Genomic DNA, 57,303 nt, shown 5'->3' with positions numbered 1-57,303 from the left:
CCAAGTTGATATCACCGGAGCGCGCGAAAACCTGAAACTATGGGACAGCAGTACGCGTCATGGGCGGATCATCAGCCGTTCACCCCGATTTGCACATATTATCGTGGCGAGCAGCAGCGGTCAGGGTCCGATCGTGATCGACCAGTTGGAATGCCACGGCGATCCTAAGCGGCCCGTCATCGCCTTTGAAGGTTCATCGCGGGAAGTAGTGGTTCGTACACTTGTCGCTCCTGAGGGGCAGGTACTCTATACTGCTGACGATAGATCAAAGGCGGCGAGCCTGCGGGTAAATGGCACAAAAGTGTTCTGACGCACAGTTTTGATGCTCAACATAGGCTGAAAAATAGCCGTTCCCTCGTCAGTTTGATGCCCATTCACCCATGATTGCCAAATCAAACCGGAAAATACGTGCTATGTGCTGCACAAATAGCTTCGTTGCCGGTCTTGGAGGGGGCAAACTGATGGATTTCGTTATTCGTCAACTTGTACAGTTCGCTGTCGCCATCGTGATGTTGCTTGGACTACTGGTCGCAGCTACCAATCTTCCCGTATTCACCCATTGCGCCTATTACAGCCAATGCAGTTCACAGCTTGACCAGAAGCCACTGAACACTTCGGTGAGTTCATACACATTGGAAGACTGATTGTGGCAAGCCGGGCTGCTGATCCCGCCTTGCGCGGCCGGAAGACGCGCGTCGCTTCCGCCAATAATGACGCGATGGTCGCATTCTGCGTCATGTGGGCGCTGGCAACCGTGCTCAGTGTCGTTTCGCATTATGACAACATGATGTTGCGCACCGGCCTGAAATATGCGCTGCTTAACTACGCGACGCTGGGTTTATGCATCGCGCTCTTTGTGCGCCACCGCAATTTGTTTCTGCTCTTCGCCCTCTCGGCAATGATGGCGCTGCAATATATCATGCGATTGCCCGTCGCATCGAACAATCAAACGATCGCGTTTTTCATGAACACGGCAATCGTTCTGGTGATCGGTACGACATGGCTGCGCGGTCGCACCCTTCAGGGCAAGACAGTCGAGATTTACGAGAGCCTCAGGATTGTGGCCCGCCTGTTGCTCGCCACAATGTATTTCTACGGGATATTCCATAAGATCAACACGGGCTTCCTCGACCCCGGAGCAAGTTGCGCGACCGCACTTTACCGCCCTCTGGTCCATGTCTTCGGGCTGCAGGATAATCTGCTGGGTCAATATGGTGCGATCGCTGCCACCTTTGTCGTCGAAACAATCACTCTAGTCTGCCTTTTCTGGCGCCGTTTCTTTGCCTTCGGGCTGATCATTGGACTGGTTTTTCACTACATCATTCCGATCTCAGCCTACTCTTGGTATATGGATTTCTCTTGCTTGGTCTTCGCACTCTATACACTGTCTATTCCGGTGGAGGCGAGCCTCGCCTATTACACTCGGGTACAGCAGGTGCTGTCGCGGATTCCGCTCCTCCCGGCCAGCAGCGTGGCAATGGCGGCAATTCTGTTCCTGTTGGGACTCGGCATATTCGTCGCGTCCTATGTCCAGTCGCTCGATCCCGCCGGTTTCGTAACCACGGGCAAGATGATGTGGCATTCGGCATGGATCATCGTCTGGTCAGTTCTAGGCGGGCTTGCGATGGTCTGGCTCACAGGGGCGACACTCTCTATTCTGCCATATCACGTCACACCGATCCCGAAGCACCCGAAGTGGATCTATGCCATTCCACTGGTGCTTTTCGTATCATGCCTTTCACCCTATATCGGGCTAAAGACCGAAAGTTCGATCGCGATGTTCAGCAACCTTCATACCGAAGGGGGTGAGACGAACCATCTGCTGTTCCTAAAGCCACCCTATATCGCCCCCTACCAGGCTGATGTGCTGATGATCACTGCATCCTCGATCCCCAAGATCCAAGCGCTGGCGGATCAAGGCAAGGGCATGGTGCCGTTGGAACTCGAGCGTGCCTTGCTAAGCAAGAAGAACGACTGGATCAGCTACACCGCAGACGGCCAGCAGTACGAGCATGTGACGGCGGCCAACTGGGGGGAGCCCCGCTACAGCAAGCTTGAAAAGCAACTTCTGCTCTTCAAGCCGGTCGAATTCTCCGACCCGCAGATCTGCACGCACTAGGGCCTTGGCGGGAATAGGGCAGTGAGGGGCGGCAATGCATCCGCACTGCCGTTACCCCCGCTTGTTGAGAAGAGAGCGCCCCCGCGCCATCAGCGTGATCCTGCGCCCCAGCTTCATCGCAGGATAAAGCGCCCGTGTTAGTGCGGGTGAGGCAAAGATCCTGCCATTCAGCCGGTTGAGCATCCCGACCGGGCTGGTAAGCTGAGACAGAACGTGGACGGCGTCAGCGCCGTGGTGGACCTGTCCGCGATTGACGAAGACCATGCCTTCATCAAGGTTGAAACCTTTGGCCACCAGATCCGCCACGCGCGGATCGTCGGAGCGCGCATCAATCAGTTCGACCGGGCCGACCGCATCCTTCAAGCGAATGAATGATACGTAGTTCTGGCAGAAAATACATTCGCGATCATAAACGATATAGGCCGGATCCGACATGACGCCTCCTGTCTTGGCGCTATTCTAATCGCCGAAGCAGCGAATGGCGAGGCTCACTTGCGAATGTATCTCAATTGGTCGCTATGTGTCCTGGCCCTTCTTGCGCAGGCGTCGATTGGCTTGCCCCTGCATCGTCTCGCCAAATCACAGATGCGAAGCGTTTTGCAAGGAAGTCTGCCGCATACTGGCTAGTGTGATGAGAATCAAACAGGACGGGCCGCCCTTCAATAGTCGCTGGGCATTGGCCCCGCGCGCAAAGATAGTCGGCTGGCCAAAGGATCGTTGCGCCTTCCTTCTTCAATTGGTCAAGAAAAGCGATGATCTCGCTGTTGCGAGTTTCATATTGCCATTTCGGGATCGAAAAATCTCCGTTACGGACCAGCCGCCTCGGCAAATCGCCAAACCTCTCATGCGGGGTTGGCGCAACAATGAATACGTGACGCTTAGCTGCAAGCAGCCGACGGACAGATGTCCGCATGCCCGCAGCAACGTCAGGCCTATTCAATACGCTGGGAAAATAAGCAGCTATCACGATGTTTTTTATGTCGGGTCGATTGAGCAGATAATTGAGCACGAGTCTGTTGTGTGCGGCGCAGTCCGGTACGTCCTCGACTTCCGCATCGATCATGGGCGGACACGAAGAATAGGTCATCGACCGGATCGCGTGACCCTGTCGGTATAACGCATAGGCCAGTTCTACACCATGGCTGTCCCCCCAGACCGCCGTAGTGGCGGTCGCATCGCCAAGCACGCAAGCGTCTTCAGGCGCTGCCAGCCCGCTTGACGGATGGCAACGGACGCGGTGCGGGCTCACATCCTCGCGCGCGCGGTCGAACATGATCATCTGGCGCGAAAACTGCCTCTGGCCAAGGTCAACGGACAGCCCTGCGCCCGTCAACGCCAGCAACGTCCCTGCGCTGGCCAGCGAGCCGGCAAAGATCCACGGCCGGGTAAACCGGCTCCGATTGCGGAACGGCGTCTCGACAAAACGATAGGACAGATAACCCGCGATTAGAGACACCGCGACATAGACGATGGCGATCCCGATGCCCGCTTCGCCCGTACTGGCCTTGTTGCCGAACACAATGATCGGCCAGTGCCACAGATACAGCGAATAGGAGATGAGGCCGACGAAAACGAAGGGCTTTATAGACAGAACGCGCTCTACCAGCGTGCCCTGCGCATAGCCGATGACCAGCGCCGAGCCCAGAACCGGCGCGATGGCGACATAGCCGGGAAACGCCATGTCGCTGCCGAACAGGAATATCGATGCGAGGATCAGTGCAAGCCCGCCCAGTGCCACGCCCTCTCGCACAGGACCTTGCGCAATCCGCGGGCCATAGCCCAGCGCCAGCAGCGAACCTGCCAGCAATTCCCACGCACGGGTGGGGATCAGGTAGAACGCCGCATCGGGATTGCGCGGCGTAAGCGCGACGCACAGCCCCAGCGAGACGGCAGCCAGCCCCATCATCGCGGCACCGCGATAGCGGGGCAGATATTTCATTAACACGAACAGGATGATCGGAAAGACGATGTAAAACTGTTCCTCGACACCCAGCGACCAGGTGTGCAGCAGCGGCTTTTCCTCCGCGCTGTCGTCGAAATAGCCAGCCTCGCGGTAGAAGACGATATTGGCGATGAAGACGATGGCGCCGATCACGCTTTTCCCGAAGCTTCGCGCTTCGCTGGGCAAAATCAGGAAGTAGGCCGCCACCAGCGATGCCGCGAGCATCACGATCAACGCGGGGAAAATGCGGCGTAGGCGGCGTTCGTAAAAATCGGAATAGCTGAAGCGCCCGGCTTCAAGGTCGCGGACCAGGATGCCGGTGATTAGGAAGCCTGAAATAACGAAGAAGATATCAACGCCGACAAAGCCGCCGGCAAAGCCGGGGATGCCAGCATGGAAAAAGGTAATGGGCAAAACGGCAATCGCGCGCAGCCCATCGATGTCGGCCCTATGCTTCATACCGCTCACAGACCATGCCTCCCGACGATCGTGCAAGGCCTGTGTGCAATCGAATCAAGGATAATCGTACCCCGTAGCACTGGAAAGCGCATCCGCGCCCGCCGCATTAATCAATACGCGCGCGAATGCACCATGACCTGAAGGGTCTGGAATAAGATCGACACGTCGCGCCACGGAGACCAGTTCGCGATATATTCAAGATCGCTGCGCAAGCGGTTCGACAGGTCCCGCTCGTTATCGGTTGCGCCGCGATAGCCGCGGATCTGGGCAAGACCTGTCAGGCCTGGACGCAGCGAATGGCGGTGCCAGTATGACACATCGACTTCCCAAAACAGCTTTTCACCGGCCAACGACCCCAGCGCATGCGGGCGCGGGCCGACTAGCGACATGTTGCCGCGCAGGATATTCAGAAGCTGGGGAAGTTCGTCTATGCTGGTGCGGCGGATCAACCGGCCGACACGGGTCACACGGTGGTCGTTCCGACTGGCGGACTTCACCCCATGATGGTCGCAATTGTCCACCTTCATCGACCGGAATTTCAGAATATAGAAGAACCGGTTGCCACGGCCCATCCGGCGCTGGCGGAAGAACACGGGCCCGCCATCCTCCATCCTGATGGCAAGGGCCACCAGCAGCAGCAGTGGACCCAGGACCAGCAGCGCGGCTCCGGCGATGCTGACGTCCATTAGGCGCTTCATCGCCTTGTCCCCCAGCCCCAGCGGCCGGGCCGACACGGTCATCGAGGTAAACCCAGGATATTTACGAAGGCCGATCGCCCCAAGGCGCTGGCCGACTTCGGTCACCACCTCTCCATCGACGCCCGCGGCGCGAAGGAAGAAAGCCCAGTGCGGGCGCTTTTCCTTGGGGCAGCTAACGATGACGCGGTCCATGTTTTCTATACAGCGGCCGAACCGGTCGAGCGCGCCCGGATCGGTCGCGTCCAGTTGCAGAAACCCGCTGCGCGCGTTGACCCGATAGGCATGCGCGATATCCACGGCCGGCCCGTCATCCTCGATCACCAGTATGTTCTGCGAAGCCGGACCCCAGCGACGGCCGATGTATTGGAAGATCCACAAACGAAACCCGGTCATCAGCACGAAAGACATCAATGTGCCCGACGTGAAGATGAACCGCGAAAACTGGTCCGAGGCCTTGGCGTAGAAGGTAAGGAACAGCAGAAATGCCGCCGAGATCAGCAGCGAATAAAAAACCCGTGAAACCGCATAACCCCGATCGGTCAGCGTGCGGACCGAATAGCTGCGATTGTAGAGCGCCAAAACCGCGAACAGCGGAATGAACAGCATGGCCTGTCGAAGTGCGTTCGTGGCCAGGGGCGTGCCAAACCGCCACGATCCGGCAAGCAGGAACGAGCCGAGCAAGATCGACAGATCGGCAAGGAAAATGGCCAGGTAGAGTTGCAACCGCTTGCGTTCGAGCGAAGGCGCAAAAGGACGATGCGCCGACCCTGCCCACGGCAGTATATCAACGCGAGCGCGCGAACCGCTCCATCCTTGTGACCCGACAAACAAAATCTATATATCCACTCTCCGCGCCGCGCCGCAGCATTAGCTGCATCGCACCTGCAGTTGTTCTGCCGAACCTGATGCAAAGCGCAAACGAATCCAACTACTCAAACAGCTTGTGCGCTGACTTTTCGGTGGAATGGTTCGTTGAACCGACGATCTGAGAGCGAGACAGCATTCTCGCCGTTTTTAATGCAGAATCAACGCATTACAGGTTTGGCGGCATCTTTTGTACCGCCATACCCATTTGGGGCAGCGTCGTCGTGCGGCGGATGGTCGAGCGCGGCAACGACGCCTGCGACGATATCGTCGATATAGGTGAAGTCGCGCATCATCTGCCCGTTGTTAAACACGGGGATCGGATCGCCGGCTAGGATCTTGCTGGTGAAGATCCACATCATCATGTCGCGGCGCCCCCACGGGCCATAGACCGTGAAGAATCGCCTGCGCGCCAAAATGTATTTGGCGTCGACATCCCTGCCGTCGAGCGTTTGCGTCGGGGCCGCATTGTCTGGAAAGTCCAACTCCAGCATCTGGGCTCGGCCGCCGCCTGCAGCGAGCCATTCCGTGGTTCAGTCGTGCTTGGGCGAAAGCGCATAGCAATCGTTGAAATTGTCGGTGCCGATCATGCTATCGCCACGTGCAAGCAAAGCCTTTGCCAGCGCCGCTCCTATGAAGCCGGACGAGCGGATAATCCAAACCTGCATGAATTCTTCCTGCAGACAGTCATCGATACCCTACCCTGTTTGAAGCTCAGCCGGCCTTTTTCGCAATGATTGCAAAGATCTTGTCCCACATCGCTTCAGCCTTGGCCTTTTCCGCCTTGGCATGGGGCGCGATCCGGCGCGACAATTCGCCCGAACGCACCTGCGCGATGAAATCCATGACCAGCGCAGTCCAATCCTGATCGTTCGACAGATCAAGGTTCCAGCGCTCCATGCCGTAATCCCGCAGTAACTCCTCATATTTGTGCGACCAGCCGCATGCGATGACCGGCACTTCGTTAGACAGCGCGCTGACCAGCGAATGGAAGCGGGAGGAGATTATGAAGGCAGACTCGGCAATGACGGCCTTGGTTTGTAGCGTGGAATCGATTTCTACAATGGGAACCGGGTTCACAAGCCTAGCATTGATCCGGTCAGCAATGCCGCGGTCGCTCCGCCCTTCGTGGAGAAGGATGCGCAGGTCAATACCCGCGGCGATCGCGGTTTTGGCCGCCTCGCTCATAAAATGCAGATAAGCTTCGGTCCGGCCTTTGTCTCCCGACGCGAGCACCTTCTCATTCGGGATCAGCCAGGCCACGCCGCTCAACGACGCATGCTCAGGATCGAGAGCAGGTAAAAGCAAATTCGTGAAGTCGGGCGACTGGGTGACCCTGTTCATATCCACCCCGGCCTTGCCCGCAAGCCGCATCGATTGTTCGTCGCGCAGGAAGACAACATCGAAATTGTTCACGGCCTCCGCAAAACCCTTGGTAAATTCCACATCCTCGAACGGTCCGACCGCTTGGGGCAGCATTATGGTGATGTGACCGTACTCCCGCGACTCGCGTGATCGGCGGCTGAGGTTGCGGATGTTCCGCGCCCCCCAGAAGTCACCATAGGCAAATCCCGAGGCGTCAAGCGAGACCGTTACCTCGCGCCGCTTGATCAGGTTGTTCATGCGCAGGACCCAGCTCGGCAACATTAGCTGCAGCCGTTGCAGCTTGCGCATCGGTTCCAGCGTACCGACGACGTCGAGACCGTAACGGCCCTCGGGCTTCATTTCGGTTACTGCGAAACGGGCATCGGGAAAGCGGGCACGAACCTGCTCGCGGATCGCCTCGAGCATGAGGACCGCACCCTTGTTCTTGTACCAGATGCCAACAACTTCAAATATCAAGTTTGTGCCTCCACTTCGTCAGCCCCCGGTTACCGGGCCGCGTTCGGCCAGACCAACGCCCCGCTCTGCGTCCTGTGCCGGGACGCCAACGTGATAGCGGCCGCGACCGACATCGATGAGGTTCACCGCCACCCGCCGCGCATCGCGGCTGAGCCCGAGCGCGACCAGCGTGCCGAGTGCAGATGCGAGGCTGACGCTGATCAACTCGAGGATTGGTACCAATCCGGCATAATCGGCAGCGTATTGTCCGGCGGCGCCCCCGACGAGGGCGCCGATCCCCAGTGGAAGAGACGGAAGAATTGCGCGCAGCTGGTCGCCGGCCGTAATCGTGCCGACCCTTCCGGCAATCAGGAAACGGGCTGGCAACGTCAGCACCGAGCCAATCGAAAAGCCCGCGATCGCAGCAAGAAAGCCGAATTGCGCGCCGATCAACGCCCCCCCTGCCCTGAACACTACGTCGAGCAGGGCGATCAGGCGCAATTCGCCGGCGCGATTTTGAGTGATAAGCAGGTTGCTGATCGGATAGATCCCGCCATAGACCGCGAGCGCGGGTGCCAGATAAGAAAGCGCCTCGCCGCTCTGCTCCCACTGCGGGCCCAGCAGAGTCAGCGCGAGCGACGGCCCGGCAAAAACGATAAACGCCGAGGCCGGGATTAGAAGTACAGAGAGCATTTTGACCAGCGAGAGATATGTGGTGCGGTAATGATCTGGATAGAGCCGAAGCCTTGCGAGAATCGGCATGTTCGCTTGTCCGATCGGCTCAAGTAGATTGCTAAGCGGCAGTTTGAACAAGGCGTATGACCGGTTGAAATAGCCGAGCAGAGCCGAATTGAAGAAGTAGCCGATAATCAATGTAGTCGACTGCCGCGAGGCCTGATTCAGTGTCGCATAGAGCGATGTATTAAAGCCGAAGTACAATAGTTCGCGAATGCCCTCGATGCGCCGTGGCCGACCAGGCATCCAGCGGGTGAGATAGATGTTAATGGCCGCGCGCGCTATCGACTGGGCCACCAGTCCAATGACGATCGCCCAATAGTCGCGGCGAATGATCGCCAGCGCGAGCGTTACGATGAAACCGACCGCGACCGCCGCGGTATCGCAAAAGGCTACCTGCCTGAATTCCAGGTTCCGCTTCATGATCGCATTGTGCTGCATGGCAAAGCCACCGATCGCGAAGCCGATGACCGAACCATACATGATGACGCGAACTTCAGGTTCGTTGAAATAGGCGGCAATCAACGGCGCGCCGGCTACGAAGATCGCCGACATCAACAGCGTCGAGACCACGTTGAACCAGAAACAGAATGTCACCTCGTCCTCGTTGATCTCTCCTTTGCGAAGGATCGCGTTGGTGAGACCGAAATTGCGCAACGCATCGCCGAGCGAAACGACCGCCATCGACATGGCAGCAAGACCGAAATCGCGTGGCGATAGAAAGCGCGCGACCAAGATCGTCGATGCGAGGCCGATCAGAGCCGTCGCGAAACGACGGATCAGAAGCATCATGGGCGCGCTCTTGGCGCGGCTCTGGACCTCTTCGACTGTCATGGATTTCATTATTGAGACCCTAAGGACTGCGGGATTGGGAATGTTCAGACCGACTTAGTGCCCGAAGACTCGAAGCGCGAGCTGCATTGGGCCGATCCATCACGGCAAGTCGCAGCCGCCGCGGTTCGGGACGCCAGAATGAAATCCATGCTTTTCGTGAATTGGAGATTATAAAGCTCGGCAACGAATGGTCGTGATTGTGGCCTATCGCCAATATACTGCATTGCAGCATTCTTAGCTTCAATATCTATGCGGTGGCCTGTTCTCATCATCCTACGAAGTGAATATGGAGCCCCCCCTAGTTTTCCGGGCGCCTTCTATCTTAATCTAGAGGACACGAGGCGACAATACGGAAGCCCAGCATCAGCGATGCCGGCAAGGATGCCTAGATCCGTCAACTGAAGCGTGACCTAGCCCGGGTGACCGAGCATCGCAGCATTCTAAAAGGAGCCACCGCATACTGGACCTGACAACCGACTTCGTCCTTGCCCGAAATACAAAGCGAGATACGTATTTACTGCCCAGCATTGTGTACTGCCCAGCATTGTGATCTTTTGGCGTGCCGGCAATTTGCCAGTGCCTCGCCGCGCAGACGATCAATCCGCCACTCGATCGGCTCGCGGTCAATTTGGGCGGCCGATATGACTGGGCTCGGACAACAGCAGGCCCGGGAGCGGATATCCAGAAGGCAGAGGCATTCACCGGTCGTGCATCATTGGCCAATGAGGTCACCGACATTTTGACGGCCCATGCAATCTATGACGGGTCTTTCATCCCCTCGTCGGGCAGGACAATTGAGGACAATCTCGTCGCCCCCAGAACCGGCTATCAGATTGAAGCCGTCCTCAATATCCTCAGGATTCACCCACTCCCCTGCTGGCTGTACACGGAACCCAGCAGAATCATTGCTCTGCCACCTGAAACTTGGACCATTCGCAGCTAGAGTTTTTGGCCGTAGATTTCCTTGGCTGGGCAAGGAGTCGTGGGATGAAGGCATCGAAGTTTACGGACGCGCAGAAGGCGTTCGTTATCAAGCAAGGTGAGGAAGGAACGCCGGTTGCGGAAATCTGCCGGAAGGCCGGGATCAGCCAGGCAACTTACTTCAACTGGAAGAAGAAGTACGCTGGGCTGATGCCGTCGGAGATGCGCCGGCTACGCGAGCTTGAGGATGAGAACGGACGTCTGAAGAAGATCGTCGCGGACCTGACGCTGGATCGCGAGATGCTGCAGGATGTCATCAAGCGAAAGCTTTAAGGCCGGATCGGAAGCGCGAGCTTATCGACGCTGTTCGGCAGGACTGGCAGGTGACGATCCGCAGGGCATGTTCGGCTTTGCAGTTTGATCGTTCGACCTATCATTACCAGTCCCGTCGTACTGATCCGGCCTTTCTGAAGAAGCGCATCAAGGAAATCTGCGAGACGCATGTCCGCTACGGATACCGGCGGGTATATTACATCCTGCGCCGGGACGGTTGGTGCGTGAACTTGAAGAAGGTCTATCGACTTTACAGGGAGTTGGGCCTGCAGCTCAGGAACAAGACGCCGAAGCGGCGGGTCAAGGCCAAGCTGCGCGAGGATCGCGCACCGGCGGTCCAACCGAACGATGTGTGGGCGATGGACTTTGTTCACGACCAGCTGGCGACTGGGCGCAAGCTTCGTATCCTGACCGTGGTCGATACGTTCTCCCGGCTATCGCCGGTGATCGATCCCCGCTTCAGCTATCGCGGCGAGGACGTGGTTGCCACGCTGGATCGCGCCTGCAGGAAAATCGGCTATCCGAAGACGATCAGGGTCGACAATGGCAGCGAATTTATCTCGCGGGACATGGATCTGTGGGCTTACCAGCGCGGTGTGATCCTGGACTTCTCCCGCCCTGGCAAGCCCACAGACAATGCGTTCATCGAGGCGTTCAACAGCAAGCTGCGCAGCGAATGCCTGAACGCCCACTGGTTCCTGTCGCTGCAAGATGCTTGCGAAAAGCTGGAGGCTTGGCGTAGACACTACAACGAGGATCGACCGCACAGCGCGATCGGGAATATCCCCCCGATCATGCTTGCAAACTCAGCCGGTGAAACCAGCCCACCGAACCTGAGCAAGGCCGAAAACTCCAGACCTGAGCGGTCCAAGGTTGGGTAGCAGAGCAAAGTGGCCCAAGGCTCTACTCGTAACTGGTAGAAACTTCGGGCTCAGACCACTCTGGCAATAGGATCACATTGCCGGGCGAATTGAATACTGATTACCGCTTTTCCAGCCCTAAAATAATCTGCGGCTTCATCATACAGGGCATATTTTGCCGAAGTGCGCTTTGTCATCGAAGGGACCTCAAACCCATTGTCGGGATCGAGAAACACAATTTCACTTTCAGAAAGTGAAGCGACACCGCCTTTATGCCAATCACTGCGCACTGCTGAGCAAATTTCATTGGAGTGATAGAGGGTTCCTGCTGGCAATATGCCCCAGTCAGCGACCCTCCGCAGACGCCGCTCCGATAGGTTTTCAAAGCCCCTGATCTTATCGAATAAATCGGGATCGGCAGCTCGCCATACATTTCCCTTAAGATGGTGCCGCTTCTCACCATCGTTGTTCCCTGGTCGGTCAACATTCTCAGTGCGCGCCAAATACCAACTCACTCCCAAGCGTAGACCTAAGCGGGCATGGATGAATCCTAGGAGCGAATATTTGATGAAATCATGAGAATCTCCGAGGTAACGTTCCTGCACTCAATACTCTCCAGGCGCTGCTATAGTCGAACACCCTGCTTCCATCAGAGTCGTGTAGATTTGGTCAAATTCGGCTGGTCTCAACGTTGGATCGTCGTCGCTTCCATTCGGCACAAAAATGATATTCCCTACCCGCGCTCTGGTTAGCAGCACACGATATGCGTTGATCCGGTATTGGCTCGCTTCGGGTGAATTGAGATTGGTCCACCTTGGCGCCCGCATCTTTCGCGGCTGCCAATCATCACCAGACCAGATAAGATCATTGCCCCAACACAGGCACGCATAGTCGATCTCCAGACCTTGGCTGACGAACTCTGAGAGGGGAACTTCAAGCGCGTTTGAGGATCGAAAATCGTCGCCATCGCGTAAGAACCAGTGAACAACGCGATCCAACTCATTCGACATGGGAGACGGCGGCACGCCTTCTCCAAGCAATCGAACTGCGCCAGAACTCGCCAGGAGGCCAACTCGGTGATGCCCCCTGCTCCGCGCCTTGAGCCACCGCTTAGCCTCGTCAAGATCCCTGGTCACATATGCTGGCGGGCCTTCCAGCTCCTCAGCAATCCCTGCTGCCCCTTTGATGTCGCCGGCGAGCAATGCACCTACCCAGCGACCTTGCTTAGGATTTCTATGGGCACGAAGATTTGCCTGAAGGTGGAGTTCCCTATGAACTGTCGGGCGCAACTCGTCCCCCACGTCACCATCGAGCAAACCGGTGAGACCGCCTTCTCCACGTAACATCGCGTTTGAGACATGAGCATCCCATTCGGGATTGTCGCGCAGCGCTTCACCCCACAGCGCTAGTCCGCCCTCACCGCGGTTGATCTCCTGCCCAGGTCCGACAAGACAGACCAAGCAAGCCCAATCTAACCGACCCATGATTTCCAGGAAAAGTTCAGGCTCAGATTTCCTACGGCCCAAAAGCTTCAGCCCCGTCTCCGCATCCCAAGCACGCTGCGCCTCGTCGAAAACGATCACATGCTCCGGCGGGTCAGCATCTTCTTCTGCATGGTCTTTGAGATACCCTAGGAGGGTTTGCAAAGCTTGCTGAGCTTGTCGCTTCGCTTCCGTGGCGGTGATCCCCAGCCGATCTCTAGCATCCTCAGCGATCGCTGCCTGGAGTACGAAGACCAAAGGTCGGTTGCCGCTTAGGAGTGCGGCTGGTTCATCAGGATCGGCATCGACCTTCTTTGAAAACACCAGGTCAAGACCGAGAAGCGTCTTTCCCGATCCAGGTTCGCCAGTCACAAAGCATACAACCTTCCGGCCGCGCAGCTTGGCGTCTCTAGCTATCTCGCGGAGTTTGGTGGCAGTCCGTTCAATTGCCTCGGAAGACGCATCTGCCCTACCGATTTCCTCGACAGAGTGACCGGCATAAAGCGCCCTGGCCGTTGAGACGATATTGGGCGTCGGATTGTATGGCGCTGCATCGAAGCCCTCCCAGTCCAATGATTGTCCATCGCCTGCAGATATGATCGCTTGAAGCGCTTTTGACAGCCCTTCCCCGTTGACCAGCGTGCATCCGGTCACATCGTCGGTCAGATCCAAATTTATGCGGCAGAGACCGTCAGGCGCGCTGTCAGCACAAAGGACAGGGTAGATGTTGTGATTGTCACTAGCCGAGTGGAAGTCCCTCAAGCAAAGCGCATAATCAACGGTCTGAGCTATTTCTGCCGAACCGAACGATTGAGATCCGATCTTGAACTCAAGGCAAATGATAGCACCATTCGCGATGATGATTGCATCGATCCGGCGCTCTAACCGAAATAGAGGTAGCTCTAGCAAAATCCCATCTGGTGGCGTGTCCAGTTCACTCAGCGCACTTTGAAGCAGCGCTATCTGCCGTTGCCAAGCCTTGATCTGCTGGCTCTCATCACCGGCGTGCTGGAGCCCAACGCGGATCGCAAGTGCGCCCAGGATTGTCTGCGGGTCTTTAGTGATGAAGTCTGCGCCGGAACTGGCAAAGAACGATCGAGTGTTGCTGGTCACATAGGCTCGCTGTTGCATTAGCCCGTAACGTAACGGGCATCGAGCATCAGCGTAGGTCGAATGGACTTAGCAGCCAATAATGCGAGGATATTCATACCCAGACATCGCACACACCAATTAACGCCGAGTGATTGGCCTGATATGGATGTAATGTCTGGAAATTGGTAGCGGAGGAGGGAAATATAGAGAGCATATAACGTGCTGATTTACCTAATAAACTTTTTGAGTCGTCTTGCAAATACCCCCATCAATACCCCCAAAATCGGACAGATGAGATAAAGCGCCTTTGGCAAACGACGACTTGTTATTCGTAGTGACTGGTAAAACGAGCGTCGGCCGTTTTTGGGCCGATCAGAAGGCGAAACGCCAGGTCACGATCCATGCGCCTGATCGGACATCGAGGGCATGTCATGGTCGGGCATGGATGGCATATAGTGGCCCGCATGAGGATCGGGTGTGTTGCTAGGCTGGGCATTCACCGGCGGGGGAGTGGCCGCAGGGGACGACGCTACTACCGGAGTGCTCGCCGGTCGGTCTGGTTGCCTACCGGCAGTCGCAGCTTCACCCGACCGGTTCGTGTTGGCCTCTCCAGCGGGAAAGGCAGCGTTGTCTCTTTCGCCTTCGCCAGCACCTGTGCTCTCGGTCGGCGGGGCCGTATACAGTGGCAAGGCTTCAGCTTCTGATGAAGTGTCCTGCGTCTGATCACAGGCAGCGAGCCCTAGCCCCAATGCCGCCGCAGCAAGGGGGGCAACAAACGCGTTCCGATTTGATCTGCGCATCATTCTATCCTTCAAAGCCAGGAGATACCAAGATGATTGGCACCGTGCGCAAGCTCGCCGCCCAGAAATCCCTGCACCAGCACTAGAGCGGCCATGGCAAAGATTGCGGCGCGAAACGCGGTCCGGCTCGCGGAAGCACGGCTCGCCAGATAGGCCATCGCCAGACCGAGAACCGCGATCAGCATTCCGTTCCAGCGATGAACCTGCATCGCAGTATCTCCGCCGAACCAGAGACCGGTATGGATCCAACCGAATATGGCCGCCACGACCGCCCCGGCGGCACCGCCATAAACAAGTACGCGCACTGCCGACTCTAGGCCTGTGCCCTTCCGTGCGATGACGAATAGCTCGGTGAGAGCGGCCATAAAGAACAAGGCGATCGGAAAGTGTACGGTGGCGGGATGCAGCGACTTGAGCACACCGACCACGCCCTTGTCGCCTTCGTCTGCATCTTGTCCCTTCGCCCCGTCATGATCAGCAGCCGTGTCGCCGTGTCCCTGCGCAGCCTGGATATCTTTTGACGCCGCATCGGAGACGACAGCACTGGCCGCTTCGCCATGTTCCTCGTCGCCATGGGCCTGGGCCGGACTTATCCAGAGCAGACTGGCGGCCACAATAGCCATGAATTGTATTCGTTTCATTCTCTACGGGCTCCGGTCTTGGCGATGGTCGTGCAACCTATTGTGTCTGTAATGCTCTGCGAACCTTCATCTCTTGCGGTGATAGAGCGCGGCGATCGTCGACGCGTGAGGGTTCAAATTTTACTCACGAGATGGTCGGACCTCCTGCCTTGCACCGCGCCCTGGTAAGAGTGTGGCCAGGCTCAGGCACAAAGCGAGAGCCCGGCCACCGCCTCCTAATCGTCTTGCGCCATGTTCTCGTGAGCCGCCATCTGCTCCATCATGTCATGCATCATCATCATGTGCTGGTGACAGGCCGCCATCATATCGGCGTTGTCCCCCTGCATCATGCCCGCCATGTGTTCCTGCATTTTTGCACGATGTTCGGCCATAAGCCTTTGGCGTTCGGCAGGATCGCTCGCCGCGTGGGCCTGCTGCATCAGCGCGCGCATTTCAGCCATCTTCTCGCGGTGGGCCGTCATGGCCGCCGAATCCTGCATCATATGGCCAGCGTGTGACTGCTGCTGCGCCGCCGCTTGATCCCCGTGGTCATGCTGTTGCCGGGCCATTGCCGGGGTGGTTGCCAGGCCGGTGGCGAGCGCGAAAGCTAGAACTGTCCGTTTCATGGTCGATTTCCTTTCGTCGGTCTTGCGGTGGATGCTGTGTGCAGTCATCCTCTTTACGCAGCCGCCATCTCTTCCCCTCAAACAATCCGCAGCAGCGGTGGGGCTGGTGGGCCGAAGCACGGCCGGTTGCAGCGGTGCTGTTTTTCGGCCACCTTTTTGAGAGAAGCCGATAACGACGAATGGGGAGTATCATGGTGCCAGCAGAGCCGTCGGAGAAGCAGTCGTGAGCACGGTCAATGAGAACGGCAGCTGGGATATCCCGGAGCCCGATCATGCCGATCTGGTGCAAATGCGCATTCGCCTCATTACTCTCGAGAACATAGTTCTTGGCCTCTTGTCCGGGGCGAGCGATGAACAGATCGAACAGATCAGGAAACGAGCGGACATGATCGAACCGCGCCCTGAGGCGAGCCGACATCCGCTTACCGAACTGGCAGCAGGTGACATGCGGAAATTTCTCAAACGCGCTGCTCGCATGGCCGAGTCGGAGGGCCGCGAAAATCATGACTGATCCGGGCTTTGGGGCAGCGAAGGCGCTATGCAGGAAGTGGAAATCCGGCCGCTTGCTATTTGCTGGCGCAGATTATTCCGGCGTACCTGCAGCATGACCAGAACCCATTGGCTGATCCTTATTTGCGGGAGCCTGATCGCGTTCGTCTGGGAGATTTTCCAGATGCCATTCTTCGAACCGGGTGATCTCGAACCCTTCGAGCGGACCATTCGCTGCGGCATTGCAAGCCTGGGCGATGGCGTGATCCTGCTCACAGCCTACAGCCTTGCAGCATTGCGCGGCGGGCGCGCGTGGCTCTGGCAAGCCGCAAAAATGCCTTATGCGATCTATTTCGGCTTCGGGCTTGTCGTCGCGATCGCCGTCGAAATGATCGCCACATCGCTTCCGGCAAACAGTTTCCTGAGCTGGCGCTACAGCGAGTTGATGCCGCACGAGCCAGTGACGGGCCTGGCGCTGATACCAATCGCGATGTGGACGATCGTGCCCGCGCTAACCATCCTTCTGGTCCGCTTCGCGCACGTCGAGCCTGATTGACTTAGTAACGCGTTCAGGGTGCATCGGACAGGTGTAGATCGTGCCTTCAGGCACATCCTCGACCGCGTCGAGATGCGCACCCGAAAGATAGAGCTCGGGATCGGCGACGAACTTGTCGTGACAGCGCGGCGAACAGAAATAGTGTGTCGCGCCCTCATGCGTCGCGCTATGCTCGGCCCCGTCGATTGCAACGATCATGCCGCATACCGGGTCGATCGCGGTACCCTCGATCACGCTCTTGTCCTTGCTCATCGCCTGTCCTTCCTAGCTCTTCACGACTACGAACTGCCCCATCATGCCTGCATCCTCGTGTTCGAGAATGTGGCAATGATACATGTAGGGCAGGTCCGGATCGGTGTGTTCTTCAAAACGCAAGAGAAGGCGCACCTGCTCGCGCGGATTGACGATAACGGTATCCTTCAAACCGGTTTCCAGTGGTGGGGGTGCTCGCCCATCGCGGTCGATCACACGAAACTGGGCGTTATGGATATGAAACGGATGGGCCATCATCGAAGCGTTGGCGATCTCCCAGATTTCCCATTGGCCGACCGGCACACGTTCGTTGATCACATTCATGTCCATCGCAGCACCGTTAATGGACATTCCGCCGCCCATCATGCCCATGTCGAGAACGAAACGCCGGGTTCGGACGGCTGACGACGGGTCAGGTGGGGCAAGCGATGCCAGCTGTGTCGGCACCCTGGCTGGCTGAGCCGACCTTGCCGGCCTGATATCGAGGATTTGAAACACGTCTCCGGAAGCATCGCCGCTATTGCCGCGACCCATCATCCCGCCGCCCATCATTCCGCGTCCGCGTCCGCCCATCATGCCCATGGTGCTTTCAGGACTGGTGGCAAGAAGGCGAAGCGGGCGTCCTTCCGAGAGATCGATGATGACCTGCGCGCGCTCCCCCGGGGCGAGCCTCACCGAGCGGACGATGTGCGGACGATCGAGCAAGCCGCCATCACTCGCGATCAGTTGCATCGAACGATCACCTTCGAGCGAAAAATCGTAAAAGCGGGCGTTCGATCCGTTGAGGATGCGCAGACGCAATTGGCCTGTCTGTGCGTCGAACACGGCGTTTTCAGTACCGTTGACGAATATCCGGTTCCCGCGCACGCCCATCATCCGCGTGTGCATGCTCAGCGGGTACACCAACCGGCCAGATCCATCGATGACGCGGTCCTGAACGATCAGCGGAATGTCGTCGACACCATAGTCGCTCGGCAAGTCGAGGCGCTCTTCCTCGTCATCGCGAACATAAATCGGCGCGGCAAGCCCGGCATAGACCTGCGGCCCAGCTTCGCGTTCCAAATGCGAATGACACCAGTAGAGCGAAGCCCGCTGGCGAACTTCGAAAGAGGGGCTCCAGCGTTCGCCGGGACGGATCAACTGATGCGGTCCGCCATCGGCTGCGGCAGGAAGTTCGAAACCATGCCAATGGACCGTAGCGCCTTCGGCCAGCTTGTTGTCGATATGGAACTGCACCCACTCGCCCCGGCGCATTTCCAGCGTCGGTCCCAGATAGGGTGCGTCGATGCCGATGGTGGGCGAAGCAACACCGGGGACGAATTCCTTCTGGCCTGGGGTCAAAGACAAGCGGAAAACCCGCGCGCCCTGCTCCATCTCGCCACTCTGCAAGGGCGGTATGGCGAGCGGATTGGACCCGTCAGTGCTGTCCAGCATCGATGCGTCTTGCGCTTTGCATCCCGCAAGCGGGAACGCGGCAAAGCCTGCAGCAGCAAAACCAGCGCTTTTGATCAGTGTGCGGCGGTCCACGGGGAATGCTTGGGTGATGGGGGGTGTCCGGATCATGCTCCTCCTGTTTCGCGATGGGCGGCACCAGATTTGCCTGGCACCACCCAACCGATTTACTCCTTCGTGATCGACGTGATCACACTGCCTTCAGAACCAGTACGAAATTCAAAGGCAATTCCCTCACCGACGCTTACTTCGCTGCGCAATTGCTCATCGGCTTCGAACGCCATCGTCATCGCCGGCCATTCGATCGCTGGGACCGGGCCGTGGTCGACGGTGATCGTGCCCGCTTCGGCGTCGATGGCGGTGACGGTGCCTTGCGCACTCGCGGTCTGCATTATGCTGCCGGCGTCCATCATCGGCATCTCTTCGCCGTCCATGATCATTTCATTCTCTGCCATCGGCATGTCGTTCATCTCCGCAGTGTCCTGGCCAGAATCGCAGGCCGCCAGCGCCAGCGGGAGGGCCAGTAGGCTCATGAGGGTTGTGGTACGCATTCTTCTTCTCCTTGGGGTTGGGTTGGCCGTTCGGGCCGGGGGCGCCGCATCAACAAATATGCGGCGGGGATAACGAACATCGAAAGCAGCGGCGCGGTGATCATGCCGCCCACCATCGGCGCGGCGATGCGGCTCATGACCTCCGATCCTGCGCCGGTTCCAATGAGGATCGGGAAGAGACCGGCAAGAATGACGGCCACGGTCATTGCCTTGGGACGCACGCGCAGAAGAGCGCCCTCCCTGATGGCTTCGCCCACGCCGTCCGCATCGAGGGCACCGCTGCGCCGGGCCAGCGCAGACTTGAGGTAGATCAGCATGATAACGCCGAACTCCGCCGATACCCCGGCAAGGGCAATGAAACCCACCGATGTCGCAACAGACTGGTTGTAGCCCATCAGATAGAGCAGCCAGAAGCCGCCGGTGAGGGCAAAGGGCAGCGTGCCCATAACAAGTAGCGCTTCGTCGAAGCGGCGGAAGATCAGGTACAGCAAAACGAAAATGATGCCGAGCGTCGCGGGAACGACGACCTGCAACCGCTCATTGGCGCGGGTGAGATATTCAAACTGGCCCGCGTAGGAAATGCTTACACCGGCAGGCAGATCGACGCCCTCTGAAACTGCCGCCTGAAGATCGCTTACGACCGAGGTCAAATCGCGCCCGCGCGTATCGACATAGACCACGCTGATGAGACGGCCTTGCTCATTCTTGAGCATCGGGGGGCCATCGCTGACGCTCACCTGCGCTACGGTGCCGAGCGTAATTTGCTGGCCAGAGGGGGTTAGCAAAGGCAGCGCGTGCAGTTCTGCGAGGCTGTCGCGGATCTCGCGCGGATAGCGCACATTGATGGGATATCGCGCCAATCCTTCGACCGTTCTGCCGATATTCGCGCCGCCGATCGCGCCTGACACAATCTGCTGAACATCGGCGATATTCAGCCCGAAACGCGCCGCAGCGACCCGGTCGATGTCCACATCGACATAGCGGCCTCCCGAAAGACGCTCTGCCAAAGCGGAGCTGACGCCGGGAACCTGTTTTGCGACATTCTCGACCTGCAACGCCACGCGCTCGATCTCGCCAAGGTTCTCGCCAGACACTTTCACGCCTATCGGGCTCTTGATACCGGTCGCGAGCATGTCGATGCGATTGCGGATCGGGGGCACCCAGACATTGGCGAGCCCCGGCACCTGCACCGCACGATCAAGCTCTTCGACGAGCTTCTCCGGCGTCATTCCGGGTCGCCACTCTTCTCGAGGTTTGAACCGGATGGTCGTCTCGAACATCGTGAGCGGCGCCGGGTCTGTTGCGGTATCCGCGCGTCCTGCCTTGCCGAACACGGTGTCGACTTCGGGTACGGATTTGATCAGTCGATCAGTCCGCTGAAGCAATGCCGACGCTTCACCAGGAGACAGACCAGGCAACGCGCTTGGCATATAAAGCAAGTCGCCTTCGTCGAGCGGCGGCAGGAATTCTCCTCCAAGGCGGGTGAACGGGACCAGCGCTGTAAGGAATACGAGGCCTGCCACAACCAAAGTGGTTTTCGGTCGGCGCAGTACCCAATCAAGACCGGGCCGGTAGGCGTTGGTCAGCAAGCGATTGAGGACGTTGGTGTCCTCCTTGGGTATCTTCCCGCGGATCAGCCAGCCCATCAGAACGGGAACCAGCGTCACCGACAGAATGGCGGCCGCCGCCATGGCATAGGTCTTGGTAAAGGCCAGTGGGGAGAAGAGCCGCCCTTCCTGCGCCTGCAGAGTAAACACCGGCAGGAACGATAGGGTTATGATCAGGAGGCTGAAAAACAGCGCTGGCCCCACCTCTTTCGATGCGTCCGCAATCAGTTTCCAGCGCTCATCGTTGGACATCTTCTCGTCGGGATGGTCCTCTTCCCAATGCTCGATATGCTTGTGCGCGTTCTCGATCATGACGATGGCAGCGTCGACCATCGCGCCGATTGCGATGGCGATGCCGCCCAAGGACATGATGTTCGCATCGACCCCCTGGAACCGCATCACGATAAAGGCCGCCAGCACCCCCAATGGAAGCGTGACGATCGCCACCAATGCTGATCGCACATGCCACAGGAACAGTGCGCAAACGATCGCGACGATGATAAATTCGGCGATGAGTTTTCCGGTCAGGTTTTCGATCGAGGCGTCGATCAGCTTCGAACGATCATAGGTCGTGACAATCTCGACCCCTTCAGGAAGACTGGCCTGGAGCACGTCGAGCTTCTCTTCGACAGCCGCGATCGTTGCCCGCGCATCCTCGCCTTGTCTAAGCACAACAATACCGCCTGCGACTTCGCCTTCGCCATTGAGTTCGGCGATTCCTCGCCGCATTTCGGGGCCAAGCTGGATCGTGGCGATATCGGATAGAGTAACCGGTATACCGTTCCCGACTGATTTGAGAGGGATCTGCCGGAAGTCGTCGAGAGACGTGAGATAGCCTGAAGCGCGGACCATAAACTCGGCCTCACCCATTTCAACCACCGATCCGCCAGCCTCCTGATTGGAAGCTTGTATGGCGCGCACGACATCGCTGTAAGTGACGCCAAGCGAAGCCATCCGGTAGGGTTCCAGCACGACCTGGTACTGCTTGACCATGCCGCCCACGCTGGCGACCTCTGCGATGCCCGGAATGGTCTGAAGCTCATAGCGCAGGAACCAGTCCTGAAGGCTTCTGAGCCCAGCAAGGTCGCTGTTCCCAGTTCGGTCAACCAACGCATATTCGTAAATCCAGCCCACGCCCGTCGCGTCCGGCCCGAGCGAGCTGGTCACACCTTCGGGCAATTCGTTTTGCACCTGGTTGAGATATTCGAGCACGCGCGAACGCGCCCAGTAGAGGTCCGTCCCATCCTCGAAGATCACATAGACGAAGCTGTCGCCGAACATCGAATACCCGCGCACTGTTTCCGCGCCCGGCACCGAGAGCATCGTCGTTGCGAGCGGGTATGTGACCTGATCCTCAACGATGCGCGGAGCTTGGCCCGGATAATTAGACCGCACCACGACCTGGACATCAGACAGATCGGGGATCGCATCGACCGGCGTTGCGCGCACCGCCCAGAAGCCGGCGAGCGTGACCGCGAAGGCCGCCAGAACGATGAAAAACCGATTGGCGATCGAGGCATCGATTATGCGCGCGATCATTGGTCGGTCTTCCGAATGGATTCGATGCGCGGACCGGTGTCGTGCTGCGAGAAGGTAAACTCGACCTTGTCGCCCGGTTCAATACCGTCAACTAGAGCGGCGTCGGCGAGGGCGAAGGGCATGACCATGCTTGGCCATTCGAGGGCGGGAACCGGCGCGTGGTTGAGAGTGATCGAAGCACCAGCGATTTTCGTCACTCTTCCCGTAGCGGTGTATGCCCTCATCTTTGGCGAGCCGTCCGACGCCATGCTCATGGTCCCATCGATCGACCTGACGTCGATCCCGCCAAGACTTGCTTCGGAGTCGATCAGGAACTGACCTGAAGTGACGACCTGCTCGCCCTCCGCAACGCCTGCGAGTATCTCTGTCTTGCCATTCGCTTCGCGCCCGATTTCGACCTCGGCAGGCAGGAACGCGCCTTCATCCTGCTTGAGCATCACGAGATTTCGGCGTCCGGTTCGAATGACCGCCTCCGACGGTACCAGCAAGGCTCGCCGTGTGTCGGGTGAAAGCGACACCTGCGCGAACATGCCCGGCTTCAGCCTGCCGCGCGGGTTTGGCAACTCAGCCCGGACGGTGATCGTCCGGCTTGCTGCATCGGCGCTAGGAAGGATGGCAACAATCCGTCCCGCAAATCGCTGATCCGGATACGCTGCCAGGGTCGCACTGATGGGCTGGCCCTGCCGGATATTTGCGGCCTGTGTTTCGGGCACTGAGGCTTCCAGCCATATCGGCGAGAAGCCTGTAATCTCCGCGAGTGTCTGACCTTCCATCACGGTCATGCCTGGACGCACCCCGAGCATTGTTACAGCGCCGCCAACAGGTGCGGTGACTGTAAACGTGTTCTGGACGCGGTGTGTGCGTTCAACGGATGCGATCATCGCGTTTGTCATGCCGAGCAATCGCATTCGCTGCCGCATCGCATCTGCCAGCGCCTTATCGCCAGTATCGAGCACAGCAATGTACTCGCGCTGCGCGCCGCCCCAATCAGGGACGAGAATGTCGACTATCGGAGTGCCTCGACCCACCACATCGTCCTTGGCAAGTCCGTAGGTTCGTTGAACATAACCGCCCGCTCTTGGCTGGACGATGGCAACATCTCGGCTGTTGTAGGCCAGGACGCCCGTTACGGTAATTTCTGGCTCGAGAACTCCGAACTCTGCCGCTGCGGTGCGAATGCCGAAATTCTGGACCAGGCCCGGATCAATCCGGACGCCCGCTTCCGCAGCTTCTCCCGCGCACTTGGGAACCAGCATCATGTCCATGAAGGGCGATTTGCCAGGCTCGTCAAAGCGCTGTCCGGGCACCATCGGATCGTACCAGTAAAGCACCTCTTCGCATTCTGCCGCATCGGAACCGGAGATCCCACCCTCGCTCTCACCGCCTATAAGCGAGAGCGCATATCCCGCGCCGAGGCTGACAAGCGCGACGCCTGCCATGATTGCATAGGTTCGCTTCGTAGGGCCCGAGCTGTCGACTGTATTGCTCATGGCTGCTGCTCCCCGTAAGTCAAGCGAAGCATCTCGGCCCATTCCACGGTCGCAGCTTCGCGTTCAAAGATTTCAAGATCGAGCAAGGCCAAATCCGCCTTTGCTGCAATCACATCGATCAGGTCTGCGTTTCCGGCAGCAAAGCTCGCCGTCTCCAGCTCAACCCTTTGGCGGGCCAGCGGCAGCAATTCATCGTGGGCGCGTTCCCATTGGCGCTTCGCACTGCGCCACGTGGCGAGATCGGATTCGAATTGCACACGCAGTGCCCGCAACCGATCATCGCGCTCAGCCTGCGTAGCGGCAGCCTCTGCCTCGGCGGCACGAATGCGGGGCTTTTGACGTTGATCGGTGAAGATGGGCAGGGTAACCGATCCCATGACAGAGAATGCGTCTCCGAAGGCAGGGTCGCGTCGGCCATAGTTTACGCTCACTCCGAAGTCGGGGCGCAAGTCGGCGCGCGCGAGGTCGGCGTTCGCTTCTGCGCGTCCGGTGGCAGCATCGGCAAGACGGATGACGGGGTTAAGGTCCAGAGCTTGTTCGAGGCTGCCGCTGTCGACATCGGCCGCTGGCGCATTACCCGCGATAGTAGGGTCGTCTGTGTGAATGTAGCTCGAGAGCATGGCGCGCGCGGCATCTCTTTCGGCTTCAATTCTTGTGATTGCATCTTCGATCACAAGGAGCTCGCGGCGAATGGCAAGGCTTTCGGCCGGACGGGCTGCCCCCGACGCGACAGCGCTGTTTGCCACCGGCTGAAGCCTGCGCAGATCGCTCAGCGCCGTATGGGCGAAGGCGAGCTTCTCTTCGGCATAGTACAAGTCGATCCAGGCCGCTGATGTGGCGATATCGATCCGCTGCTGAGCAACTCCAAGCCGCATCTGAGCGACGGCTACATCTGCGCCCGCTACGCCTCTACGGGCTCTGCGCCGTGCAAGGTTCGGGATTGGTTGCTCAATGCCAACAGCAATCTGCGTTGGAAGCTGGCGATCAAACTCGAACGCTACAGGCCCCGTGATTGGCAGGTTTGCAATCCCGCCACGCAAGATAGGATCGGGCAGCTCATCTGCGGCATCCGAGGCATCTCGCGTGCCGTCGATACGCAATTGCGCGGCCTGGAGCAGCGGCTGATCCTCGCGCGCTGCCTGCAAGGCTTCTTCGTAGCCAACCGGCTGCGCGAGCACGACCTGCGCCGGCATCAGGGCGGCGGCAAGGATACCGCCTATGGACCATTTCATGGAAAAATCTCACTTGATTTGCGTGCCGAGGTCCGGCGGCAATGGCGGTGCATTGCAGCGTTAAGACCACGCATTCAGAAGGCAGAATTCGCCCTCAGTTCGTGCAATCAAGTCAGGTTCGTGGAGGTGGACAGTCGGGCGTAGAAACGCGGCTGATGAGTGGGGGAGAAATGCTCGACAAATACAATGGGCCCTCAATGAACGGCTTGGCGCCAGACAGCGATGAACTGCTGCCTACCCAGACAGGAGAAACCGCGTTTGTGGCAAGCAAGCAATCGGCCGACATGTCTTCACAAGGTGCATCAGGACTGCCGTGATGGCTGTGTATGGGCCCATCGCCTTCAGAGTGGTGCATCATTTCAGCACAATCGGAAGCGAGCATCTTCTCCGCTTCGGGCGTAGGCATCGCCTGCACGGGTGATTGGATCACGAAACCAATGCAAAGCAATGTCAGCAAAAAGGAACGCAACCGAACCATCTTCGGAACCCTAGAGACTTTGCGGCTTACCGACAAGAATGCATGTGCTTGAGGAAAAAGGCGCAACCATTGCCTCGGCCATTTGCCACTTTCTAGCCTGAGCCAGTCCCGGCCGACAATCGACGCTATCACGGCCAATGCATGCCGTACATGCCAAGCCTGTGACTTTGGAAAATCACGGCTCGCCGACAGCGGAGCTTCGGGGAAATATGGGATTGAAAGAAGCATGAACGCTGTGATCGTCTATGAACTTTGCTGCTTCCAAGCGCCCATCGAGCCAAGATAGATATCGATCTTGTCGAAACCGCGACTTGCCAGCCAGCCCGCAGCAACGCTCGCCCGCATACCGCTCGCGCACATCAGCGTGTAGTGGCGGCCGCGGTCGAGCTCTTCCCACTGCGTGTTGAGCTCACCGACATAGATATGTTCTGAGCCGTCAATACTTGCTTCTCGTCGTTCGTCCGCGTCGCGCACGTCGAGCAGGATCCACTCGCCGCTGTCCTGACCGAGCCTGCGCGCGACTTCCTCGGTGCCGATCATGGGAATGCTGCGCATCGCTTTGCCCTGTGCGGCGGCTGGAACCACGCCGACATAGCCGCCCACAACATTATCGAGACCGATGCGCACCAGATGGGTCATGGCCTGGGCTAGCTGGTCTTCGTCGGAAGCGACGAGGGCGATCCTGTCGCCTTTACCGAGGAACCATCCCGCAAACGCCGGTATCATTCCCACCGGAAGGCACATGGCACCCGGCAGATGGCCGGCAGCGTAAGCGAGCGGCTCGCGCACATCGACCAGGTGATCAGCGCCGCTCTCGCTAAGGTCTTCCAGCCCCAGACGCCTTGGCCGCATGACGCGCGGCGCGGCATCGGACCCTTCAAGGTTGAGCCGCTCCATCAGCCGGAAATAGGGCGGCTGGTAATGGTGCTCTCCTACCTTCGCGTTGATGAACTCGTCACGGTCGGAGATGCGCAGGCGCGGGTTGTTGCGCCGCTCGTGGCCGATTGTCGAGAATTCCCGTTCAGCCATTCCCGACCCGCAGACCGAGCCCGCACCATGCGCCGGGTAGATAATCGCCTGATCGCCGAGGCCGCAAAGTTTCTGCAGGGAGTCGAAAAGAAGGCCCGCGACTTCTTCCTTGCGCTCGGGATAGAAATCGGTGCGTCCGACATCGCCGACGAACAGGGCATCGCCGGTAAAGACGCCGACCGGTCCCTCGGAATATTCGCTGTCATGGATGACGAAAGCGAGATGATCGTCGGTGTGTCCAGGTGTTTCCAGCACCTCGATCCGCAATTGACCCAGCTCAAAACAATCGCCTTCGCGTGCGGTCTTGGCAAAAACGACTTCGCCTGCCGCGTCGGGCCCGTGATAGACCGTGGCTCCTGTCAAATCGGCCAAAATCGGCGAGCCGCTGATCAGATCTTCATTGCGATGGGTTTCGAAGATGTGCGTTATCTCCAGTCCTTCGGCCCGGGCCTTTTCGACATAGATCTCGCAGTCCCGGCGCGGATCGATGACCGCTGCCTGTCCGCCCGAGCCGATGATATACGAAAGGTGCGAGAGGCCAGGGGTTTTGATCTTCTCCAGAAACATGCGACTTCCTTGTCTATTGCTCAAAGTCTGTAACGTTCGGGCTCGTTACAGATCGAAAAATGATACGACGCTCAATCGATACCGAGTTCGGCCTTGATGGCACCAGGACTTTCGAAACGTTCGGCTTCGGGCCTGCCGATGGCAGGCTTTGCGTTGATCCAGGTGTCTTCGCACACGAATTCAAGCAGGCTCGCCGCGAGATCAGCATGACGGCAGCGGAAACAGCTTTCTGCCAAGCGTTCATCCGTAATGACGGCATCGCCGGTGTAAGGCTTATCCAGGAGCCAGCCCGGACGTGCGGCCGTCCATTTGGTGCCTTGTGCGTCGCTGAGCATCGCTTCCATGGCGCGCATCTGCTCGAGTATATTGAACAATGCAGGCTTGGCAGTGAGTTCAAACCAGGCCGGGACGCTCGACTGATGTTCGACGAAGGCAGCGGAGATTACGGCAATGCGGTCGATCTTCGCTTGTGCCATCGCCTCGAGCAGGTTGCGCGTGCCATCGGTATAGAGCGGCGGTGGATCGATCGCATTGCCCGGACCGAAAGCGACACCGAGGGTCGAGATAACCGCGCGGCAGCCATCGAGATCGCCCGCGAAATTATCCGACAGCACATCGCATTCGATATATTCGAAGTCGCCCACCCGCTCGCCTGGCCCGGGCACGGTGTGTTCAAAGGCGCGGATCGGTATGTCCCGGGCAAGGGCACGCCTCAAGAGCTCGCTGCCGGTCTTCCCGCCTGCGCCGAAGACAGCGATGGGCCTCGTATCGGTCATCTGCTTGTTCCTGTAAAAATGGTGAGGGCGACGAAGGGCGGAGGCGCGGGCGCATGGGTTAGCCGACGGCTCGCCCATGCGCCCTGCCAGTATCAGGCTCCGTCGGCCGGACAGGTGGTATAACCCCAAAAGCCGAACTCATCCTTGGCTCTTGGTGCTGCCACGATCATCTCCTGCATTTGCAGGCCCGCATCGCCTTCATTATCCAGCATGCGGGTTTTGATCCGAAGCTCGCCGTTCGCATAGCTGCCAGGGCCATCGGCGGTCACGGGGATCAATTTGCCATTGATCTTGATCGCTCCGCCCCCGTCACCGTCATAGACAAACGAGGGAAAGGCCACTTCGGTCAGGCGGAACTGGCAGGCCTGTCCTGCGCCCAGAGCAGCAAGGTCCGCGTCATTCATGGTCCCGGGAAGCATGAGGCCCGGGTCAACATTTGCCAGTGCACTGGCCGCGTCCTCGATCGGCGCGGCAGTGGCAGGCGGGTCGAGCTGGGCTTCGCGGTCATTTCCCGGAGCAGTATTCGAATTGCAGGCGGCAAGCGGCAGCGCGATGAGCGCCGTGAAAGCTATCTTGTTCATGGCTGCATCTCCTCGGGCAGGCGTTCTTCGGTCCGCGGACCGTTCTGCTCGATATCGTCTATGAGATATTTCATCTCGGCGATTTCGCGGCGCTGGGCGACTATGATCGCTTGAGCGAGTTCGCGCACGCGAGGATCTTTCAGGCTCGCGCGTTCGCTGGTCATGATCGCGATCGAGTGGTGCGGGATCATCGCTGCCATATATTCGGTATCGTCGACGGTGGTCTGGCTGCGCACCAGCCATAGTGCGAGCGCGAACACAAAGGCGCCGACACCCAGAATGATGAAGTTCTTGGTCCGGTCCTTGTACATGCCCCACATGAAGAGCAGCATGACGACCATCATCATCGCACCCATGACGAACATCATCCAGAAGCGCGTTTCGCTCCAGAAAAGATCATCGACGGTAAAGGTGTTGGCATACATCAGGAAGAACATGATCACGGTCGAGGTCGACACCATGGCCATGAACCGCCAGTAGCTGCCGCCCCCTCCCTTGTCCGAATGGGAGGTCTTTTCAGTCATGCTTTTTCTCCTTTGTGCATCATGGTCCAGAATAGCTGCGCCGAGCAGCTGATGAGAGCGAAGCCGGTGAGGGCTTCGACGCCGGCGAGAACCCGCAGGTGATCGGTTGGGAAAATGTCCGCCAGACCGAGCGTCGTCACGTTGATCAAAGAAAAATAGAAATAGTCCATCGCGGTCATCGCGCCGGCCTGCCGGAAGCCGCCCAGACCCAGCTCCTCGCCGATCCAGAAGCCGGCGGCGAAGAACGCCGCGACGGTCAGATGCGAGAAAAGAACGAGCAGTGCGATGCCCAGCTTGTGCAGAAGGCTGCAGTTTTGCTCGAGCAGCGTATGGCCCGCATTCAGTATGACGAGGTGCGAGCCCACCGATAATAAGAACAGCGAGGTCGCCAGGATCAAAGCGAGGATCATGTAAAGACTTTGAGACCCATCCAGAGCCCCATCCCCATCATGAACAGGTTCTCGGTCAGCGAGACGAAGCCGAGCGGGACGTTGCTGCTGCCCCCGACGCAGGCGCATTTGAGCTCACGCTTGTCAATATAGACGGCCTTGAAGACGCTCACTGCACCGATGGTTCCGATAAAAAGCGCCAAAGGAGCCGACAGCCATACCAGCGCTCCAGCGGTCATCAGGATGCCGGCCGCCGCTTCGCCAAAGGGATAGATGAAGGAATAGGGAACCCACCGTTTGGCGAGCAGATCGTAATTGAGGAACATGGTGGAGAAACTGCGCACGTCCTGGAGTTTCTGAACGGCGAGCAATGTCATCGAAAGGCTGACGAACCATTCGGCGGCCCGAACGGTGAAGAGATCGTCAAAAAACGCCCAGCTTAGCCCGAGCGCGAGCAGCAGCGCGACGGCGAAAATCGCAATGACCGGCTGATAGCTTGTTTCGCCCTCTTCGGGTTGGCTGCGACTCTTACCGAAATACTCGCGCACGTCATCATATCCGCCGATCCGCTTGTCATCGATAAAAGTCTGCGGGGTCGTTTCGACGCCGTGCTCTTCCTTGAACGCGTCGGTCTCCGAGCGGCTTGTCAGATGATTGTCTTCGACCTTGAAGCCCTGGCGCTTCAAAAGGTCGACAGTTTTGATACCGTAGGGACAAGTGTGGTCGTCCATCACCATACGGTAAACACGCGCAGTTTTCATGCCTTTACAGCCCCTTGTTCACAAGCACAGCCCGGGGCTGCTTATTCCAATCCAATGTTCGTTCTGCGTTTTCGTTTCATCGTTTGGAAAAAACAAACGCTATTCATCTCAAACGCAGACTGCCCTTCCCATACTCTCGTTCTGTCAATCATGAGCGCCGCTTCGCACGGGCCAGACCAGCAACTTTGCGGCTATTGAATGGCAGCCGAATAAACACAGACGTGTGCGCCCGCCCGATCTTACAGCTCTACCTCAAAAAAGATTTGACTGGGCTGCCAGGCAACCAATGCGGTGGTCAGGGATGCTCTTGATCGCCGCTGTGGCCATCGCTAATGCGCTCCGCGGGATCGCTGCTTGTTGCTTTGCGCTGGCCGGACAGGAAGATCCACTGCCCCAAGAAAACGATAGCGATCCCGATGATCGCATAAGCGACAATTGCAGGATCGCTGCGCAGTTTGGTCACGGTAAAGGCTGCCAGGACCACGCCATCTGCAGCTAACGCAGCCAGGAGTATCGTCGCCCGTGCGCCAACCTCCTTGCGCAGGTTGCGCAGGACGCCCCAATGAACCAGCATGTCCATGACAAGGTAAAAAAAGGCACCCAGCGACGCGATCCGCGACAGATCGAACAGGACGGCGAGCGTGCCGGCAATGACCACGGTATAGACAAGCATGTGGCTTTGTATCCCGCCGCTCATGCCGAAATGGCTGTGCGGAAGCAACTTCATGTCGGTCAGCATCGCTAACATGCGTGAGGCAGCAAAGACACTTGCGATCACACCTGAAATGGTGGCCGTGAGAGCGATGACGACAGTGAAGTAGAAGCCCATCTGCCCGAATGCAGGACGCGCTGCTGCCGCCAGCGAATAGTCGCGTGCCTGTACGATTTCTGAGATGCTGAGGCTGGAACCGACGGCCAGTGCGACAAGCAGGTAAATCACGATGCAGACGGCGATCGAGACCATGATCGTGCGCCCGACATTCTTGTGCGGATCGACCATCTCGCCGCCACTGTTGGTGATCGTGGTGAAGCCTTTGAAAGCCAGAATCGAAAAGGCGACCGAGGCAAGCAAAGCATCGGCTTTCGATAGCTCTACCGGCTCCGAGAATGCGCCGCCCGACAGTCCGCTGGCCCAGATCGCGGCAACCGCGAAAATCGCGATCCCGCCAACCTTGATTGCCGACATGACAACCGAAAAGCCGCTGACCGACTTGTTGCCCGCCGCATTGACCAGATAGGCAAAGACGATAGCGGCGAGCGCCACTGCGGACACAAGCCAGCCGGTGTCTTCCAGACCAAAGGGTCGCAGGGCGTAGGTTGCGAAGGTTCGTGCGACGAGGCTTTCGTTGATAATCATCGACAGCGCCATCATCATCGCAGCCGCTGAGGCGACGACACCCGGCCCGTATGCCTTCTGCAAGATCATCGCGATGCCGCCCGAGGACGGCCATTTGTTCGACATCTTGATGTAGCTGTAGGCTGCCAGCGAAGTGACGAGAGCGCCAGCAACAAAGGACAGCGGGAAGAGCGGACCGGCAAGCTCTGCGATCTGACCGGTGAGCGCAAAAATGCCCGCACCGATCATGACGCCGGTCCCCATGGCAACGCCGCCAAGCAGCGTGATGCTGCCCTTGTTCAGACTGTCTTCGTGCGCCGAATGGGTATCCATGTGGTTATCCTCTCATTGGCTTGCGTCGCGCTTCCATCTTCCGCGGATGACCGGCTCTGCCGCAATGCACAGGCATTGTGGCAGGGATCAGGGATGGGGTTCTGTTCGATTGCCTGACGTTCACAGCTTCGCGCTGCGAAGTCTGAGCGAGTTCAGGACTACCGAGATGGAGGACGCGCTCATCGCGAAGGCGGCGAACATCGGACCAATCAGGATGCCGAAGAACGGATAGAGGACACCGGCCGCGACGGGCACGCCCGAGGCGTTGTAAATGAGCGCGAAAAACAGATTCTGCCGAATATTGCGCATCGTAGCCCGGGCGAGTTTGCGGGCCCGGACGATCCCGTCGAGATTGCCTTTGACGAGCGTGATCCCCGCGCTCTCGATCGCAACATCCGCGCCCGTGCCCATCGCAATGCCGACATCGGCCTGGGCCAGCGCCGGAGCGTCATTGACCCCGTCACCGGCCATGGCCACCTTGGCACCGCCTTCCTGCAATTCGCGGATGAGCCGCGCCTTGTCCTCGGGAAGCACACCTGCGCGGATGTCGTCGATACCGAGCCGGGCGGCAACCGCCTGCGCAGTCCGCTCATTGTCGCCGGTCGCCATGATAATTGTAAGGCCGAGATTGTGGAGGTCCGCGATGGCCGCCGGAGTGGTTTCCTTGACCGGGTCGGCAACGCTGATGAGGCCGGCAATCTTGTCAGCAACGATCACGAACATGACGGTTTCGCCTTGGTCGCGGCGCGCATTCGCCCTTTCGCTGAGCGCAGCGCCTTCCAAACCGAGGTCCGTCAGAAGCGCGAGGTTGCCAAGCGCGACGCGTTTACCGGAGACCGTTCCCATGACGCCTTTGCCGGTTACGGCCTCGAACTCGCTGGCGGTTTCCATCGCGACGCCGCGTTCGTCGGCGCCGCGGACGATCGCTTCTGCGAGCGGGTGCTCCGACCCGCGCTCGAGCGACGCCGCCAAGCTCAGCACCTCGATTTCATCGTGGCCCTCCTCGGGCATGACCGCGACGAGTCGCGGTCGCCCCTCGGTCAGCGTACCCGTCTTGTCGACGATGAGCGTGTCGATTTTCTCGAAGCGCTCGAGCGCTTCGGCGTTCTTGATCAGAACGCCCGCCTGCGCCCCTCTTCCTGTCGCGGTCATGATCGACATCGGCGTCGCCAGGCCGAGAGCGCAGGGGCAGGCGATGATCAGTACCGCAACCGCAGCAATGAGGGCATAGGCAAGCGCTGGTGCGGGGCCCCAGATCGCCCAAGCAATGAAGGCGAGCACGGCTATGCCGATAACCGCGGGGACGAACATGCCGGCCACCTTGTCGGCGTACTTCTGGATCGGCGCGCGCGAGCGCTGTGCGGCCGCAACCATTTCCACGATCTGCGCGAGCATGGTGTCTGATCCGACACGTTTCGCTTCGATCACCAGGCTGCCTGTTCCGTTGATCGTTGCCCCGGTCACGGCGTCGCCCTCGACCTTTTCGACCGGGACTGGTTCACCGGTGATCATGCTTTCGTCGATCGACGAGCGGCCTTTGAGCACTACACCGTCAACGGGCACCTTGTCGCCTGGGCGGACCCGCAATTGGTCGCCAACAGCCACGTGCTCAAGGGGGATTTCTTCTTCAGTGCCGTCTGCCCTGATGACGCGGGCGGTTTTGGCTGCAAGATCAAGCAGAGCGCGAATGGCCTTACCGGTGCCTTCACGCGCGCGCAGCTCCATGACCTGGCCGAGGAGCACAAGAGTGACGATAACGGCCGCGGCTTCGAAATAGACGCCGACATGTCCCTCTGGATCGCGAAAGCCATCCGGGAAGATGTCCGGTGCCAGGACGGCGACGACACTGAAAATCCATGCGGCGAGAACGCCCATGCCGATGAGCGAGAACATGTTGAGGTTCCAGGTGCGGAACGAATTCCAGCCCCGTTCGAGAAACGGCCATCCGCTCCACAACACGACCGGTGTACCGAGCACCAGTTCAATCCATAGGGTGGCCCGCTCGCCAAATATTTCGCGCACGCCCGGCCAGCCCACATAGGGGCCCATCGTGAGAACAAGCAGCGGCAAGGTGAGGATGGCGCCGACCCAGAAACGCCTTGTAAAGTCGACGAGCTCCGGGTTCGGTCCGTCATCGACCATGGCCGCGGATTCGAGTTCGAGACCCATGCCGCAGATCGGGCACGACCCCATCTTTGGCTGCCGGACCTGCGGGTGCATGGGGCAGGTATAAACCGGTCCGTCATAACCAGCGGGAACGAGATTGTAGCGGCCGTCATCACCGGCAACGGCTTCGCCGTGGCCGCTATGGCTGCAATTAGAATGGTCCATCATCGTCTCCCTGGGTCTGGATAAAGCTGTGCGAAAGTTCCGCCGACAAGGCTGAACTGGGCAGACAGGCGGCGGCGTGCGCTGCTGGCGTGAAACGGGGAACGAGATCAGCCGAACCTGCCGATCCATGGCTGACGATCATTTCAAGTCTGCCGTGCATATTCTTTTCCGCGCTGCGAAAGGTGAGTGTGCGCTTCGCGCGCATCCAATTCCCGTGTACTGTTGCCGGCGCGGAGCATGAAGCGCGCCACTCCATTGTCGAGAAAATAGATCGGTTCGAGGCTCTTTTGTGCGATCACGCGGCAAACAGTTCGGCCATCGAGATCGTGAAAGTAGCAATGGATCAGGGCGCAGGCGTTACCGCCGAGTGCTGATCGTATCGCGTCCATCATCACGCGCTCGAACCCGTCCTTATTGGGGTGCTTGAGAGTCTTCAGATCGGCCTCGATTCCTACGATGCCCCCGCTATCGTCGACGCCGATGAGCAGCGTGCCGCCATCATTGTTGAGAAATCCGGCAATCGTTTTGACCACGACCTGTTGAAGGCTTCGATTTGCGCGCTGCTCACGCGTATCCCAACGCAGCGACGATTTGAATTCCAGCTGTGCGCCCTCGCCTCGGGCGATGAGCAGCGGCAGCTCTTCGGCCAATTGATGCTCCAGAGAGCGGATTATCTGGCGATCAGCCATGAGCCGCAGATGATAAAGACCAAACGCCAGGCCGATTGCGCCGCCGATCACCGCGAAAGCCAGGCTCATGGGCAGCATTTCGATTTCAAATGCCGCGCTCAGTCGATCGACCGCCGAGCCCAACTGCTCAGCAAATGGCACGCTCGCCGCTGCTGCCCCTCCAGACCCATAAACGAGCGCGGTGAGCGGATGAAGGATTAAGACGCCCAGCACTGCCCCGATAACCGTATGCAGGGCCAATCCCCTCTTTTTGCTGAAAGACGAACCGGAAAAGAGTGTGCTGTGCATTGTCATAGGCTTTGCGACCTGTGCGGAATTCGCGGCAGCGGATAAATCCACATTGCCGGTTCTTCACCCGATCCTTTTTCTGAAATAGCGGACGAGCGGGACCCCTAGGATCGCGATATACCAGCCATAGAGAAAGCTGCCGATAGCCCCGGCGAAGAAGCCAGGCCATGTCAACCAATCGAAGCCTGGCAGCAAAGGCGCCCATGCTTCATGCATATGGAAAGTATCGGGCGCGATCAGGCCAAAGGCCACGCAGAGCAGATAGGTAATCAGCAGAAAGACGCTGAGAGCCCAGCCCCAGGCAAGGATTGAACCTTTCGTCGTCGCATTGGTCATCTTTGTCTCCGTCGTATACTATAGGGGGGTATAGTGTATTGCGAACTGCTTTGCAACTGTGTCAAAAGCAGTCAGGAATGAACTCGGCGTCTGGAGAGAACGGCATGAGCGATGATCAAAACCCCAAGTTCCGTGATGTCTTGACCCGAATGCGCAAGATCGAGGGGCAGGCGCGGGGAATATCGAGAATGATGGAAGAAGAGCGCTATTGCGTCGATATCTTGCAGCAGATCCTCGCGCTCGAAGCCGCCGCGCGCGCCGCCAGGACCAAAGTACTCGACATCCATACCAAGCACTGCATCGAACAGGCGCTCTCATCGAACAACAAGGCCGATCAATCGGAGAAGATCGCCGAACTTCTCACTCTCATCGAGCGCATGGCCCGTTAGACCGTCTGGAGCCGATTGAATTGTCGGCTCCAGACGCCAAAGGCTGGTCAGTCGTGCTTGTGTTCGGTCTGCGGCTTTTCAGCCTCGGCGGCCTTTTTCTTGCCATGGCCGGACTGGCCATGGTCCATTTTCGAATGGTCCATCTTGGAATGGTCCATCATCTGGCATGACATTTTTCCGTCCTTGTCCTTCTTCATCATACCCTGCATTTTCTTGCCATCGTGCATCATCTCGCACATTTTGGGCTTTTCAGAAGGGGCCTCCTGAGCAAGGACCGGGCTTGCCGAGAAAGCAAGCGCGCCAGCGACGGTGAGGATCATTTTCATCATTATTCTCCAAAAGTTGGGGGCGTTTTCTTGCCCGTTCAGGGGTAACTTGCGAAAACCGTACGGCCGCCGGGCCCAAAGGCGATGACGTCATAGGGTTGCACACGGTTCTCGTATTCCATGCCAGGCGAACCCAGCGGCATGCCGGGAACGGCAAGTCCGGTGACGCCTGCCGGGCGCTCGCGCAGCAATTTTGAGATTGCTTCTGCCGGGACGTGACCTTCGATGACATATCCCTCGATCACCATCGTATGGCACGACCACAGATCGGAAGGTACGCCCTTGTCGGCTTTCACCGAACCCATGTCGGTGGTGTCGACAGTCGCAACCTCGGCGTCCATGCCGTTCTCGAAATGGTCGGCCCATTTGAGGCAGCAGCCGCAGCCGGGATCGCGATACATCGTGTAGGTGGCCGCCTGGGCAACGTTCGAACAGGCGGCAATTACCAGGAGGGCTGTTGCGGCGAACGAGTTGCGAAAGCGCTTTCGCGCAAACGTGCGGGTCATGCATGGGGACCTTTCTTGTAGCCGCGCCAGAGCGATATCGCTCCGGTGGCGGTCGGGAAGACGTGAAGCCTTTCGGCGTCGGTGAAAATTTCGGCAAGCTGCCGCTCCAGGATACCGTCGGCATTGGGCTGCGTGTCTTCGACACCGTCGAGCTGCTGCACCGTGGCGCGGAAAAGCTTGCGCATAAGGGCGGAGTCCTGAGCCATATAGTCGGCAATCAGCACCATGCCTCCGGGCTGGAGCAAATCGTGCATCTGCTCCAGGATTGCCCGCTTTTCACCCAGCGGAACCTGATGAAAGACGAGGCTGCTGACGATCTTGTTCGGCTGCCATCGCGCGGTCAGGTCGAGGGTATCGAGAAAGCCATTGTGCCAACGGATCAGATCCGCCCCGGCGCCAAACTTGCGGCGCGCGATGGCCAGTGCGGCCGGATCGGGCTCGACACCGACGAGACCCGCGTGCGGACAGCTGATCATAAGATCGCGAAGCAAGGTGCCGGTTCCGCACCCAACATCGATAAGATGATCGCCGAGCGCAAGATTGGCGGCGCGGACAACCGCGCGCCGCCATGTCCGCTCACGTGTAAACAAGGCGAGGGTGAGGTCATAGACCGGGGTCAGCCAGGCTTTGCCAAGGGCTGGCGTGAAGGCTCGGTCGCCTTGAGGAGCGGCTACCCGTCCCACCTACATGATGCCCATATGATTGGGCCCATGCACCATCTCCCCGCCGAAATAGCCTTGTACGATGAGCGCCGCAGCGATCAGCGCCAGAAGCAAGCGCAGCGCGCCTCTCCCCTTTCCGCGCGCAGCAACCCACCAGGCGAGGAGGCTCAATATGGCAATCGTCGTGCCGTTCCAGCGGTGAATGGCGAGATTTTCCGACCGGTCCAGCAGTCGCCATCCACCCGCAAACCATCCGAGCAAAGCCGCAACGACCGCCCCGATCGCGCCGCCGGCTACGAGAAACCGGATCGTCGTCTCAAGCCCCAAGGTCGGGCGCACCATCAAGGCGAGTTCGGCGAGTGCGGCGACGAGGAGAAGCGCAATCGGGAAATGCGCCGCGACCGGATGAAGGCGCGACAGAAGGTCCTCTGCCGAGGTCAGGCGGTTTTCCGTGATTTTCTGCTGCATCATGTCTTCAGGCGACATGGACTGCTGCGCGTTCGGCCTGTCCATCTCTTCCCCGGGCGGCGCAAGCTCGCCGGCATGGGCGTCGTCCGGCATGGCCATACCCTCCTCCATCGCCAGCATTTCAGCGTCGGACATATTGTCCTGATGCCCTTCATGCGCGTGCAAGGGTGCCGAAAGCAGAAAGGCTGCGAAGAGGGCGGCGAGGCCAAGGCGGGTGAATATGCTCATATGCCTTGATACGCGCGAGAATATCATACCCCTCAAGTATTTTTTTGAGGGCTTCGGCGGGCTGTGGCGTAAAGGAGTTACAACAGTTAGAGGTTGCCTATGTCAGATTATCCTTCCCTCGATGCTTCGCTCAAACAGCTGGCCGCGCATGATATTGTGCATGACCCGTCAGACTTCATGGATGGTGTCTGGCAGCGCGCCGGACAGCTTGGCGAGGTTGCCGATCGCCGCCGGCGTGCCGCGCTCTTTTGCAGCCTGTTCGTCATCGGCCTTGGAGCAGGCTTCGGCACGACCATCATGCCCTACAATCAGGGCTCACCTGCGAGTTCCGCCTATAATGATTTTGCGTCGAACGAGCACCTTTCTCCCGCCGCTCTCCTGCATGTCGGGAGCTAGACTTTGACGAACGGACGCCTCCTGCTTGCCGTTCTTCTTGCCGGGCTCGCGGGATGTTTGGGGGCGATCGCGGCCGATCGCTGGCTCAACCACGAAGACAATGGCAGCCTGCACCAGTTCGTGCACGAGGAACTGGTTTTGACCGAAGACCAAAATTCGCGCCTTGAGACCCTCGAAGCGCGCTTTGCTGTCGAGCGCGCAGCGCTTGAGTCGTCTTTGCGCGCAGCGAATGCGAGGCTCGCCCAGGCGATGGACGCCGAGCACGAATATGGCCCCGAAGTAAGCGCGGCGATCGACGATGTGCATGGGCAAATGGGCGAATTGCAAAAAGCCACGGTCCAACACGTCTTCGACATGCGCGAGATACTCGAGCCCGAGCAGCAGCGCCTGTTCGATCGCAAGGTCTCCGAGGCGCTCACCAGCAATTCGCGCGATTAGGCCTCCGTGACGCAGGCGCAAAGCCGGTCCGAGACCGCCCTGGTCGAAGATGCCCGCAGGGGCAGCAAGGCAGCATATGGGACGCTGGTCGAACCCCATATAGCGCGGCTTATTGCTTTGGCGACACGCATGCTTGCGTCTCCGCATCAGGCCGAAGACGCTGTTCAAGACGGGCTTGCTTCGGTCTGGGTCGCCCGGCACCGCCTGGACCCGGACCGTCCTGTTGGCCCTTTTCTGACGACAGTCGTGCTCAACAAATGCCGCGACAGGCTGCGCAAACGCAAAACGGCGCGCTTTTTCGGATTGGAAAGTGACCCAGAAACGCTGGCAATCGTCGACGACGGCCCCGATCCGCAAGAGATCGCGATGCAGCGCCAGGAATTGCGAATGCTCCTGGAGCAAATCGAGCGTCTTCCGATCCGTCTTCGCGAAGCGCTCATACTGGTCAGTATCGACGGACGCAGCCAGGCGGAGGCCGCCGAACTTCTCGGCGTGTCGGAAAAGGCAATCGAGACCCGCATCTATCGTGCCCGGCAAAAATTGCGCGACCGCCTGGAAAATTTTTGAGGGGTAGAACCGGGCCCTGCGTAGTTGAGGGTGTATCGTTCATACAGGAGCTTTCGATGGTCGCGATCAATCGCCGTAAATTTCTGGGGTCTAGCGCAAGCGGGGTCGGAATGCTTGGCCTTGCCGGTGCAATGCCCGCGTGGGCACGCGGAGGTCTCGATGGCACGATCGCGCGCCGCGGGAGCGACGTTCTGTCCGGCGAACATCTTACAATGAGCGTCGCCGACACGACCTTCACCACTGGCTCGCGCCGCGGGCCGGGTGTTGCCGTGAATGGCACCATCCCAGGACCCTTGGTGCGCCTCAAGGAAGGCCAGAACCTGACGGTCGATCTCCTCAATCGGAGTTCGCATGGCACTTCCATTCACTGGCACGGATTGCTCGTACCCTTCCTTATGGACGGTGTACCCGGGGTGAGCATGGCGGCTGTTGAGCCGGGCGATACCTATCGTTACCAGTTTCCCATCCGCCAGTCGGGCACCTATTGGTGGCACGCGCATACGCTGCAGGAGCCGCTTGGCCATTACGGCCCCCTGATCGTCGACCCGATCGAGCCCGAACCGTATGAATACGATCGCGATTATGTCGTGATGCTGTCTGACTGGTCGACCATGAGCCCCTATTCGATCATGAAGAAACTCAAGGTCGCCGAGGGCTACTTCAACTATGGCAAAACCACCTGGACCGACGACTACGACATGAGCGGCGAAGAGCGCCGAATGTGGGCGCGCATGCGGATGATGCCGACCGACATCTCCGACGTGAGCGGCGCGACCTACACCTTCCTCATCAATGGTCACGGGCCCGAAGACGATCTCGAATACCTTTTCCAGCCAGGAGAGAGGGTCCGCCTGCGCTTTATCAACGGCGCCGCGATGACCTATTTCAATATCCGCATCCCTGGCCTGCCGATGACCGTGGTTCAGGCCGATGGCCAAAACGTACAGCCGGTCGAGACCGACGAGTTCCAGATCGGTGTTGCTGAAACCTACGACGTGATCATCGAGCCGCGCGGCGAGGCCTATTCGCTCGTCGCCGAGGCCACCGACCGTTCGGGCATGGGCGTGGCGACCCTTGCCAGTCGCCCCGGCGCCCGGGCCAGCGTCCCGCCCCTGCGTAAACCGCCGCTTCTCACCATGACCGATATGGGCATGGCCGGGCACGGCGATAGCGCAGGCGCTGCTGGAGACGGGCATGCGGGTCACGGTGCAGCTGCGGCCGGTGCCGCGGCAAGCATGGATCAAGGCGCGGGTGGCATGGCCGGAATGGATCATGGCTCCAGCGGTGGATCCGAGATGGCTGGGATGGCCGGCATGTCGGGTATGAACATGCGCGATACATCACTGCTTCCGCCTAATGTGAAAGTGGGTCCAGGGATCGACTCGGTTGCCATGAATCCTATCGACCGGATGGATTTTCCTGGCCTCGGGCTCGACGATGTGAGCCACCGCGTGCTCAATTACAACCAGCTTATCGCCGCCAAGCCCAATACCGACAACCGGCGCCCGAGCCGGCTCAAGACGATCCATCTAACCGGCAATATGGAGCGGTATATGTGGTCGTTCGACGGGAAGAAGTTCGACGAGATCACCGAGCCGATTCAATTTGCCTATAACGAGCGCGTGCGCGTCAAGCTCATCAACAACACCATGATGGCGCATCCGATCCATTTGCACGGACACTTCTTCGAGCTCGTGAACGGGGCCCCGGCCGACCGTCAACCGCTCAAACATACGCTGACGGTCCAGCCCGGCGGCAGTGCGCAATTCGACCTGACCGCCAATGAACGGGGTGACTGGGCGTTCCACTGTCATCTCTTTTACCACATGCATAACGGAATGTTTCAGGTGGTGACGGTCCGACCGCTCGAGGGAGGAGAAGGCTGATGAAGCGCGCGACCATGATGATCGCCCTCCCCCTGCTCGCGGTTCCGGCAACCGCGATGGCGCAGCAGCATGATCACGATCCGCAGGCTGCCGAACCGCAGAGCCAGGCCGGGCAAGCTGCTCAAGACGACGTGGCTGCGAGCGAGGCGCACGATCACCATGCGCCGGATCAACCGCAGATGGATCACTCCCGGATGCAGCATCCTCGGGAGGAGGTCCAAGATCCGGAGGTAGTGGATCATTCGGCCATGGATCATGGGGCGGCCCAGCATGGCGCGATGCCCATGACCGGCAAGGAGGATGAGGGCGGCATGTCGCAAATGGATCATTCCGCGATGGGCCATGGAGCATCCGCCGACCATATGGCGATCCCGGAAGGCCCTCCCCCGCCTGAAGCGCTACAGGGCCCCGCCTTTGCCGCCGATGCCTTTGTCGGCGCAGAGGAAATGGCTGCGTCTCGGGCGGCCGTCACCAAGGAAGTGAGCGGAACGCCGGTATTCTGGTTTCAGGGCGACCGGCTCGAATACCGCCTGCGCGAGGGCGACGACGGCTATTTGTGGGACGTCCAGGGTTATTATGGCGGTGACTACAACAAGTTCTGGTTCAAATCCGAAGGCGAAGGCAGCTTCGGCGAGACCATTGAAAGCGCCGAAGTGCAGGCGCTTTGGAGCCGTGCCATTGCGCCTTTCTTCGATTTTCAGGCGGGCGTGCGGCAGGATTTTACCGGGCCTGAACGCACCCATGCGGTTGTGGGCATCCAAGGGCTCGTTCCCTATGAGTTCGAGGTCGATGCAGCAGCATTTCTGTCGAACAAGGGCGATCTTACCGCACGAATTGAAGGTGAAATCGATCAGTTCATCACACAGCGTCTGATCGTGCAGCCGCGCGGCGAAATCGCGCTGTCAGCACAGGACATTCCTGAACTCGGGATCGGCGCAGGGATCGATACGATTGAGGCCGGCATTCGCCTGCGTTACGAATTCGCGCGCGAATTCGCGCCCTATATCGGCATCGACCAGGAATGGAAGATCGGCAACAGCCGCGATTTCGCAAGGGCCGCCGGCGAGGACCCCAGCGTAACGAACTACGTCGTCGGCGTGCGGTTCTGGTTTTAGGTCAAGGGAGAAGAAACTGACATGATGAACACTCTATTGCGAGTGCGGGTAGTTGCACTAGCCATTGCTGCGGCGCCAGTGCCGGCTGGGGCGCAGGACATGGACCATTCCGGACATGGGACACATCATTCCGACAAGACAGGTTCGGCCAGCGAAGATGTGTCGGGCGCTGAAGATATTCTTGAGGCTTATCGCGCCGCATTGGTGTCGCGCGATGCCGAAGGCATGTCGGCCCTGTTTGCGGAAAACTCCGCGATCTTCGAGAATGGCAAGGCCGAGGGGAGTTTCGCCAATTACATGGAGCACCATCTCGGTCCGGAGCTCGACGCGATCACAAGCTTTACTTTCACCGACCCGACGCTGACGGTGACCCGTAAGGGCCATATGGCCTATGGCTACGAAACCTACGGCTACCGGATCGAGCTCGAGGACGGGCGCGTGATCGAGCGTGACGGGGTCGCGACCTCGGTCCTTTCGCACGATGAATCGGGCTGGAAGATCGTGCAGTACCACTCCTCCTCGCGCGCGCCGCGGCGGCCCTGACCCGCTACGGAGCGGCGAGACAGTTGGCTTCGCGGTCCCTCAAACTGCGCTTGCATGTCTTTGGCAGCAAGCTCCACAAGTGGTTGGCGCTCCTGATCGGGGCGCAAGTTCTGCTGTGGATGGGCACCGGTGCCTTGATGTCCTTTCTCGATCTGGAGGAGGTACGCTCGGAGCATGTCGTGTCCCGGTCTGCGCAAATATTGCCTGCCGGGGCCGAGTTACCCGAATGGCTGGAAAGGCAAGATGATGTGGTTTCGGTTGCCACACGTGCTCTCGACGGCAAGGTGGTGACCGAAGTGCGGCGAGCGGATGGCGATGTCACGCTACATGATCCGCGTAGCGGACGATTGCTCTCCCCCATCTCGGCCGCGACGGCGCGCGCCATCGCTCGCCGCGCCTGGATTGGCCCGGAAACCTCGGTCCACACCGCGCGGCTTATCGAACGCGAGGTCGGGACCGAATTCAGGGGCCCCTTCCCGGCCTGGCAGGTCAGTTATGACGATCGCGATGCGACGCGCGTCTATATCGATGCTTCCAGCGGAACGGTCCTGTCAGCGCGAAGCGATACTTGGCGGCTCTTCGATTTCATCTGGGGCCTTCACATCATGGACTGGACCCAGCGCGACCGCATCAACAGCTGGTGGCTTCTCCTGTTTGGTATCGCAGGGACGTTCATTGCCCTTTCGGGATTTGTTCTGCTGGCCAACAGGCTGCCAAGGATCGGATGGCTGAGACGAAAATGAAAGTCCGTCTCCTGGCCGGATGACATATCCTGTTCAAGACGCCTCTCTCCAACGTCAGGAACGCCTGGCCCGGAACCATTGAGGAACCCCTCGTTGCGGCGGGATGCAGCATACCCTTGGCGGGATAGCGGAGCGTGGGGGGACGCCATGAACCAGATCGTCACGCCTCCCAGTCAACTCGGAGCCGTGATCCAGACCCATCGCCTCGGCAAGGGCCCGACCCAGACCGAGCTCGCCACCCTCGCCGGCACGCAGCAGAAAACCATCTCGGCAATCGAGAACGGAAGCGCAGGAACCAGGCTCGACACGCTCATCAGTGTCATCGCAGTCCTCGGCCTCGATCTCCAGATCGTGCCGCGTCAGAACGGCAGCATATCGATCGAGGACGTCTTCTGAATGGCGCGCTAAAAGACCCATGCGCCCCTCGATGTACTTATCAACGGCAGGCTGGTCGGCCGTCTCGAAAGGGCAGCAAGCGGTGCAACCAGTTTCCGATATTCCGAAGAGTGGCTTGCTTGGGAGCATCGCTTCGCGGTATCGCTCTCGCTGCCTCTGACCCCGGCGGCCTATCGCGGCGCGCCGGTCGTCGCCGTGTTCGACAATCTTCTCCCGGACAGGAATGCAGCACGCCGCCGCGTGGCGGCGCGCATGGGTGCCCAGGGCACCGACTTCTATAGTCTGCTCGAAGCCATCGGACGCGATTGCGTCGGTGCCATGCGGTTCCTGCCCGAAGGAACAGATCAAGCGCAGACTGCCGACATCGAAAGCGAACCGGTCAGCGAGACCGAGGTCGAGGCGCTCCTCGCCGATCTTGCGCAGGCTCCACTTGGCGTCGATCGGGAGCAGGAATTCAGGATCTCGGTCGCGGGTGCGCAGGAAAAGACGGCCCTGCTTCGCATCGATGGAAAATGGCACCGACCGGCCGGTGTGACCCCGACAACTTACATCCTGAAGCCGGAACTTGGACAGATACCCAGCGCCGACGGGATGATCGACATGTCGAACAGCGTCGACAACGAGCACTATTGCATGACGCTGATGAAGGCGTTCGGCCTGTCGGTCGCAGCGACAGAGATCGCGACCGTCGGCCAGCGCCGAGTTCTCGTCGTCGAACGGTTCCACAGGCACTGGCGCAACGCCAAGCAAATCCTGTGTCTGCCGCAAGAGGACTGCTGCCAAGCACTCGGCTATCCGCCCACGCACAAATATCAGAGCGATGGCGGCCCGAACATGAAGGATATCTTCGGCCTGTTGCTGCGCGGTGCTGACGATCCGCAAGCCGACGCAGCCGCCCTTTTCAAGAGCCAGATCCTCTTCTACGATGTGCTCTCGGCCCAACCGGCCGTCGACTCCGACCAGATTGCGCAGAACAGGTTCCCCCTCGCGATGTCCGCAGGCACCAACCATCACTACCGGCTGAACGGGGTGACCGGTCGGCATTTTGTCCAGTCGGGCAAGTCAGCGGGGCTTGGCACAGGCCTCATGCGTGCAGCCATCAGCGAACTAATGGACCGGGCACGTGATGCGCCGACGGTAGCGCGCGAAGCGATGCCGGTGGACTTCGCCGAACCTGTTCATGACAGCATTGCTGCGGCCCTGGCGACCCGATTGTCCGGGCTTTCGAGCGCGCTTGAGGAGCTATAGCTTTGGCATCCGCCAACGAAGTCATCGCCCGCCCTTTGCTGCAGCCCATCGCCACCTAATTTTTTGACGAAGAGCATCCCTTAAGCGCGCCCGTCCTCGGCTCCTTTCGCTTTTGGCTGAACGTCACTCGATGATTTGACGGTCGTTAGCCATACGCCCGCGGTTGCAATTGCTGTGCCCGTGATGATCAGGGGTGTAAGCCTTTCACCAAAGAAGGCAGCGCCGATCGTTAGACCGAAAACGGGCACCAGGAAGCTGAATACATTGGCCTTCGAGAGTTCGATTTTGCCGAGCGTATATTGCCACAGCCAGAATGCGAGGGCTGTACCTGGGATCGCTAACCCAAGCAGGCTTGCGATGAAAACCGGCGACCAGTCGATTTGCCCCTGATCTTCGGTAAGCAAAGCCAGAAACGCGAGCGGGATAGCGCCGATGAGGAGTTGAAGGCCCATGGCGATCGCTGCGTCGACGCGCCCCGAGAGCTTCTTGATGGCGATGTTGCCCACGGCAACGCCGAAGGCCGCAAGCAGCACATATGCAAAGCCGGTTGAGAGCGCCAGCGGACCTTGGAGAATTCGCGGGCCAGCAATAATGAGGATTCCCGCAAAGCCGAGCCATAGCCCGATCCAGCCTTTGGAGGACAGGCGCTCGCGGAGAAACAGAAAGGCGAGACCTGCCGCGATGAGGGGTTGGCTGTTGGCGATGACGGTTGCAAGGCCGGGCGAAACGAACTCCGCAGCGTGGAACATCCCGTAGTAACCCAGCCCCGTCATGCCGAGACCGGCAAGAATGATCCATCCCCAGATGCTTCCATCGCGCGGAAAGGGCTTTCTGAGAATGATACCGACCGCCAGTAACGTGGTGCCTGCAAGAACCGCGCGCAGCACGGCGAAGGTGAGATGGGGCGCGCTGTCGAGACCGACCGTTATGAGCGGATAGCAGGACGCCCAAAGAAGCATCACAAAGATTGCGGAAAGACGCGCTGGCATAGTAGGTTAAGCAATAGCCTTCCATCCCGGTGCCCACAATGGTGGGATGCGCAGGTCCAGCCTATGGATCGTCACGCCGAACAGCGAACTTGGATCAATGACCGTCAAGAGATCCCTTTGTATTACTTCGCAAGCGATCCAGATTACCCAGGGGTCTGATTCTTGTCATTTGGTCCCTTCGGGCTTTGTAAGCCTCGCGGTGCACAGACGTCCGTACTTGCGAGCGAGACCATGGTCGAGTTGAAATCATAATTACAGCGCGCGGCAAGCTTGGTACTCGGCCAGTGTGTAACATGGGTGCACGAAGAAATCCTCAGGCATCCAACCAGCGAGGGTAGACTGAATGTGTTTTTCCGCCACAGCGAGTTTCGCCGCCGGCACCGTGCTGTTGGCAACCGGTGCCTTCACAATGCGAATGGCGCGCAATAGCCGCGAGAGACCCTACGCGCTGATTCCGGTTCTGTTTGGCGTCCAGCAATTGATCGAGGGCGCACTGTGGCTGACATTTCCTGACAAGGCGCCGGTACTGAAGACGGTTCTGACCTATCTCTATTCGATCTTTTCACATGTTCTGTGGCCAATCTACGTCCCGGTGGCGGTCTATATGCTCGAGAAGGTAGCCTGGCGCCGAAAGGCCCTCTTGGCGACGGCGATAGGCGGAACCCTGGTTGGACTCTACTTACTCTATTTCCTTATCCGCCTGCCAATCGTCGCGACAGCCGGCGACGGTCATATCGACTACGAATCCCCCCACTTCTACGTTGGCATCGTCATGACACTGTATGTCTTGGGTACCTGTGTCAGCCCGCTGCTATCCAGCCATCGCTGGGTAAACTGGTTCGGGGTCGGCGCAATCGTCTCCTTTCTTGCGGCAGGCGCGTTCTATCTCACCTGGTTCATATCGGTGTGGTGCTTCTTTGCCGCAGCGATGAGCGTGATCGTCGTGATGTTCTTTCTGCGTAGAGAGACCGACGCTCCTCCTTCCCCCCGGATGGGTGAGCCGGTGCGCTAGTTTGTAGGGCGCCGGACAGGCTGCTTTGGTCTCACCGAAGGCGATTTGTGCCCTGAGTTTTCAGTCTGGTATGCCCGCGCCACAGCGCCAGCTCAGGCGGGTGGAAAGGAGGGGTACGCGGTGGGTGTCTCCTCAAGAATTACGTGTTCTGCCTGGTGTGCAGGTCCAGTGCATGGTTGCAAAACTTCTTGCTGCTCTCGGCCCAGTTTTGGCTCGAATTCGAGGCGGCCCCGGCTCACCCCCAAGGTCATTAGCCGATCGAGAGCTTTAGATCGTCGCTGATGACATATTGCGGAACGACCAAATTCTTCGGTGCCGGCCCTTTCCGCACGCGCCCGGAATTGTCGTAGATCGAGCCGTGGCAGGGACAAAACCATCCCCCATATCTTCCGCGGTTTTCGCCCACTCCCTGTCCCAACGGTATGCAGCCAAGATGCGTGCAGACGCCCACGACCACGAGCCACTCTGGTCGCTGCACGCGCGCAGCGTCCGTCTCTGGATCGATCAGCCCTGAAGAGGCATCGTCGGCTTTGGCTCGCGCGATCTCTTCAGCTGTGCGCCGCACAATGAACACCGGCTGCTCGCGCCAGCTCACAGTGATACGTTGACCTGGCTCGATGGGTTGCAAATCGACTTCGATCCTCGCCTGTGCGACCACATCGGCCGATGGGTTCATGCTGTCGATAAGCGGCCAGATCGCCGCGGCGGCACCGGTTCCCGCGAACGCAACGGGCGCGATATGGATAAAATCTCGGCGGCGCACGCCTTCCGTCGAGCCGTCCTTGTCGGCTGCGTTGCTCGCCGCTCCGTTTGAACCTGTCTTGCCCATTCATCTCCGCATTCTTGCGTCTTTCAAGAGCAGACGCCTCCATGAAGCCGGGATTACACTCGCAAGCAGCCGATCAATCGGCTTCGTGCTATGTTGCGGTCATCGCATCGCTCGCGTTTGGCGACCACGGTCGGGCTACCTTAGGCGCGCTGGATCACCGATCGTCAACGCTCCTCCGACGGATCGGGATCCGCAAACTCGATGCCACTGCCTTGCATACTGATCGTCGTTCCGCGATCGCCGTTGACGACCGCCTGCAGATCGCTCAGCGCGCCGATTGCAGCTTTCTTTCCGGTCGCTGCAGCGAAATTGCAGGCCGCACGCACTTTTGGGCCCATAGAACCTGCGGGAAAGGCACCAAGATCGACCGCGTCGGGCGAAGCCGAGCGGATGGCGCGCTGACCGGCCTTGCCCCAATTGAGATACACTGCATCGACATCGGTGGCCATCACCAGCAGGTCGGCTTCGAGGTCTCGTGCCAGCAGCTCGCTGGCAAAATCCTTGTCAATCACAGCTTCTACGCCGGCATAATGTCCATCCGGACCCTCGGCGACCGGGATCCCCCCACCCCCGGCGCAGATGACGATCGCCGCCTTCTCAATAAGCCATTGGATCGGTTCGCGTTCGACGATGCTTTTGGGGGTGGGTGATGCGACAACACGGCGCCAACTGTCACCATCCTGCTTCATCGCCCATCCCTTCTCCTCTGCAAGGCGCAGAGCATGGTCCTGGTCATAGATCGGCCCGACAAACTTAGTCGGCTCGTCAAAGGCCGGGTCGTGGGGGTCGACTTCGACCATGGTCAGAATCGTGGCGAGCTGTTGGCTGGCGGGGAGGAGGTTCTTGAGCTCCTGCTCGATGATGTAGCCGATCATGCCTTCCGTCTGGGCGCCGAGCACATCGAGCGGAAACGCCTCGTCAGGCTTGTAAGCGGCACCTTGCAAGGCGAGCAGGCCGACTTGAGGTCCATTGCCGTGCGAGATGATGAGTTCGTGCTCCACGGCGAGCGGCGCAAGCGCGGCCGCAGCAATACGGACGTTCGCGCGCTGGTTTTCCGCGGTAAGTGGTTCGCCGCGTTTCAGGAGCGCGTTTCCACCCAGAGCGACGACGATGCGCATGGCGTCAGGTCCCGATCGTGGCGACAAGGATCGCCTTGATGGTATGAAGCCGGTTCTCGGCCTGTTCGAACTGAATTCCGGCCGCCGATTCGAAGACTTCGTCGGTGACTTCCATTTCGGCAATACCGTGGGCCTCGAAGATCTCCTTTCCGACCTTCGTTTCGGTGTTGTGGAAGGCAGGAAGGCAATGCATGAACTTTGCTGCGGCGTTGCCGGTTGCCTGCATGAGTGCGGTGTTTACCTGGTAAGGTGAAAGCAGCTCAATGCGTTCCTGCCAGACGTCTTCGGGCTCCCCCATCGAAACCCAGACATCGGTATTGACGAAGTCGCAGCCCTCCACCGCCTCGACGGGATCCTCGGTCAGTGTAAGCCGCGCGCCATATTGGTCGGCAAATGCTCTGGCAGGCTGCAAATAGTCATCGCTCGGCCAGAGGCTCTTGGGCGCGCCGATCCGTACATCCATGCCCATCAGGCAGCCTGCAATCATGAGCGAATGCCCCATGTTGCTCCGGGCGTCGCCGACAAAGGCGTAAGAGATGTCGCCAAGCGGCTTGTCGGCATGCTCGCGCATCGTCATCAGATCAGCCAGCATCTGCGTGGGATGGAATTCGTCGGTCAGACCGTTGAACACCGGCACGCCGGCATGGGCGGCGAGTTCCTCGACCTTCTCCTGCGCAAAACCGCGATACTCGATCGCGTCGTACATGCGGCCGAGCACACGAGCCGTGTCTTTCATCGACTCCTTATGGCCGATTTGGGAACCCGTCGGCCCGAGGTACGTGACCCCTGCCCCCTGGTCCATGGACGCAACTTCGAAAGCGCACATTGTACGTGTCGACGCCTTCTCGAAGATCAGGCAGATGTTCTTGCCCTTGAGATGCTGCTGCTCGGTACCGGCATATTTCGCGCGCTTGAGATCGCGCGACAGGTCGAGCAGGTGACGCACCGCCCGCTGGTCGAAGTCGAGCAGTTTCAGGAAACTGCGTCCGTGAAGATTGTAGGCCATAAAATGTCTCGATTGTCGGTATGTCAGGGGAGCGAAAGTTAGAAATCGACCGGGTCGCGCCAGACCGGACAGGTCATGCAGTGGCCACCACCGCGACCCCGCCCGAGCTCGGAGCCTCGGATCGTGATGACCTCGATGCCGGCTTTGCGCAGCAAGGTGTTGGTCGACGTATTGCGATCATAGGCGACGACGACGCCCGGCTCGATCGCGACGACGTTGTTCCCATCGTCCCATTGCTCGCGTTCCTGCGCATAGGCGTCGCCCCCGGTTTCGACGATGGTCAGTTTCTTCTGGCCCAGCGCCTCCGCAGCCAAGGTAAAGAGGTGCTTTTCTTCCTTGCGAAAATCAATCTGGTCAGCACTGTCTCCGGGCCGCAGACTGTAGCATTGGATCTGATCGCACACTTCGACGAAGGCGGTCGCAACATCGCGCTCGCAGTGGGAAAAAACCGTATCGAGGTGCATGGCGCTGCGCGATCGCGGTAGCTGGCAGGCAATAACCCGTTGTGCCGCCTCGCCGCGGAAGAGCGCGCGAGCGACCTGACCCACGGCTTGCGGTGAGGTGCGCTCGCCCATACCGATCAGGACTGTGCCATTGCCCCAAGGCATGACGTCGCCGCCCTCGAGTGTGGCCGGGCCATGGTCAGTGTCCGGATCCCCCCACCATATCTGGTAATCTTCACTCGCAAACAGCGGATGGAATTTGTAGACGGCCGCCACAAGCAGCGTCTCCGGCCGCCGCGCGGGCCAAAACATTGGGTTCAGGGTAAGGCCGTTGCCGATCCAGCAGCTGTTGTCGCGGGGGAACTGCGTGTTCGGGAGCGGCGGGATGACGAACCCGTCCGGGCCGAGATAGCTGCCGAACATGTCATGCGCCTTGAAGGGCAGTTCATGAACGGCAATGCCGCCGATCAGGTGTATGGCGAGCTGGCTGGGTGACATTTCGTCTAGCCAGGCGCGTAGCTCGCTCAGCATGCCAAGCCCGACCTGATCCTCTGAGATCCGCCGGTCGAGAACCCATGCCCGCGCTTCGGGGATCGCGAGGACAGCGCCGAGCAGGTCGTGAAACTCGTAGACTTCGACCCCTCTTGCGCTCATTTTCATACGAAAATCAGCGTGGTCGGTGCGCGCTTCCTGCACCCACAGCACGTCGTCATAGAGAAGCGCGTCGGCATTCGCCGGCGTCAAGCGGGAATGCGCCAGACCCGGTTGGCAGGTGATAACCTTGCGGAGCTTGCCTATTTCGGAATGAACGCCAAATCCGGTCATTGAAGATGTCCTTTTTGCAAATGTTCGAGCAGCTTGGTTTTACCCAAGCGCAGCTGCGAGGCTGAGCGAGCTCATGATCAGCACCGTCAGGATAAGCAGCAGCGGCCACATGAATTTGAGCCACCGCTGATAGGGAACGCCGCCAATGGCGAGCGCGCCCATCACGACAGCGAAAGTAGGGTTGATGAGGTTCACCAGGCCGTTCGCCGACTGGTAGGCGGTGACCACAAGCGCCCGGTCGACCGCGGAGAAATCTGCAAGTGGCGCGAGGATCGGCATGCTTAAGACAGCCAGCCCCGATGATGATGGGACGAGGAAGGACAGACCGACCTCGATCCCGAAGATGGTGTTGATGAAACCAACCGCGCCTAGGCCCGCCAAGGCCTGCTCTCCGCTGTTCAGTATGGTGTCGGTCATTTTACCGGCATCCATGATTACGACGATGCCGCGCGCGATTCCGATAATAAGCGCGACGCCGAGCAAGTCTTTCGCGCCGGCCATGAAGGCATCGATGAATTTCTGCTCTCCCATCCACCCAACAACGCCAACCAGGATCGATGCCGCAATGAAAAGCGCCGACATCTTGTCCATCCACCAGCCTTGTGAGGCGACGCCCCAGATCATGATACCGAATGTCGCCGCGAAAATGATCAGGGTCAGGACCTGCGTTCTGCTCAGCGGCGCCTGTGCGTCATGGCCGTCACTCGCGAACCGCGCGGCGATCGCTGCGCTCTCGTCGGCAACGATCGATCTCGACGGATCGGCACGCACCTTGAGCGCGTAGCGGACCACATAAGCCGAACAGATCGCCCATCCACTCACCAGGATAAAGACGCGCAGGCCCAGTCCGGAGGTGAACGGCACTCCTGCCGCGTTGGCGGCTATGACCGTCGCGAACGGATTGATGGTCGATCCCAGGACACCGACGCCTGCGCCGAGGAGAATGACCGCAACCGCAACGACGGCGTCGAAGCGGGCCGCGAGCATGACGGGAATAAGTAGTCCGTAAAATGCGAGCGATTCTTCGGCCATGCCGTAGGTCGTCCCACCGGCGGCAAACACTGCCATCAGGATGGGAATCATCCAGACCTCTCTTCCCTTCAGCGCTCCCATTGACCGTTCGATGGCGCGGTCAATCGCCCCGGTTCGCGTGACGACGCCGAGGAAGCCGCCGATGATGATCACGAAAAGCGCGACATCGATGGCCTGGGCTTCATAGGTTTCGGGATTGTAGAACCCGGCGATCGGCGCCAGCAGTACGTCGAATATGCCCTGCGGGTTCGCGTCTACGGTTTCGTAAGTTCCGGGGACCGGGACCGAGCGCCCCAGTTCGGCATTCTCAATCCGCTCATATTGGCCTGCCGGAATGACCCAGCTGCCCGCGGCGACCAATGCGATGAGGGCAAAGAGAATTGTATACGCGGTGGGAAATTTGAAGCGCCTGGAGCTGGAGGGTGACCCGTGCGCAGCGGCAGTGTCCGACATGATCATACCTCCTAGAAAGAAACCGAAGCGTAAAGCATGACGTGCGACCAGGTGCCGGATCCGCCGGTGAGCTGCTTCGCTCCCTCGCCAGGCACTAGAACCGCGCCAGCGAGGGACAGAAACAGGCGATCGGTCGCCTGCCAGTCGATGAAGACGTCGAACTCGTTGCCGAATGCCGCGTCTGTGACGCCCAGCTGTCCCGGCTCATCGAGTGAGATATTGAGCCAGGATGCGGTGAGTGCGAGGCTCTCGGTGAGTGTCGCTGTTCCCTTTACCATATGGGTTTTTTGGTTGGAGTTGGCGAAGATCCAGTTGCCGGTGATCTCGCCCTGGTACCATTGCCCATAATCGGTGAACCCGTATGCCAGCGGGATGAATTCCTCATTCTTCAGCGTTGCGGGATCGTCGCCCGTGACCTCCGCGTAGCGGTAGGTGAGCGTCGGGTTCAGAGGCAGGCTATCGAAACCGTAGTCGCCCTGTAGGTACCACCCTTTGCCGTCGTAGAAACCGGCCCCGCTCTGCACGGCATATTCGCCTGAAAAGGTGAGCTGGTCGGTAACCTTTGCAGACCCGCGAAAATCATATGCCTTGAGGTTTTCGGCGGTGCCAGCGGTCACCGGGTCATCGAAATGCGCGACCTCAATGTAGGTAGCGCCGATCGACACCTCTTCGGCAAGCTCATACTCGACATTGGCGCCGACGACATGTGCACGAATGCCGCTTCGCCCGGGATTATTGCCTAAATAGAAGCCTTCAAGCAGGAGGTCGCCTGTCTTGACGCGGAGCAAGGCGCTGCCGCGCGAGGCCGATCGTGCACCAAGGTAGAAACCTCCGCGGTCGCCCCCGTCGCGGCCACCGTCCTTGATCAGGAAACCTGTTCCGATCTGGTAGTCGAAATCACCGCCGAAGATCTCAATTGTGTCGTTGGGACCAATCTCGGTCTTCCAGCCCACATAGAGTTTCTCGAGCGTCGTCGCGCCGGGATCGTCGAAACCCACGGCAAGGCCGTCGGCGCTCTCGCCGTAGGTCTTTGTCGTGACGGTCGAGACACCCGCCGAAAGCTCACCGCCAAGGACATTGCGAACGGTCAGGTAAAGCTGGGGTTCGAACGCGAGTTCTGCCCAGCTGTCGGTGTCAGCCCCGATATTGGTTTCCGGCTCGCCGAACCAGGAATTGTTCTGCGTGAAGACAACAGCCGTCGCATCGGCGGCAACGTCTAGGGAGACATCGTCGCTCTCATAGACTGTTGTCTGCGCGGCTGCTGGTGTGGCCGCCGCTACAGCAACAGCCGCTGCGATGAGCGAGCCTGACGCCGCGCTTGCGCGGGGGGCAAGCAGAGGCTTCCCGCTTCGCTTCTGATGGTTTTCGCATCCAGAATTGTGCACTTCTTGATCCCTTTGTCGTCTCGCAAGCCTTTCCGAAAGCGTGCTTGGAATGATCGCCCCGGCCGACATGCGAAGCCGCGATGATGTGCGACGCCGTGATTGGGCCTTGCATCATCAGACGGCAGCCAGGCCGACACATTACGATTAAGAGGCAAGCAACCTGCGGATTCTTCGACAATGAAGAGCTGCCGCGATCCTCGAAGATTCCAGGCGATCAAACCCTGCCATCGCGGTGAACTTGGATTCGATAGCGCGCGATGCCGGCTTCCCGCGCGCGTCGAGCGGAACTGTAATCAGCAGGTCGGCTGCTCGTCCTTAAAGGCATCCGGAGGGCGCTTCTCGTGTCTTTTCCAGAGCGGGCCGATGGCGCGAGGCCGTGCCGAATGCTCGGCGATCGCAACCTCGAAAGGAGGGCATCATGATAAGCAATTCCACCCTAATCCTTGGCACCATATTTATCGCCGTGCTGCTTGCAGCGAGCTCCATCAGGATCCTGCGCGAGTATGAGCGCGCCGTGCTTTTCACGCTCGGTCGATTCACCGGCGTCAAAGGGCCGGGGCTCATCCTTGTCTTTCCCTTTATCCAGACCATCGCGCGGGTCGATATGCGAACCGTTGTGCTCGATGTGCCTACCCAGGATCTCATTTCGCGGGACAATGTTTCGGTGCACGTGAATGCCGTCATCTATTTTCGCGTTATCGATCCCGAGCGCGCGATCATCCAGGTCGAACAGTTCGTCGACGCTACCAGCCAGCTTGCGCAGACGACCTTGCGTTCCGTGCTTGGGAAGCACGAACTCGATGAACTGCTCGCCGAGCGCGACAAGCTCAACAAGGATATTCAGGATATTATCGACACGCACACCAACGCATGGGGAATCGAGGTTGCCAACGTCGAGATCAAGCATGTCGATATCGATGAAACCATGGTTCGGGCCATGGCGAAGCAGGCCGAGGCCGAGCGCGAACGGCGGGCACGGGTGATCAACGCCGAAGGCGAAGAGCAGGCAGCGCAGAAGCTCCACGAAGCGGCCGAAATCCTTTCCAGTCGGCCCGAAGCGATGCAATTGCGTTACCTCGGCGCGCTGGGGACGATCGCCGGCGAAAAGAGTTCGACCATCGTGTTCCCTTTTCCGGTCGAGTTCGGGCGGTTCTTCGAAAACTTCTCCAGCAAAAATGCAGCGGACTGATTTCGCATGTCGGCGGATCCACCGGGCCGGCCAACAATTTCGAATGCACACGCACAAGAGGCCGACTATGTCGCCGACATTCTCGGCGCCACGTCGGATGGGCTCTGCAGCGAACTAGCGGCTGATCGGCTGCGGGCATTCGGACCTAACCGGCCGCGCATCGTGCAAAAGCCCAGCATCGTCCGCCGCTTTCTGTCGCACTTCAACAATATTCTTATCTATGTGCTGCTCGTTGCTGCGGCGATCACGTCTGTTCTCGGACACCTTATCGACACGATCGTCATCCTCGCGGTCGTCATCGTGAACGCCGTCATCGGCCTTGCCCAAGAAGGACGGGCTGAGCAGGCAATGACGAAGATCCAGCAAATGCTCGCGCCGCATGCTGCCGTAATACGCGATGGAAAGCGGCTCGATATCAGCAGCGAAGAGCTTGTCCTCGGCGATCTGGTGCTGCTCGAAGCTGGCGACCGCGTTCCTGCCGACCTCAGGCTCGTCGAAGCTTACGGCCTCCAAGCTCAGGAGGCGGTCTTGACCGGCGAGTCCCTCCCCGTCGAGAAGGGCCCGGCTCCTGTCGCAATGGACGCATCTTTGGGCGACCGGTCATCGCTCGCGTTCAGCGGTACATTGGTGACCGCCGGTCAAGGACGGGGCATCGTTATCGCGACTGCCGAAGAAACCGAGATCGGTCGGATAAGCGGAATGCTGGCGGACGTTAGAACGCTGACGACGCCGCTCGTGGAGCAAATGAACGGCTTTGCCAGATGGCTGACTCTTCTCATCCTCCTGATCGCCGCAACGCTGCTTGCCTTCGGCTATTATGTCGCAAACCTGGAATTTTCCGAGGTCTTCATGGCCATCGTCGGCCTTTCGGTCTCTGCGATCCCGGAGGGTTTGCCTGCGGTGCTGACGATAACTCTGGCGATCGGTGTGCAGGCCATGGCAAGGCGGAATGCGATTGTGCGGCGCTTGCCCGCAATCGAAACGCTCGGCTCTGTTTCCATTATTTGCACCGACAAGACCGGTACCTTGACCCGCAACGAAATGATGGCGGCATCGGTCGCACTCGCCGACCAGACATTCTCAATTGCCGGCGAGGGGTACGGACCTGAAGGTGAAATCTCTAACGAACACGCCTCCGATGACCCTGCTTATAGCGAGGCGCTGTCTGAACTTGCGCTGGTCGCGGCGCTTTGCAACGACGCGGAGCTCAACGAGACTGGAGGAAGCTGGACCGTCAGCGGTGACCCGATGGAGGGTGCCCTGCTGGCCCTCGCGATCAAGGCTGGGGGGGCGTTGGAGCCCCTGACGCGGGAATGGTTT

At 59.2% G+C, this 57,303-nt stretch carries 55 protein-coding genes and 2 pseudogenes (2 of these 57 only partly in view); 19 read left to right on the top strand and 38 right to left on the bottom strand.

Going from position 1 to position 57,303, the window contains the following annotated elements:
- The 3 genes from LOZ74_RS06275 to LOZ74_RS06265 form a co-directional block, all read left to right on the top strand.
- Positions 1–310, top strand: the 3' portion of a protein-coding gene (locus tag LOZ74_RS06275) for a hypothetical protein (protein ID WP_230293321.1). It extends 533 nt beyond the left edge of the window; the window shows 310 of its 843 coding nt (coding positions 534–843); its start codon lies beyond the left edge, outside the window; the stop codon is at positions 308–310.
- Between the two features lie 70 nt (positions 311–380).
- The gene (locus LOZ74_RS06270) at positions 381–644 is read left to right on the top strand and encodes a hypothetical protein (protein ID WP_230293320.1); all 264 of its coding nucleotides are present in this window, start codon (positions 381–383) and stop codon (positions 642–644) included.
- 2 nt (positions 645–646) lie between these two features.
- Entirely contained in the window at positions 647–2,119 is a 1,473-nt protein-coding gene (locus LOZ74_RS06265; protein ID WP_230293319.1) for a thiol-disulfide oxidoreductase, read from the top strand.
- Between the two features lie 51 nt (positions 2,120–2,170).
- Here LOZ74_RS06265 and LOZ74_RS06260 read toward each other — a convergent pair whose 3' ends face one another.
- The 7 genes and pseudogenes from LOZ74_RS06260 to LOZ74_RS06235 all read right to left on the bottom strand — a co-directional run bounded on the left by LOZ74_RS06260 (position 2,171) and on the right by LOZ74_RS06235 (position 9,481).
- Positions 2,171–2,554, bottom strand: a complete 384-nt coding sequence (locus LOZ74_RS06260) for a DCC1-like thiol-disulfide oxidoreductase family protein (RefSeq protein ID WP_230293318.1) — start codon at positions 2,552–2,554, stop codon at positions 2,171–2,173.
- A gap of 70 nt (positions 2,555–2,624) precedes the next feature.
- Positions 2,625–4,520 carry an acyltransferase family protein gene (locus LOZ74_RS06255; RefSeq protein WP_230293317.1) on the bottom strand — a complete coding sequence of 632 codons (1,896 nt, stop codon included), beginning with the start codon at positions 4,518–4,520 and terminating at the stop codon, positions 2,625–2,627.
- 110 nt (positions 4,521–4,630) lie between these two features.
- Positions 4,631–5,941, bottom strand: a complete 1,311-nt coding sequence (locus tag LOZ74_RS06250) for an exopolysaccharide biosynthesis polyprenyl glycosylphosphotransferase (protein ID WP_230293316.1) — start codon at positions 5,939–5,941, stop codon at positions 4,631–4,633.
- 338 nt (positions 5,942–6,279) lie between these two features.
- Positions 6,280–6,486: pseudogene (locus LOZ74_RS18295) on the bottom strand (NAD-dependent epimerase/dehydratase family protein); the annotation flags it as partial.
- A 129-nt stretch (positions 6,487–6,615) separates the two neighbouring features.
- A complete protein-coding gene (locus LOZ74_RS18220) occupies positions 6,616–6,750 on the bottom strand; it encodes a hypothetical protein (RefSeq protein WP_255673982.1) in 135 nt (44 codons plus the stop codon).
- Between the two features lie 46 nt (positions 6,751–6,796).
- Complete coding sequence (locus tag LOZ74_RS06240; protein ID WP_230293314.1) at positions 6,797–7,924, bottom strand: polysaccharide pyruvyl transferase family protein; 1,128 nt, start codon at positions 7,922–7,924, stop codon at positions 6,797–6,799.
- Between the two features lie 18 nt (positions 7,925–7,942).
- Positions 7,943–9,481 (bottom strand): lipopolysaccharide biosynthesis protein, encoded by a 1,539-nt coding sequence (locus LOZ74_RS06235; protein ID WP_230293313.1) that lies wholly within the window; start codon positions 9,479–9,481, stop codon positions 7,943–7,945.
- A gap of 978 nt (positions 9,482–10,459) precedes the next feature.
- On the opposite strand from LOZ74_RS06235, the gene LOZ74_RS06230 reads away from it, so the two are divergent.
- A protein-coding gene (locus tag LOZ74_RS06230) for an IS3 family transposase (RefSeq protein WP_370638881.1) occupies positions 10,460–11,607 on the top strand; the annotation gives its coding sequence in 2 pieces (ribosomal slippage) (positions 10,460–10,715 and positions 10,715–11,607; 1,149 coding nt in all).
- Positions 11,608–11,657: 50 nt separating this feature from the next.
- Here the strand turns inward: LOZ74_RS06230 and LOZ74_RS06225 are convergent.
- The 4 genes from LOZ74_RS06225 to LOZ74_RS06210 form a co-directional block, all read right to left on the bottom strand.
- Positions 11,658–12,191: a hypothetical protein gene (locus LOZ74_RS06225; RefSeq protein ID WP_230293311.1), complete on the bottom strand. Its 534-nt coding sequence runs from the start codon at positions 12,189–12,191 to the stop codon at positions 11,658–11,660.
- Positions 12,192–14,180 (bottom strand): DNA/RNA helicase domain-containing protein, encoded by a 1,989-nt coding sequence (locus LOZ74_RS06220; RefSeq protein WP_230293310.1) that lies wholly within the window; start codon positions 14,178–14,180, stop codon positions 12,192–12,194. It lies immediately after the preceding gene.
- Between the two features lie 790 nt (positions 14,181–14,970).
- Positions 14,971–15,582 (bottom strand): DUF2231 domain-containing protein, encoded by a 612-nt coding sequence (locus tag LOZ74_RS06215; protein ID WP_007163868.1) that lies wholly within the window; start codon positions 15,580–15,582, stop codon positions 14,971–14,973.
- 233 nt (positions 15,583–15,815) lie between these two features.
- Positions 15,816–16,253 carry a hypothetical protein gene (locus LOZ74_RS06210; RefSeq protein WP_230293309.1) on the bottom strand — a complete coding sequence of 146 codons (438 nt, stop codon included), beginning with the start codon at positions 16,251–16,253 and terminating at the stop codon, positions 15,816–15,818.
- Between the two features lie 175 nt (positions 16,254–16,428).
- Between LOZ74_RS06210 and LOZ74_RS06205 the strand changes: the two genes are divergently transcribed.
- Together LOZ74_RS06205 and LOZ74_RS06200 are read left to right on the top strand one after the other, a co-directional pair.
- Complete coding sequence (locus LOZ74_RS06205; RefSeq protein ID WP_230293308.1) at positions 16,429–16,716, top strand: hypothetical protein; 288 nt, start codon at positions 16,429–16,431, stop codon at positions 16,714–16,716.
- A gap of 93 nt (positions 16,717–16,809) precedes the next feature.
- Positions 16,810–17,250 carry a hypothetical protein gene (locus LOZ74_RS06200; RefSeq protein WP_230293307.1) on the top strand — a complete coding sequence of 147 codons (441 nt, stop codon included), beginning with the start codon at positions 16,810–16,812 and terminating at the stop codon, positions 17,248–17,250.
- Between the two features lie 12 nt (positions 17,251–17,262).
- Here LOZ74_RS06200 and LOZ74_RS06195 read toward each other — a convergent pair.
- From LOZ74_RS06195 to LOZ74_RS06120, 16 genes and pseudogenes are all read right to left on the bottom strand, one after another.
- A pseudogene (locus LOZ74_RS06195) lies at positions 17,263–17,502 on the bottom strand (YHS domain-containing protein); the annotation flags it as partial.
- Between the two features lie 12 nt (positions 17,503–17,514).
- Positions 17,515–19,065, bottom strand: a complete 1,551-nt coding sequence (locus LOZ74_RS06190) for a multicopper oxidase family protein (RefSeq protein WP_219148362.1) — start codon at positions 19,063–19,065, stop codon at positions 17,515–17,517.
- 56 nt (positions 19,066–19,121) lie between these two features.
- Positions 19,122–19,505: a copper-binding protein gene (locus tag LOZ74_RS06185; RefSeq protein WP_230293306.1), complete on the bottom strand. Its 384-nt coding sequence runs from the start codon at positions 19,503–19,505 to the stop codon at positions 19,122–19,124.
- Positions 19,484–22,651, bottom strand: a complete 3,168-nt coding sequence (locus tag LOZ74_RS06180) for an efflux RND transporter permease subunit (protein WP_230293305.1) — start codon at positions 22,649–22,651, stop codon at positions 19,484–19,486. The genes LOZ74_RS06185 and LOZ74_RS06180 overlap by 22 nt, the downstream gene beginning before the upstream one ends.
- Positions 22,648–24,141, bottom strand: coding sequence for an efflux RND transporter periplasmic adaptor subunit (locus LOZ74_RS06175; RefSeq protein WP_230293304.1), 1,494 nt, complete (start codon positions 24,139–24,141; stop codon positions 22,648–22,650). The genes LOZ74_RS06180 and LOZ74_RS06175 overlap by 4 nt, the downstream gene beginning before the upstream one ends.
- Positions 24,138–25,373 carry a TolC family protein gene (locus tag LOZ74_RS06170; RefSeq protein ID WP_219148355.1) on the bottom strand — a complete coding sequence of 412 codons (1,236 nt, stop codon included), beginning with the start codon at positions 25,371–25,373 and terminating at the stop codon, positions 24,138–24,140. The genes LOZ74_RS06175 and LOZ74_RS06170 overlap by 4 nt, the downstream gene beginning before the upstream one ends.
- Positions 25,374–26,094: 721 nt before the next feature.
- The gene (locus tag LOZ74_RS06165) at positions 26,095–27,447 is read right to left on the bottom strand and encodes a rhodanese-like domain-containing protein (RefSeq protein ID WP_219148353.1); all 1,353 of its coding nucleotides are present in this window, start codon (positions 27,445–27,447) and stop codon (positions 26,095–26,097) included.
- A 71-nt stretch (positions 27,448–27,518) separates the two neighbouring features.
- Positions 27,519–28,223 (bottom strand): NAD(P)-dependent oxidoreductase, encoded by a 705-nt coding sequence (locus LOZ74_RS06160; protein ID WP_219149929.1) that lies wholly within the window; start codon positions 28,221–28,223, stop codon positions 27,519–27,521.
- Between the two features lie 92 nt (positions 28,224–28,315).
- Positions 28,316–28,804, bottom strand: coding sequence for a DUF6692 family protein (locus LOZ74_RS06155; RefSeq protein ID WP_219148351.1), 489 nt, complete (start codon positions 28,802–28,804; stop codon positions 28,316–28,318).
- Positions 28,801–29,328 carry a DUF305 domain-containing protein gene (locus LOZ74_RS06150; RefSeq protein WP_219148349.1) on the bottom strand — a complete coding sequence of 176 codons (528 nt, stop codon included), beginning with the start codon at positions 29,326–29,328 and terminating at the stop codon, positions 28,801–28,803. Before LOZ74_RS06150 ends, LOZ74_RS06155 begins: the two co-directional genes overlap by 4 nt.
- Positions 29,325–29,738, bottom strand: coding sequence for an ion channel (locus LOZ74_RS06145; protein ID WP_230293302.1), 414 nt, complete (start codon positions 29,736–29,738; stop codon positions 29,325–29,327). The genes LOZ74_RS06150 and LOZ74_RS06145 overlap by 4 nt, the downstream gene beginning before the upstream one ends.
- The gene (locus LOZ74_RS06140) at positions 29,735–30,478 is read right to left on the bottom strand and encodes a glutaredoxin (protein WP_230293301.1); all 744 of its coding nucleotides are present in this window, start codon (positions 30,476–30,478) and stop codon (positions 29,735–29,737) included. Before LOZ74_RS06140 ends, LOZ74_RS06145 begins: the two co-directional genes overlap by 4 nt.
- 295 nt (positions 30,479–30,773) lie before the next feature.
- Complete coding sequence (locus tag LOZ74_RS06135; RefSeq protein WP_219148345.1) at positions 30,774–32,147, bottom strand: APC family permease; 1,374 nt, start codon at positions 32,145–32,147, stop codon at positions 30,774–30,776.
- A 120-nt stretch (positions 32,148–32,267) separates the two neighbouring features.
- Positions 32,268–34,481, bottom strand: a complete 2,214-nt coding sequence (locus tag LOZ74_RS06130; RefSeq protein WP_230293300.1) for a copper-translocating P-type ATPase — start codon at positions 34,479–34,481, stop codon at positions 32,268–32,270.
- 140 nt (positions 34,482–34,621) lie between these two features.
- Positions 34,622–35,461, bottom strand: a complete 840-nt coding sequence (locus LOZ74_RS06125) for a helix-turn-helix domain-containing protein (protein WP_230293299.1) — start codon at positions 35,459–35,461, stop codon at positions 34,622–34,624.
- Positions 35,462–35,518: 57 nt separating this feature from the next.
- Positions 35,519–35,791, bottom strand: coding sequence for a DUF5676 family membrane protein (locus LOZ74_RS06120; protein ID WP_230293298.1), 273 nt, complete (start codon positions 35,789–35,791; stop codon positions 35,519–35,521).
- A 104-nt stretch (positions 35,792–35,895) separates the two neighbouring features.
- On the opposite strand from LOZ74_RS06120, the gene LOZ74_RS06115 reads away from it, so the two are divergent.
- A complete protein-coding gene (locus tag LOZ74_RS06115) occupies positions 35,896–36,180 on the top strand; it encodes a metal-sensitive transcriptional regulator (RefSeq protein WP_046905158.1) in 285 nt (94 codons plus the stop codon).
- A 47-nt stretch (positions 36,181–36,227) separates the two neighbouring features.
- On the opposite strand, the gene LOZ74_RS06110 is transcribed toward LOZ74_RS06115, so the two are convergent.
- The 4 genes from LOZ74_RS06110 to LOZ74_RS06095 are packed head-to-tail and all read right to left on the bottom strand — an operon-like array spanning position 36,228 to position 38,370.
- Positions 36,228–36,509: a hypothetical protein gene (locus tag LOZ74_RS06110; RefSeq protein ID WP_046904114.1), complete on the bottom strand. Its 282-nt coding sequence runs from the start codon at positions 36,507–36,509 to the stop codon at positions 36,228–36,230.
- Between the two features lie 35 nt (positions 36,510–36,544).
- Positions 36,545–37,012, bottom strand: a complete 468-nt coding sequence (locus LOZ74_RS06105; protein WP_230293297.1) for a DUF411 domain-containing protein — start codon at positions 37,010–37,012, stop codon at positions 36,545–36,547.
- On the bottom strand, positions 37,009–37,695 hold the full coding sequence (locus tag LOZ74_RS06100) for a class I SAM-dependent methyltransferase (RefSeq protein ID WP_230293296.1): 687 nt from the start codon (positions 37,693–37,695) through the stop codon (positions 37,009–37,011). Before LOZ74_RS06100 ends, LOZ74_RS06105 begins: the two co-directional genes overlap by 4 nt.
- Positions 37,696–38,370: a DUF2231 domain-containing protein gene (locus tag LOZ74_RS06095; RefSeq protein ID WP_053059237.1), complete on the bottom strand. Its 675-nt coding sequence runs from the start codon at positions 38,368–38,370 to the stop codon at positions 37,696–37,698.
- A 99-nt stretch (positions 38,371–38,469) separates the two neighbouring features.
- On the opposite strand from LOZ74_RS06095, the gene LOZ74_RS06090 reads away from it, so the two are divergent.
- From LOZ74_RS06090 to LOZ74_RS06050, 9 genes are all read left to right on the top strand, one after another.
- Positions 38,470–38,766 carry a hypothetical protein gene (locus LOZ74_RS06090; protein ID WP_230293295.1) on the top strand — a complete coding sequence of 99 codons (297 nt, stop codon included), beginning with the start codon at positions 38,470–38,472 and terminating at the stop codon, positions 38,764–38,766.
- 3 nt (positions 38,767–38,769) lie between these two features.
- Positions 38,770–39,204, top strand: a complete 435-nt coding sequence (locus LOZ74_RS06085) for a periplasmic heavy metal sensor (RefSeq protein ID WP_219148329.1) — start codon at positions 38,770–38,772, stop codon at positions 39,202–39,204.
- A gap of 6 nt (positions 39,205–39,210) precedes the next feature.
- Positions 39,211–39,771, top strand: a complete 561-nt coding sequence (locus LOZ74_RS06080; protein WP_230293294.1) for an RNA polymerase sigma factor — start codon at positions 39,211–39,213, stop codon at positions 39,769–39,771.
- Between the two features lie 56 nt (positions 39,772–39,827).
- A complete protein-coding gene (locus LOZ74_RS06075; RefSeq protein ID WP_230293293.1) occupies positions 39,828–41,657 on the top strand; it encodes a copper resistance system multicopper oxidase in 1,830 nt (609 codons plus the stop codon).
- Complete coding sequence (locus LOZ74_RS06070; RefSeq protein WP_230293292.1) at positions 41,657–42,772, top strand: copper resistance protein B; 1,116 nt, start codon at positions 41,657–41,659, stop codon at positions 42,770–42,772. Before LOZ74_RS06075 ends, LOZ74_RS06070 begins: the two co-directional genes overlap by 1 nt.
- A 99-nt stretch (positions 42,773–42,871) precedes the next feature.
- Positions 42,872–43,315 carry a nuclear transport factor 2 family protein gene (locus LOZ74_RS06065; protein ID WP_230293291.1) on the top strand — a complete coding sequence of 148 codons (444 nt, stop codon included), beginning with the start codon at positions 42,872–42,874 and terminating at the stop codon, positions 43,313–43,315.
- Positions 43,316–43,398: 83 nt separating this feature from the next.
- The gene (locus tag LOZ74_RS06060) at positions 43,399–44,058 is read left to right on the top strand and encodes a PepSY domain-containing protein (protein ID WP_230293290.1); all 660 of its coding nucleotides are present in this window, start codon (positions 43,399–43,401) and stop codon (positions 44,056–44,058) included.
- Positions 44,059–44,205: 147 nt separating this feature from the next.
- Positions 44,206–44,454: a helix-turn-helix domain-containing protein gene (locus tag LOZ74_RS06055; protein ID WP_230293289.1), complete on the top strand. Its 249-nt coding sequence runs from the start codon at positions 44,206–44,208 to the stop codon at positions 44,452–44,454.
- Positions 44,455–44,493: 39 nt separating this feature from the next.
- Entirely contained in the window at positions 44,494–45,702 is a 1,209-nt protein-coding gene (locus tag LOZ74_RS06050) for a HipA domain-containing protein (protein ID WP_346034098.1), read from the top strand.
- A gap of 80 nt (positions 45,703–45,782) precedes the next feature.
- Here LOZ74_RS06050 and LOZ74_RS06045 read toward each other — a convergent pair whose 3' ends face one another.
- Positions 45,783–46,691 carry a DMT family transporter gene (locus tag LOZ74_RS06045; RefSeq protein WP_230293288.1) on the bottom strand — a complete coding sequence of 303 codons (909 nt, stop codon included), beginning with the start codon at positions 46,689–46,691 and terminating at the stop codon, positions 45,783–45,785.
- 343 nt (positions 46,692–47,034) lie between these two features.
- Here LOZ74_RS06045 and LOZ74_RS06040 point away from each other — a divergent pair, with 343 nt between their 5' ends.
- Entirely contained in the window at positions 47,035–47,703 is a 669-nt protein-coding gene (locus tag LOZ74_RS06040; RefSeq protein ID WP_230293287.1) for a DUF6629 family protein, read from the top strand.
- A gap of 250 nt (positions 47,704–47,953) precedes the next feature.
- Here the strand turns inward: LOZ74_RS06040 and petA are convergent, their stop codons facing one another.
- The 6 genes from petA to LOZ74_RS06010 form a co-directional block, all read right to left on the bottom strand.
- Positions 47,954–48,532, bottom strand: coding sequence for a ubiquinol-cytochrome c reductase iron-sulfur subunit (petA, locus tag LOZ74_RS06035; RefSeq protein WP_230293286.1), 579 nt, complete (start codon positions 48,530–48,532; stop codon positions 47,954–47,956).
- Positions 48,533–48,696: 164 nt separating this feature from the next.
- The gene (gene arcC, locus LOZ74_RS06030) at positions 48,697–49,650 is read right to left on the bottom strand and encodes a carbamate kinase (protein ID WP_219148309.1); all 954 of its coding nucleotides are present in this window, start codon (positions 49,648–49,650) and stop codon (positions 48,697–48,699) included.
- 4 nt (positions 49,651–49,654) lie between these two features.
- Positions 49,655–50,656 carry an ornithine carbamoyltransferase gene (gene argF / locus LOZ74_RS06025; protein WP_219148307.1) on the bottom strand — a complete coding sequence of 334 codons (1,002 nt, stop codon included), beginning with the start codon at positions 50,654–50,656 and terminating at the stop codon, positions 49,655–49,657.
- Between the two features lie 38 nt (positions 50,657–50,694).
- Positions 50,695–51,924 carry an arginine deiminase gene (locus tag LOZ74_RS06020; RefSeq protein ID WP_219148305.1) on the bottom strand — a complete coding sequence of 410 codons (1,230 nt, stop codon included), beginning with the start codon at positions 51,922–51,924 and terminating at the stop codon, positions 50,695–50,697.
- A 39-nt stretch (positions 51,925–51,963) separates the two neighbouring features.
- A complete protein-coding gene (locus LOZ74_RS06015; RefSeq protein ID WP_230293285.1) occupies positions 51,964–53,409 on the bottom strand; it encodes a YfcC family protein in 1,446 nt (481 codons plus the stop codon).
- A gap of 11 nt (positions 53,410–53,420) precedes the next feature.
- A complete protein-coding gene (locus LOZ74_RS06010) occupies positions 53,421–54,863 on the bottom strand; it encodes an alginate export family protein (protein WP_230293284.1) in 1,443 nt (480 codons plus the stop codon).
- A gap of 349 nt (positions 54,864–55,212) precedes the next feature.
- Here LOZ74_RS06010 and LOZ74_RS06005 point away from each other — a divergent pair, with 349 nt between their 5' ends.
- Entirely contained in the window at positions 55,213–55,983 is a 771-nt protein-coding gene (locus tag LOZ74_RS06005) for a slipin family protein (protein WP_230293283.1), read from the top strand.
- A gap of 6 nt (positions 55,984–55,989) precedes the next feature.
- Positions 55,990–57,303, top strand: the 5' portion of a protein-coding gene (locus LOZ74_RS06000) for an HAD-IC family P-type ATPase (protein ID WP_230293282.1). It continues 1,443 nt past the right edge of the window; the window shows 1,314 of its 2,757 coding nt (coding positions 1–1,314); the start codon lies at positions 55,990–55,992; its stop codon lies beyond the right edge, outside the window.

The organism is Croceicoccus sp. Ery5 (assembly GCF_020985325.1).
In the GTDB taxonomy this organism is placed as follows: Bacteria; Pseudomonadota; Alphaproteobacteria; order Sphingomonadales; family Sphingomonadaceae; genus Croceicoccus.
This window is presented reverse-complemented; position numbering and strand designations above follow the sequence as displayed.

What these genes read in the sequence shown, in the direction of transcription:
- LOZ74_RS06005 (WP_230293283.1), top strand. Translation starts at nt 55,213, where the DNA reads ATGATAAGCAATTCCACCCTAATCCTTGGCACCATATTTATCGCCGTG.
- LOZ74_RS06135 (WP_219148345.1), bottom strand. Translation starts at nt 32,147, where the DNA reads ATGGATACCCATTCGGCGCACGAAGACAGTCTGAACAAGGGCAGCATC.
- LOZ74_RS06210 (WP_230293309.1), bottom strand. Translation starts at nt 16,253, where the DNA reads ATGACTGCACACAGCATCCACCGCAAGACCGACGAAAGGAAATCGACC.
- arcC (WP_219148309.1), bottom strand. Translation starts at nt 49,650, where the DNA reads ATGCGCATCGTCGTCGCTCTGGGTGGAAACGCGCTCCTGAAACGCGGC.
- LOZ74_RS06175 (WP_230293304.1), bottom strand. Translation starts at nt 24,141, where the DNA reads ATGAGCAATACAGTCGACAGCTCGGGCCCTACGAAGCGAACCTATGCA.
- LOZ74_RS06255 (WP_230293317.1), bottom strand. Translation starts at nt 4,520, where the DNA reads ATGAAGCATAGGGCCGACATCGATGGGCTGCGCGCGATTGCCGTTTTG.
- LOZ74_RS06020 (WP_219148305.1), bottom strand. Translation starts at nt 51,924, where the DNA reads ATGACCGGATTTGGCGTTCATTCCGAAATAGGCAAGCTCCGCAAGGTT.
- LOZ74_RS06270 (WP_230293320.1), top strand. Translation starts at nt 381, where the DNA reads ATGATTGCCAAATCAAACCGGAAAATACGTGCTATGTGCTGCACAAAT.
- LOZ74_RS06190 (WP_219148362.1), bottom strand. Translation starts at nt 19,065, where the DNA reads ATGATCCGGACACCCCCCATCACCCAAGCATTCCCCGTGGACCGCCGC.
- petA (WP_230293286.1), bottom strand. Translation starts at nt 48,532, where the DNA reads ATGGGCAAGACAGGTTCAAACGGAGCGGCGAGCAACGCAGCCGACAAG.
- LOZ74_RS06215 (WP_007163868.1), bottom strand. Translation starts at nt 15,582, where the DNA reads ATGGCTATTGTGGCCGCCAGTCTGCTCTGGATAAGTCCGGCCCAGGCC.
- LOZ74_RS06170 (WP_219148355.1), bottom strand. Translation starts at nt 25,373, where the DNA reads ATGAAATGGTCCATAGGCGGTATCCTTGCCGCCGCCCTGATGCCGGCG.
- LOZ74_RS06165 (WP_219148353.1), bottom strand. Translation starts at nt 27,447, where the DNA reads ATGTTTCTGGAGAAGATCAAAACCCCTGGCCTCTCGCACCTTTCGTAT.
- LOZ74_RS06110 (WP_046904114.1), bottom strand. Translation starts at nt 36,509, where the DNA reads ATGATGAAAATGATCCTCACCGTCGCTGGCGCGCTTGCTTTCTCGGCA.
- LOZ74_RS06070 (WP_230293292.1), top strand. Translation starts at nt 41,657, where the DNA reads ATGAAGCGCGCGACCATGATGATCGCCCTCCCCCTGCTCGCGGTTCCG.
- LOZ74_RS06185 (WP_230293306.1), bottom strand. Translation starts at nt 19,505, where the DNA reads ATGCGTACCACAACCCTCATGAGCCTACTGGCCCTCCCGCTGGCGCTG.
- argF (WP_219148307.1), bottom strand. Translation starts at nt 50,656, where the DNA reads ATGGCCTACAATCTTCACGGACGCAGTTTCCTGAAACTGCTCGACTTC.
- LOZ74_RS06040 (WP_230293287.1), top strand. Translation starts at nt 47,035, where the DNA reads ATGTGTTTTTCCGCCACAGCGAGTTTCGCCGCCGGCACCGTGCTGTTG.
- LOZ74_RS06260 (WP_230293318.1), bottom strand. Translation starts at nt 2,554, where the DNA reads ATGTCGGATCCGGCCTATATCGTTTATGATCGCGAATGTATTTTCTGC.
- LOZ74_RS06160 (WP_219149929.1), bottom strand. Translation starts at nt 28,223, where the DNA reads ATGACCGATACGAGGCCCATCGCTGTCTTCGGCGCAGGCGGGAAGACC.
- LOZ74_RS06200 (WP_230293307.1), top strand. Translation starts at nt 16,810, where the DNA reads ATGACCAGAACCCATTGGCTGATCCTTATTTGCGGGAGCCTGATCGCG.
- LOZ74_RS06140 (WP_230293301.1), bottom strand. Translation starts at nt 30,478, where the DNA reads ATGAAAACTGCGCGTGTTTACCGTATGGTGATGGACGACCACACTTGT.
- LOZ74_RS06180 (WP_230293305.1), bottom strand. Translation starts at nt 22,651, where the DNA reads ATGATCGCGCGCATAATCGATGCCTCGATCGCCAATCGGTTTTTCATC.
- LOZ74_RS06150 (WP_219148349.1), bottom strand. Translation starts at nt 29,328, where the DNA reads ATGACTGAAAAGACCTCCCATTCGGACAAGGGAGGGGGCGGCAGCTAC.
- LOZ74_RS06045 (WP_230293288.1), bottom strand. Translation starts at nt 46,691, where the DNA reads ATGCCAGCGCGTCTTTCCGCAATCTTTGTGATGCTTCTTTGGGCGTCC.
- LOZ74_RS06115 (WP_046905158.1), top strand. Translation starts at nt 35,896, where the DNA reads ATGAGCGATGATCAAAACCCCAAGTTCCGTGATGTCTTGACCCGAATG.
- LOZ74_RS06065 (WP_230293291.1), top strand. Translation starts at nt 42,872, where the DNA reads ATGGACCATTCCGGACATGGGACACATCATTCCGACAAGACAGGTTCG.
- LOZ74_RS06090 (WP_230293295.1), top strand. Translation starts at nt 38,470, where the DNA reads ATGTCAGATTATCCTTCCCTCGATGCTTCGCTCAAACAGCTGGCCGCG.
- LOZ74_RS06075 (WP_230293293.1), top strand. Translation starts at nt 39,828, where the DNA reads ATGGTCGCGATCAATCGCCGTAAATTTCTGGGGTCTAGCGCAAGCGGG.
- LOZ74_RS06155 (WP_219148351.1), bottom strand. Translation starts at nt 28,804, where the DNA reads ATGAACAAGATAGCTTTCACGGCGCTCATCGCGCTGCCGCTTGCCGCC.
- LOZ74_RS06130 (WP_230293300.1), bottom strand. Translation starts at nt 34,481, where the DNA reads ATGATGGACCATTCTAATTGCAGCCATAGCGGCCACGGCGAAGCCGTT.
- LOZ74_RS18220 (WP_255673982.1), bottom strand. Translation starts at nt 6,750, where the DNA reads ATGCAGGTTTGGATTATCCGCTCGTCCGGCTTCATAGGAGCGGCGCTG.
- LOZ74_RS06105 (WP_230293297.1), bottom strand. Translation starts at nt 37,012, where the DNA reads ATGACCCGCACGTTTGCGCGAAAGCGCTTTCGCAACTCGTTCGCCGCA.
- LOZ74_RS06015 (WP_230293285.1), bottom strand. Translation starts at nt 53,409, where the DNA reads ATGTCGGACACTGCCGCTGCGCACGGGTCACCCTCCAGCTCCAGGCGC.
- LOZ74_RS06095 (WP_053059237.1), bottom strand. Translation starts at nt 38,370, where the DNA reads ATGAGCATATTCACCCGCCTTGGCCTCGCCGCCCTCTTCGCAGCCTTT.
- LOZ74_RS06235 (WP_230293313.1), bottom strand. Translation starts at nt 9,481, where the DNA reads ATGAAATCCATGACAGTCGAAGAGGTCCAGAGCCGCGCCAAGAGCGCG.
- LOZ74_RS06120 (WP_230293298.1), bottom strand. Translation starts at nt 35,791, where the DNA reads ATGACCAATGCGACGACGAAAGGTTCAATCCTTGCCTGGGGCTGGGCT.
- LOZ74_RS06125 (WP_230293299.1), bottom strand. Translation starts at nt 35,461, where the DNA reads ATGACAATGCACAGCACACTCTTTTCCGGTTCGTCTTTCAGCAAAAAG.
- LOZ74_RS06055 (WP_230293289.1), top strand. Translation starts at nt 44,206, where the DNA reads ATGAACCAGATCGTCACGCCTCCCAGTCAACTCGGAGCCGTGATCCAG.
- LOZ74_RS06145 (WP_230293302.1), bottom strand. Translation starts at nt 29,738, where the DNA reads ATGATCCTCGCTTTGATCCTGGCGACCTCGCTGTTCTTATTATCGGTG.
- LOZ74_RS06010 (WP_230293284.1), bottom strand. Translation starts at nt 54,863, where the DNA reads ATGTCGGCCGGGGCGATCATTCCAAGCACGCTTTCGGAAAGGCTTGCG.